This window comes from Nitrosospira multiformis (genome assembly GCF_003050865.1).
Taxonomy (GTDB): domain Bacteria; phylum Pseudomonadota; class Gammaproteobacteria; order Burkholderiales; family Nitrosomonadaceae; genus Nitrosospira; species Nitrosospira multiformis_E.
The window spans coordinates 1-44527 of sequence record NZ_QAOK01000025.1; the positions used below are offsets into that span (position 1 = coordinate 1).

Here is a 44527-nt window from a genome sequence, read left to right on the forward strand (position 1 = left end):
CTTTGGCAAGGGAGCCATTTCTTTGAGTTCTTTGAGCTTCCTGACCACGGCCTGTCCCACATTTTTGGTGCTTTTGGGATTCTGGGCCGTAATCAAGAGGCCATCCTCCACGACATGGGAGCCAAACGGCATCATTGCCTTGCTGTATCGGCCCCCTCGCTTTTGTAGTTCTTCCTCCAGATTGAACGGGACCGCTTCGTCGCGGTTTGCCAATTTCTCTTCTTTCCAGGAGAAGCCCGTCACCTCCTTACTCTCAACAAGATATGTTCCGTCGCTCAGTTTCACTTCCAGCAGGCCGCAAGGTCCATGGCAGGCAGCCGAAACAACCTTGCCGGATTCATAGAATCTGGCAGTCAATTCCGCCAATGATGCGTTTTTCGGGAAGTCGAACATGACGCCGTGGCCACCTGTCATATAGATAGCATCGTACCCGGCCGGATCCACCTCGGACACTTTCAACGTATTATCCAGCAGACTCATGAAGGCTTTGTCTTCGTAACGCCTGGAAAGACTCCCCTTGAGGCCGATGGCATCACCTATTTCGGTGATGAGCAGGCTTTCGGGATCAAGGGGGATTTTGCCGCCCGACGGACTGGCAATATCCATCTTATAGCCTGCTTCTTCAGCAACATCCCAAAATTCGACAAGTTCGCTAAGCCACAATCCCGTTCTGTATCCTACCTTTTCAAATACGTCCGAATTGGTGACGATGATAAGAATCCTGTTGGTCGCAGTCATTTTTTGCTCCTATGTGTAATGGCTACCAGTCAGCCGGTCCGATGGAAGCCTATTCAATACCACGAGTCTTCAGACTGATCTGCTCAGTTACCAACATAGTTCAGTAGAATGTTTGCAAATTGATATTGAAGCCGCGAATGGCTTGCATCCAAGGTCCAGTTAATCCAATGAGGTTTTCCCCTGTTGCCGGGGATAGACCAGGGATAGGATTGTGGATAAGTCCCTTAATCCTTTGTTTCAGCTTGATCTAATGAAATTGGTCAGATTTGTTGCAGCGTTGTTTCAGACAGCTCGGGCAGTAGTCTGAAAGAGACCGGATCCTTCCATTTTCGGGCCGTGTCAAAATCCCCTGGACAAACCCGCTATAGCTTGACGAAAGATTAAGGCGGAATGGATATGCCTGGATTGAGCAGCGTTCCCCAGCGCTCGCCTTCCATTCCTTCCTCGAAGCGGATGAGCGCAATTTCGATAATGCAGTCATGCAGGGTGCCATCCAGGGTTTCTAGGTCCAGGATGGCACAGGGGAAAGGAAGCAAGGCTACAGTAGGAGCGAGGATGGGGCAGATTCAGTTAGTTTCTCCCGTCCTTCCCGTTCACTGTCGCCTTTTAACTGGAATAGTCGAACTGGGTCCAAGTAATGAGTATGACAAAGATGGGTGGAGCCTGCCCTGGAAGCATGATGGAGCCGTGCAGTGGATGGCTGACGAAGCAACATGAGCAAGAACGAGCAAGACATTAACCACGGAGCAGAAATGAAGACAGCAGAGCAGGTGCGAATCCTCTCGAAAATTACTACCCACGACAAGGCGGGAAAGCATTTTACGGAGATCTACAACGCCGACGATCTGGCGGAACTGGAGGCAGAAGGGCTAATTGCTATTAGCCGTCCCACACCTGAAACTGCCGGAATTCCATGCTCTGAAGAGCATTGGACGGTGGCAGCCACTGAAGATGGACTTGCCCTGGTTGAAGCCTATCCTGAATACCGGGAGTGGGCAACTGGAGGCCGTTTGCCGGTCAGGTTCGCGGTTGTTCAATCGGGCTGCTACGTTTTCGGCACGGGATTTACCCGCAACGAGGCATTCATGAATGCCACAAGATGGATGGTGGATGAGCGTGGAAGCATCGGCGGACTCGCGCCAGAGGCAGTAAAAAATATGATCGTCCAAACCGAAGGCCATGTGAAAGGCGATTTGATCCTGCTGTCTGCCGACCATGCGGATTTCGACTCGTACCTGGAGGAGCAAGGCGGATTTGAGCAAATGGATGGGGTCTGGTACGCAGAGCGTAATTAACGCTGTAAACCACAATCAATTCGGGAAAATACGCTCGGAGAATTGATGACTGCGAATGACCCTTCACTGAGCCCAGGCTTGTACATTTTGCGCGTCCTGCAGTTTGTCTCGGTTCTGACCGAGTGTCAGCCAGCGACCTCAGGATTTGATGTAGGGGAGAGTCAATTCCGGTTTTAAACACACCCCTCACTCGCTTGGAGAAGTAAAAGTAAGGGATCCAGATGATTGACCAAATCATGCTTATCACCGCCGAGTATCAGCATGAGCTTGGGATCGTAACCAGCAGCGGGATTCTTAAGTGGTTTGAAAGAGCTGCTATCGGAGCGACTGCATTAGAGGAGACGAATTTCCTGCGCTCGTATCACAAGCTTATCCTGGCTAAACCGCTGTTCCAGCTTCTTTCGATAGCTGCTCCACCAGTCCTCGTCCAGATCCTTTACCATGACTTCATACACGATGATGTCATCGTGCACGGTGGCGCCATCATTCTCCTGCCACAATTCGCTGGCAGGCGTGCGTGTGTAAGCAGTTAGCCCGCCAAACTTGTCCACAAGTTCGTCACGAACCTGCTCGAAGAGATGATGTGGGAACCGCTCGCCACCATTGCTCCAGAGTGGTAGCAAAAGCTGTGTCATGTACATGGCAATATCAGGTAGGGAAGTGAGCAGGATGCAGAATAACAGATCCTGCATCCTTGAAACTCGAATAATCTGCCCAGATCCGCTCCCTGTGTCTACCTGAAATCCAGGTTTTTTGCATGTGCAGAAAATCCCCCTGGTTCCCGTTCCTGCTTGTCACAGGCCACGCCAGCCGCTGGCGCTTGACCTGTCATGGCCTGTGATTCTGCCGCAGTTCACTTGAAACCCCTTTCCACCGGCACGCCCCCGTAGCTTCCCGCAGTAATCCCCCCAGCAAGCCCCCCAACATTCTGCGAGGGGGACTCACGCCCTGAGTCGGTCCGTCAAGACTGTGAATGTTCGAGATTCTCCCTTTTACGCTTTTGCTAATTTTGGTTCCGTATTCTCTGGGCCGAGTATTGCGAGTAATGGGGAACTACGTTTTTTCAATGCCACCAGATACCTGGATTCATCATAGGGTGTGCGATTTTTCCAGCAACGGAAAAGGATCCGAATCCACTTGAATGCCAGTGCGCGCTATGGACAACCATGGTTCCCGAATTGGAAGCCCAGTATCCCGGACTAAAGAGGTGATATTGCGATAAACACATAATACTGCAGGGAGGGAAAGAAGCTGAAAGAGTGATGTATACGGGTCTACTGCGATGGGAGCTTTCCGAAGTGGCTGTAACCATCCTTGAGATATCTGTTGCATGTTCATGAAAAAGCTCTTTGCTAATTCCTCTTGCTTTTCTCCAGTCTTGTAAATATAATGAGAATCATTATCATTTCTCCTTCAAGGGAGACACAGGTTATCCGTTACCGCTGGTTACTCCTTTTTCCAGCGGTCTTTTAGCCAGCCAGCCCGCCCTCGGCAAGCCAGCCATATTTTTATTCAGGAAGCCGCCCGTTGTTCGGGCGAGCTTCATATTATTTAATTAAAAGATATTCCTGAAATCCACCGGGTGGAAACTCTTACTCTCTGAGATTAGGGGGGTGGGCTGCTGGCAAAGAGATGAAATGAACATAAAAGGAAACAACTATAAGGGGTACGACATCCTTATTAGCGCCAGGATGGATAGCACAAACAGATTCTGGACTGGCTGCTACAGAATTTTTGATATGGAGAGAAGGGCAGTATTCGAAAATTCCATTCTCCCATTTGAGAGCGAATCAGATGCTCTGGCGGCTGCGAGTGCAGAGGCACAGATATGGGTCGATGGTAACACTGCTGATCTTTCGGAAATAAATATTTTAGAAACAATATTATCCTTTGCCGGTGCCTTTGCAGTTCTATAGCGCACCTGGCAGTTCACCTGAATAGATAATAATACTCGGGAATGATCTGCGACCGTGAGGCGAGCGCCTGCGCGGTCTTTCGCCGACGCGTCCAGGCCTCAAGCTGCTCGCGCTCGCTCTCACTCAGCACAATCTCTACCTTCGGTCTGCCCATGGTTGCCTCCTGTCGCCAATCATACGAACAGGAGAGACCAGCAAATGAGCATCTGTTCAATGAACTTCTAACTCAGGATACTAAAGCTCGTCTGCTGATGAAAGGTTAGTAGCTTGCGGGAAAAGTGTGTCTGAGGCTCCACTGGCGTGCTGTTCAGAACACATACCCCAAGTTTGGGTGATTTTGGAAGCAGCCTGAGTCCGGTTATAAACCCCTAATTTCTGGAAGATATGGTACAGGTGATTCCTTACTGTGAATTCACTGATAGACAGAATGCTGCCTATCTCGGCATTGGTTTTTCCCTTTCCTACCCAGTCCATTATTTCGCTTTCGCGTTCACTTAACCCATGACCCTTGCCCCCGGCTGAATCAGCCCGGCGAGCAGAAAGATGAGGGAAGGGTGCGATCCGGCGTAGTGCAATGTCGAGGTAGGGCAGCAGAAGTTCCATCATGGTAAGTGCTCCATCGTCGAATTTATCCGAGGTGCTGAAAATGACGTAAATGCAGTCTTCACATCTCCGGGTATCGCTGATGCCATGCAAAAGGAAGGATTCCATTCCCTGCAGGATCCTGCTGAAGCGGCATTGCCCATGACTGTCCAAATGCAGAATACCCGAAGTATCTATATTTGATGCGGAGGGAATTTTGCCTTGTCTCGTCCAGTGGCGGTAGAGCTTCTGGACCTGAGACGAGAGCTCCGCCGTTTCGAAATATGCGGTTCTGGCACCCGGCAGAGAGGAAACAATATCGTGCTGAATGAAATTCGAGGCAAAATCTCCCCAAGCGATGAGCAAGATTTCATGAGGCAGATGATGCTGTATTTCGCCTTGAAGCCATCTCAATAGATCAAGATGGCGGCGCACGCCTAATCCCTCTTGAATAACTCGAAAATAAGAGTGCAGGCGATCCATTGGAATGGATACGCCATAATCAATTTCTCTGGCACTTGATATCTGCATAAATCTGGTTTTCTACCCGGGTGAGAAGTTTTTCAAGTGAAAGCTCGGGAAGAGGAAAGCAAGGTCAGGCAGCCCTACTCAATCCCATACTCAAGTAAATATTCTTGTTCAATAAGACGAACAAGAAGTTCTTTCAAATAAAAATAATTCTCAATCCATTAAAAAAAGACGAATCATAATCGTTACTGTTAATGGGGTAGTGAAATGTATTTCCTCCTCGGGTAAATGGTTGCGCATTTGCTCCAAGAAAGTCCTGGAAATTCTGGGACTGAAAGAAGAATTTTAATAACTCAAAGAGGGAGGTGATATCTACTGAATCAAAGAATGCCGCAATAAAAATAGATGGACTTCAAAAATTAATAACCTGATTGGAGATGACAAATGAAGTTGAATGCGATCCATTTCAAAAAAATAACCGTTTCCGTGCCATTATTCACACTGGCTCTTCTCGCCAATCCAGCACACGCCGTTGACTGGACTGAGATCGGTGATGCAGGACAGCTGGTGAGCACGGCACAAATGCCGACAGGCGATGAAGGCCGGCTGAGAAACATCTACGGAACCATTTCGACCAATAATGATGTGGATCTGTTCAGGATCTACATTTCCAATCCCACTACATTCTCTGCGGGTGTCAGCTCCACCAGTGGCAACCTTGATTCGGGACTCATCCTGTTTAACGAGGGAGGGTACGCGCTGTATGGAAATGATGATGCCATGCTCGGTACGCGTGTCTCAAGCTTGCCGGCAGATCACGTGAACGGACCGCAGGCAGCAGGCTGGTATAACCTGGCAATATTTGCCCTTGGTACACCGCCTGTCAGCGGCGATGGCTTCACACCCGACCACTATATGTTTCCCAATGTAAGCTCTCCCTATACCCAGATCCTTACCGCGACGGGGCCTGGAGGAGCATCGCCCCTGACGGGATGGGCACAATTGGAGGATACGGTTGCGCTCAACGAGGATTACCGCATAAGACTTTCAGGGGTGACAGTTTCCCCGGTTCCCGAACCGGAAACCTACGCCATGCTGCTTGCCGGCCTGGGATTAATGGGAACGATAGTTCGCCGGAGAAAGGGAGTTATTGGTTAACAGACTGATTTCCTATTTTGGACCCCCGGAGATCCAGCCTGTATAAGTGAATCCTGGGAGTTGGCAATCTTCTGTTGGAAACCTTGTGGATAGTGTATTTCCATCCACAAGGTTTTTCATTTGGAAGGTCTGTATGATCCCACTGCAACTACCGCGCCACTATAAAATGAATGATCGGAAATGAGCTCCGAAGAGATACGTGAAGCACGGGAAGCACTTGGATTAACGCAAACCGAATTTGGCGAAATGCTTCACGTTACACTCAAGACTGTCCAGAACTGGGAGTATGGGCGCCGGAAAATGCTAAAACTCACTCAGAAATTGTTGCAGAAAAAACTGGAAGAAAAAGGACTGCAAATACCCGGCGCAAATCGCTTTTCATAGAGTCACTCCTTTTACCTGGCTTGAGGTCTGCCTGGCTTATGCCGGGTTTTTTATGGCGCTTACCGATCTGGAACCATTGCTTTCCTTTAGCTCTCTCACTACTGCAGGGGAGCAGCAGTTTAAATCGCCGTAATTCGGATGACGGCGACTGCTGCTTCCTCTGCCAGGTTAGCGAGATGCGCATTAAATCACTAGGGTCTGTTGACGTTTCACATTGATAACCAGAGGACCCCCGGTGATTTCAAATTCAATCGGAAGACCATGGGCATCCACCGCCAAGTGAATCTTGCTGGTGTTACCTGCCCGACTTTTCCCGATTGCTTCATCCTCACCACTGGCAGCCCCAGCGCTATGCTGGTGTGCCTTGGCATAACTGCCATCGATAAAAGCCCACTCCAGGTCAGGTTCGACCACAAGCGCCTTGAAAATCTCGATCCACTTGCCCGCGGCAGACCAGGCATTGAAGCGCTTGTAAATTCTGTTCCAGCAGCCAAACGCCTGCGGCAGATCTCGCCAGGGACAGCCTGTACGTATCCGGTAAAGCATGGCCTCAACGGTCATGCGCAGATCAGGCTTGTCGTAGATGGTCTTCTGCAGCAGAATCTTATGCGGCTTCGACCAATGCTCGTCACTGAGCAGCAATCGGGGCATCGAAAACTCGTGTTGTTACTGTATGAGAGCTTTAACAATACGGGTTTTCTTCCTGATCACAAAACCTTAGATCAAAACGTCAACAGGCCCTAGCAACTTACTCTACCTCTTCATCGCCTCCTTGACCACGTCCAGTCCAGCTTTAGCCAAAAACAGGCGCTGGAAAATAATAGTATTACTTCGTCTTAAATTTGAGGACAAGAATATTAAGCAGGGAGAGTCATGGAAGGAGAGGAGAAACCAGACAGAAATGTCGATCCCGAAAACAAAAACAATCCAGGTGATGATATTTCCCGCTTGTGGAATGAGGAACTGAAAGAATCATGCCGGGCCTTCTGATTCGATAAGAGAACTGGATAATCCTACCTACGCCATTTCTACATCAGCCAATTAGCACAAACAAAGTAGCCCTTATTCGAGGATTGCTGTCTTACTGAGAGTATAAGATAACCATGCGGTTCCTCCAATCTACCGCCCCAGACCCCGAAGTCACCTCCCCGTGTTTAGGGGTCTGGGTTTTTATTTTCCCGCCCCTGCATCACCTGCGCTTTTTATTCCAATTCACTCTCTGTGACCTGCTCCCCGTAATTAGCTACACGGTGCAGTAGAATCCTGGGTTGCATTGACCCTACCCCGGAATCAGTACCGGTCTAAAGTGGAAAATTCCGGCTTCGTAGGCCTGTCGGGCAAGGTGCTTTCCCTTGCCCGGCGGGCAAATTCAGCAGGGGTCACCATTTCCCCGGTGGTTCATGCTACCAATCAGGCCATGGGCTTTGAGGAAATCCTGCCAATCATGGCTGCCATATTGGCTTCCCTGGTCGAAAGAACAATCAACGGGTCTTCGGTTGCCGCCGTAACACGGCCATCAGCAAGGCGCTGATGGCCAGTTTCCGCCTATTGTGATTGAACTGCCCAGCTTATGCCGACCGACTACGGTCAGGCGAACAGCGATCGGGTCAATCGAGCTTGCGACGGTTCGCGGCAAGACCGACGAGGCCGATGAGCAAGAGCCAGCTCGTCGCGGGGAGCGGCACGGCGGCCTCTAAGGGGAGTTCCATAGGGGGAGTGCCGTTGTCGGACGTGGCCCAGGAAAGCGAATTAATATTGTAGCTGACCCGGCCATAGGTGAAATCCAGCGCCAGGAAGAGATCACCTGCGAATTCCTTAGTAAGGTTCAACGTGAAGCTTGAAGTGCCGCGATTCAACGCGTTGGCGGCCTCCCACGGGTTGTGGACGACGTTGAAAGAGCCGGCGCGAAGACTCTGGCTGCCAAGAACCTTTCCATTGCCCTGATCGACATAGTAGGCGCCGGAAAACGGCACATAGCTGTAGTAGATGTCGCCGCCGCCGTTTTGATAGGCGCTAGGGCTATAGGGTCCGGTCAGCGAGAAATCAAAAGCGATGGATGTTGCGCCCGGCACTAGGCCGGAGAACTGGAAGATGTCGAGTCGATCGCCGCCCATCCACTCTGGTGCACCTGCGCCCGTAACATCGGTCGTGCCGCTGGCAACCATGGTCGGCGAAACCCAGTTGTTGGAGAAATTGCCGCCAGCCTCTTGCAGAATAGGGATAGCTTCTGCGACGGGGGCTGTGATCGAGGCGGCACCAACCAGCACCGCAACGTAGAGTTTCTGAACTGACATCGCTGCAGCGGAAGTTGAAAAGCTTTTTTTCTTCATGTGTTCCTCTCGGTTTTTTATACTACTAGAACCCAAACAGCACTAATCACCCCAATATCTTACCCATTTTGATAGTTCAGCCTATTGGACTAAGGTACACCAGAGGCCAGACCTACACCGAGCAGCGCCAACCACACAGGAAGTGTGGTTGTATCAATACAAGCATGAAGCGTGCCAATCTTTAAAAGATTGATTAAATATAGAAAAAATACGGCATTTACATTCTATGTAAGGACCTTCGACACTTTCACTCTTCTGTATTCGCCACTCTTTTACTCTACCTTCCATTCTCCTCGCAGTATTCTTCCTTGTATTACGCTCGTACTTCCTGTCGAAAATTTTTACTTCCTTCTTAATCTATCCAGGATAAGCATTTAAAAAATCATCATAAATTATTTTGGCATATTTCTTGCTTCTCTAGTTTGCCATTTGGCATACATCTCAATCAAAAAGAAGAAAGGAGAAATAAGGTGTTAAAAAATGCTTTTCTGCGGGGGGATATCCGTAGCAAATTGGCACTGTCGATTCCTGTGCCTCTAAAGCAAGGTACGGCACTGGCTGGATTGATAAGCGCTGCCTTGTTTGCAGCCACCGCGAATGCGACCGTAATCACCAATGGCACAATCAACCCTGGTACCCTGACGACGAATCCGTCCACGACAAGCCAGATTATTGTTGGATTTGGAGTTACCCCCGGTAGTCTTGAAGTCAATGCAAATCCAACCGGAAATGGCTTTACTTCCGTTACCGGTAACTTTTCAGGCAGCGTCGGTGTAGTAGCGGGCACGGGTGCGGGGAGCAATGGTACGATCTTAATTTCCGGGAATGGCACCGCGGGATCCGCCACCCTGAGCACCCCTAAAGCAATGGTGATAGGTGTTAACGGCGGTTCTGGCAGTCTTAGCGTACAGAATGGAGGCTTGGCAGCTGCTGGTGGATCCATTCAGGCTGGTAATACCAACTCTTCAGGCACGCTTCAGGTCAGTGGGACTAACTCTCTGCTGACATCTGGCGATCGTATTCAGGTAGGCGCGTTTACCAACTCCAGTGGATCAATGCAGATTTCGAATGGTGCCGTGGCTCAGGCAAATGGAAAGGTCGAAATTGGTATAGGGGATAACGCGACAGGAACCGTTACTGTTTCCGGATCAAACTCCAAAATGCTCACAAACGGCCTTTTCATTGGAAACAGCAATGTTGCCGGAACCATGACCAATACCGGTTCGCTGACAATTCAGAATGGGGCAACCGTCACTGCCAACGCACTTGCTTCGGGCGCCGAGGGCGGGGTCAGCATTGGTTCCAAAAGCGGATCTCAAGTGACAGTGACTGGAGCAGGCTCAAGCCTGCAAGTGGGTGCCATTACCTCCAGCACAAACTTTCTTGCAGGGAAAGAGGTTGTCGTTGGAGGATATGGAAAAGGGCAACTCACTGTCGATCAATCCGCCTCAGTTAATGCAGCAGGCGCGAACGTAATTGTGGGTGGAGGAATTTTCGGTAATCAAACTGATGCTGGGACACTCACAGTAAAAAATGGAGGAACCCTTACCGCTGAAAACGTGACTGTCAATCAGAATGGTTTACTAAATGGGGCTGGAGGTACGTTTATAGGCGATGTGATCATAAATGGAGGAACCCTCGCTCCGGGAAACTCCCCCGGCACAATGAATATTGACGGTGATCTCAATCTCCTCAGCGGAATACTGAATCTTGAGGTTGATGAGGGTGTTTTTGATCACCTTAATGTCTCCGGCAATGTGTTTTTTTCCGAAGATATCACTATCAATCTCGACTTCCTGAGCAGTCCTATCGATCATGCCTTCAACATCATGGATTTTTTCTCTAACTACACTTCATTCGTAGTGGATCCAGCATTTAACCTTGCCAGCCATCTCAACGTAACGGGGCTCTCCAGCACAGACTTCATAACTGTTAGCCTTGCCGGAAGTAGTGTTCAGTTTGGTGACCCAAGCGACCCGGGAACCACAATACCAGAGCCAGGAGCATTACTGCTATTGCTCGCGGGAGCAGGGGCAATGGTTGTAGCAAGACGTCCCCTGAAAAAGATATAAATTCCCTTTCCTGTATCTCCCCGGAATTCTGAAATCCTTATTAACTTTATTTATTTCAGTTTCCGGGGAGTACGAGTTCTTTCCGCAATTTTTTGCTCACTAATTTCTTTATCTTAACCTTTTCTTGACTTCATTACCTCTCATCCACTTATCTTCTCTCCTGAAGAAGTCACTGATTAAAATATAATACCTCATCAGTATATATGCGAGAAATGAGGTTCCCAAATGCCCTCCATTTTGGAACAGGCATGAGTACGCTTTCCAGAGGCGAATAATTATTTCGCTTGTTTTATATGAAGGTGAAAATGACACTATCCTCCCTTTCTATCGAGTCGTACGCTGAATCAGAACGCTTTCAGCTGTTTGTTGCCAGCGTCACTGACTACGCGCTTTACATGCTCAGCCCGGAAGGGCGTGTCTGCAGTTGGAATGCCGGTGCACAGAGGTTTAAAGGCTATACGGCTGAAGAAATCATAGGTCAACACTTCTCCCGGTTTTATACAGAGGAAGACAGGGCAGCCAACATTCCATTCATGGCCTTGCAAACGGCAATCAACGAGGGAAGATTCGAAGATGAAGGCTGGCGCGTACGCAAGGATGGCCATCGGTTCTGGGCCAGCATCGTCATTGATCCAATTCGGGATACCAAGGGCACGCTGATTGGTTTCGCTAAAATCACCCGTGATATTACCGAGCGCAAGAGGGCAACCGAGGCTCTGCATGCCAGTGAGGAGCAATTCCGGTTGCTGGTCGAGGGCGTGACGGACTACGCGATCTACATGTTGTCGGTGAATGGCACCATTACCAATTGGAATCCCGGGGCACGCCGGATCACTGGTTTCACCCAAACTGAAGCCGTTGGCACTCATTTATCCCGCTTTTATATAGAGGAAGACAAGGCCGAGGGCTTGCCATTGGTGGCATTACAGACCGCGGAAGCGGAAGGTCGCTTTGAAGGCGAAGGCTGGCGGGTACGGAAAGACGGCTCCAGGTTTTGGGCAAATGTAGTGATAGACCCAATTAGAAATGCTCTTGGCGAATTGATTGGGTTTGCAAAAATCACGCGTGATATCACGGAAAAGCGAGAGGCCGAGCAGGCGCTGGAGCGTGCCAAAGAAGCCTTGTTCCAGTCCCAGAAACTGGAAGCGATCGGCAAATTGACGGGCGGTATCGCTCACGACTTCAATAACCTGCTTAACGTCATTGTCAATGGAATTGAAATCCTTGCAAAGCAGGCACAGACGCCAACTTCCACCCGGATGATCGAGAGCATGCAGCGGGCTGCCGCTCAGGGGACGATGTTAACGCAACAATTGTTGACGTTTGCTCGCAAGCAACCCTTAAAGCAAGATAAGTACAATTTGAATCATGTCATACGTTCTTTTGAACCGGTACTCCGCAGAGCCAACAAAGGTTCTGTCGAGTTTGACGTGAAACTTGATCCGCTTTTACCACGGGTAATCATCGATGCGCCGCACTTCGAGGCGGCGTTATTAAACCTGGTTATCAATGCGCGTGACGCTACGCCCGATGGGGGCACTATTACATTGAGTACCGAACGGCTCGAACTGCGTGAAAAGGAAATCAATGCGCTGCTCGCAGGACGCTATGTGAAAGTTACTGTGAAAGATACCGGTACGGGGATGTTGCCGGAAGTGGCGGCCCAAGCCGTGGAGCCGTTCTTTACCACGAAGGAGGTTGGCAAAGGGTCAGGACTGGGACTGAGCCAAGTGTACGGGACGATCAAACAATTCGGTGGAGATATGGTAATTGAGACGGCGGTGGGTAAAGGCACTGCTATTTCCCTATTCGTGCCAGCGCTGGAAGGGGGTACGAATGAAGGTTCCGGAGGCCTGACAAGCGGAAATGAGAAGGCATTGTTGGTGGATGATCAGGCGGATGTTCTGGATATCACCATGTAATTTGGTTGAAGCAAGTCCGGGCCATTTTTCTCTTAGATAACGTAGTCACGAGCTTCGGAATATGAGAGACTTGGCGGGTCAGGGTCAGGGTCAGGGTCAGGAAAGGAGATTCGCATGAAGAATTCGAAGCCCGCCTACCGCCGCCACGATATATCCGATGAGACCTGGGCCTTGCTGGAACCGCATCTGCCCGGACGCAAAGGCGTCTGGGGTGGCATTGCCGAGGACAATCGCCGGTTCATCGATGCTGTATTCTGGATATTACGAACAGGAGCGCCTTGGCGGGATCTTCCGTTGGAGTACGGAGGGTGGAGCAACACGCACCGCCGTTTCATACGCTGGCGGGACAAGGGTGTCTGGGAGAAGTTACTGGAGATTCTGATCGACGAGCCGGATTACGAGTGGCTGATGATTGACGCGAGCCATTGCAAGGTTCACCCGCATGTGGCTTTAGCCAGAGGCGGGAATCAGGACATGGGACGCACAAAAGGGGGCTCAACACCAGGATACATCTGGCCGTGGATGCGCATGGTATGCCGATCAGAGTCCTTGTTAAACAAGGTGCCGCAGCGGATTGCACTGAAGCCTGCCGCCTGATGGAGGGAATCGTTGCCGAATGCCTGATTGCAGATCGTGGCTACGACAGCGATGCGATTATCGAGCAGGCGATGAAGCAGGGCATGAAGCCTGTCATTCCACCGAGGAAGAACCGGACAAGACAAAGGCCATATGATGAGAATCTCTACAAGCTCCGCCATCTGGTGGAAAACGCCTTTCTCCACCTGAAAGGCTGGCGAGGCATTGCCACCCGATACGCCAAAAACAGCGCATCATTCCTTCCTGCCATCCAGATCAGGTGCATCGTCCTCTGGCTCAATGTCTCGTGACTACACTATCTAGAACAACAGTGATAAGTCGCCGCCCCCCTAGCCCGCCGCTTGAGAGGGCCGCTGAGAGGTGGGCTTCTCTTTTACCTCCGCGGCTTACCCCCCAGCTTCAATTGCTCGCCCGCCTAATTAGCTGCATAAGCACTCACTTTTGCTACATACCCAACTAATTCAATCCCACGGCTTCTGACTTCTCCATGCCTATAGCATCAATCGGATAACTCGTGCCCAACCGTGGCCGAGCTGAGCCTGTCCCGGCCATCTGCAACGCTTCAATACGATTCCACTGCGACAATTTGTCACATTCCTTTTCCGCTGAAAATGAATTATGGTGCGTCCATTTGAGCATGGGAATCACCATGGGATATGTAGCTGTGCTGGCAATCACTTTTCTCCTGAACATGCCGCTCGCGGTCTTCGCGGGCTCCCCCGAGCAGGAGCAGGGCAGCACAAAAGCCACAACTCGCAATACGATAGGAGTGGGCGCAACCCTGGATGAAGCGGGTCGGCTCTGGGTGGCGAGGGTAGAGAATCAGCAGCTGCTCGTTTCCTTCTCCGACGATGACGGGTTTACTTTCTCTGCTCCCGTGACTGTCACGCGGGAGCCGGAAAGCATTTACGCCGATGGTGAGAACCGTCCCAAGATAGCGGTCGCGCGTGACGGAACAGTGTTGCTGACCTGGGTGCAGGCATTACCACAGAAGCATTCCGGAAATATCCGCATGGCGCGCTCCACAGATTCAGGCCGCACCTTTTCCACGCCCATTACGCTCAATGACGATGGCCGCATCACAAGCCACAGCTTCGGTTCGATGGCGATGGATGGGACGGGGAGAGTCGTCGTGGCATGGCTGGACGGACGCGACCGGGAGGCAGCAAAGGAGAGAGGAGAGGACTTCACGGGGGTTTCCGTTTATATGGCTCAATCCAGCGACAATGGCGCCACCTTTGGCCCGAATCGCCAGTTCCGTTCTCATACCTGCCAGTGTTGCCGCATCGGGCTTACCTGGAGCAACGAGGGACCCATTGCGCTTTGGCGAGATATTTTCGATTCGAATACACGTGATTTTGCTATTGCCAACCTCGACAAAGGAAACATGCGCCGCGCGACCGACGACGAATGGCAGATTGATGCCTGTCCGCACAACGGAGGCAGCATCGCAGCAGATGGAGTAGGTGGATTGCACTTCGTATGGTTCACCAACGGTAATGCACGGCAGGGAATATTCTATCGCCGCCTGTCCGGCGATCGCATGTCTCCTCCCCTGATGGTGGGTGATCCGGCAGCACAAGCGAATCACGCCTCGGTGGCGGCAAATGGAAAAACGGTTATCGTTACCTGGCGGGAATTCGACGGACGTTCATACTCCGCGAAAATGATGTATTCCCGCGATGGGGGAGAATCTTGGAGCGAAGTGCAGCGCATGATGGCATCTGCTGGCGCAACAGACCATCCCATTCCACTGATCAAGGGGGAAAAAGTGACCGTCGTATGGAATACCGCTTCTGACGGATTGCGGGTTCTTCCGTTGCAGCGCCTTGCTTCGAGATGATTATCGCCGCAACGGCAGAATCGTCATCATGAAGCTGAATCGGATAAACGAATTGCCATCGCGCCAATACACCCCGAAGGCGGCCGTAGACGCTGCCGCTTCTCCTCAACCCCCTCTTAATAAAGTGCTTTCCGCAGCGGGCGTCGTGCCTGATATGCTGACAGTCTTCAGCAAGAGTATCGGACGGGGAAGCAACGCCGCGAATATGGATGTCAGTACCATACTCACGCGGGATCAGATACAGAAGAGCTCTCAGATCTTTCTCGATCAGCTCATGGGCAAGGAACTCGGTATCTGGACAAGGCAGATTCGGACAAACCAACTCGTTCCGACCGCTGCCATGCTTATGGAAGGTGCATACCAGCGTTCCCTCAAGTGGATGCGGAGGGGAACTTCCAGCCGATAGCAATTTGTGGGCTGCCTCCCAGGTTCTTCAGCGAGATCATGTCCAGGATGTGTAGGTTTCGGGCGAAGACAGGTTTTCGTCCGAGGGGAAGGGGTGCCTGCCTGCCATGACCGCCTGGATTAACGATGAGCTGTTTCTACGGATGCGCGGGGAACTGCTGAATTTTCTACATCACAAGATGGGCAACAAGGACGAGGCGGCGGACATGGTGCAGGAGGTTTACCTGCGATGGCGCAGACAGGATGTGTCGGGCATCGGAAATCCCCGCGCCTTTTTGTTTACGGTGGCACTCAACCTGGTCCGTGACCGTGCGCGCCAGCAAGCCTGCGTGAGCAAGCATGCCCAGGCGATGCAGGTATCCGGGGAGAATGTCGATATCCTGGATCCTGCGCGACACTATGATGGCCAGAGGGAGCTGGAAAACCTGCAGCACGCCCTGAACCAGCTGCCGGAACCGGTACGCCATGCATTCCTTCTGTTTCGTTACGACGGCATGACACATTCCGAGATCGCCAGGCAGTTGGGTATCTCCAAAAAAACGGTGGAACGCCACATCCAGCGAGCGAGCGAGCACTGCCTCGCCATATTGGCGGAATTCCGGTCATAATCGCATAACATGGCGATTATGCTTCTCCCAATCGTCCTGTGGTTGAGAGTACATGAGAAGACCGCATGCCCGGATCCAATAATTGTGATGATGCAGACGCAAAGGCCCGTCACTGGTTTGCCTGTCAGCAAAGTCGCGCGCTGTCGGCGGAGGAGCGGCTCGCCCTGGCGGAGTGGCTGGCGGCCAGCCCACATCACTACGCGGCCTGGGGTCGCGTGGAAAGGGACTGGCAATCATTGGAGTGTTTTCGCGGCGGGTTGTCCGGTGAACTAGCCAAGGCGCGTCGCCAGCGTCCCTGGTATCGCAATGCTGTCTATTTCAGAAGGGCGCTTGCAGCCCTGGTACTGGCGATACTGCCCCTGCTTCATTACGGATGGACTGGCACGACCCAGAGTTGGCAGACTACGGTGGGCGAGCGACGGCACATCGTTCTTGCCGATAGCGCCCAGTTGGACCTGGATACGGCGACGCGTATAACTGTCACTCAAAGCTGGTTCAAGCGTCTGATCGAGCTCCAGGAGGGGGAGATCTACCTGGACGTGGCGCCAGATTGGCGCCCATTGGTGGTAATGACTGCCGACACGCGGATCCGGGATGTCGGGACACGCTTCTCAGTACGCAACACGGCAGGAAAACTCATCGTGCAAGTGGCTGAGGGCGCGGTGGAAGTCACCCACCAGGAGGGGAATCTCCTGCTGCGCAGTGGAGAAATGGCGACCCGTCTGGCTGTCAATCAATGGCAACTGGCCAAGCTGCAAGGCGAGATCGCAAACTGGCGTCAGGGAGTGCTGGTATTCAATCGGCACCCGTTGCCGGATGTCCTGCAGGAACTGGCGCGCTACCATTTGGTTCAGTTCGAACTGACCGATTCCGATCTTGCAAAGAAGCAGATCAGTGGGCGCTTCCGGCTCGATGAGCTCAATACCACCTTGTGCATCATTGCGGAGACCCTGAATCTGCAGGTCGAGCACCTGGCCCCCGCCCGGCTCAGACTTTCCCCCGCACCCACGCAGCGCCAGGCGCAGCCCCGGCCCTGCCGCTGATACTCCCGCTGCCTTCCAATCTGCCTGGGTAATCTCAACAGGAGTGACGATTTGTCGCCGCCTGGCTCGTCCTATGCGAAGAGATTTCAATTCCAAATACTCTTCGTACAAAGACAAAGGGAGACCATGGTTCATCCACGTATTTTTCCAGCCCTCATCATGCTTGCCGGATCCGCGGTGCAGGCGCAGGCACCGGTCGATCTGCAGCGGTCGACGCTTCCGCTCGCAACCGCCCTGCAGCAACTGGCCGCCCGGCATCATCTCAGCATCGTGTTCGATGCTGAGACCGTGCAAGGCAGGCAGGCGCCGCCGCTGCCCGAGCATCTTCCCCCCCGCGAGGCGCTTGATATCCTGCTGGCCAACACTGGCCTGCAGGCCAAGGAGATTGTGCGGGGCCGCTACAGTATCGTGAAGACCGAAGAGGATTCCGGGGAAATAAAGAAGCTTCCGGAAATCACCATCAAGCCAGGTTCGTCAGGTGATGACGGGGAAACGCTCACCGTTCCTAACACGGCTCAAGCCACGGCCGATATCCAGCGCACACCAGGCGCGGTAGAAGTCGTACCGGATACGGTATTCAAAAGCGGACCCGCAAATACGATCAGGGACGTCCTCGGATGGGTGCCGGGCGTCATAACGCAGCCCAAGTCGAATATCGACAACCGGGTGTCGATCCGCGGCTCCGGGCTGAGCCGCAACTACGGCAACCGCGGTGTGAACGTCTACATGGATAGCATCCCGCTCAACACCGCTGACGGGCTGTTCGATGTCTTCGAGATCGATCCGAGCGCCTACCGCTATGTCGAAGTGTTCAAGGGCGCCAACGCGCTGCGCTACGGCGCCAACACGCTTGGCGGTGCGGTCAATTTCGTCACGCCGACCGGCCACGACGCCTCCCGGTTCGACGCGCGCATCGATGCGGGCAGCTTCGGTTTTGTGAAAGGGCAGGCAAGCACTGGTGGGGCCTATGGGCCATACGACTACTTCGTCACCCTGTCGGCACAGCGCGAGGACGGGTATCGCGATCACAGCAAGGGACATATAGCACGCCTCAACGCCAATTTCGGCTATCGCATCACGGAGGATGCCGAGACACGTTTCTACGTGAACGCGAACACATGGCGCCAGCAGTTGCCCGGCGAATTGACCAAGAGTGTGGCACTGAACGCGCCACGGAGCGCTGATCCCGAGTTTGTACGGCAGGACCAGCAGCGGAACATCGACTCGGTGCGTATCGCAAACAAGACCACCCTGCGTTTTGGACCCACCACGGTGGATCTCGGCTTGTTTGGCGTCCATCGCCACGTGGATCACCCGATCTTCCGGTACCTCGACTACCGGGTGTATGACTATGGCGGCTTTGCCCGCGCGACTGACGACCGCTCGATTAGAGGCTTCCGCAATCGGCTGGTCACTGGCGTGAACGTCCATAACGGCACGATCGACAACGATGAATTCGAGAACCTGACCGGCGCTGTAAAGGGTCCGTTGGTCGGGTCCACGCTGGACAAATCTCAGAACTACTCCGTCTACGCGGAGAACTCGTTCTTTTTCCTGCCGAAGGTTGCTCTCGTTGCTGGCGGGCAGCTTCTGCATGCGGTCCGCGACCGGAAGGATCGTTTCCTGTCGAACGGTGACCAGTCAGGCCGTCGCGCCTATACATTCTTCAGCCCCAAGGTCGGCATACTCTGGGACGTCGATCCGGCATGGCAGGTGTTTGCCAATATCTCGCGCAGCGTCGAGGTGCCGACCTTTGACGCGAACACATTCGTGACGCCGGCCAGTTCGACCGTCAACGCCCAGACCGCGACCACTTACGAGATCGGCACGCGCGGTCGGCGCCCGGACATCACTTGGGATCTTGCGCTCTACCGTGCCGAGCTCAAGAACGAATTGCAGTGCCTGAGGACAGCGCCGTGGAGTCTCTGCTCCGTGGTGAACGCGGACCGCACCGTCCATCAGGGCGCAGAGGTGGGGCTGGGTTTCGCCTTCTTCAAGGCGATCGTCGCGCAGAAGGACCACCTGTGGGTCAACGTCGCCTACACGTTAAACGACTTCTTCTTCGACGGAGACGCCGTTTATGGCAACAACAGGCTGCCGGGTGTGCCACGGCATTTCATCCGTTCCGAAATTGCCTACCGGCATCCGGGTGGGTTTAGTGTCGGCCCGAATGTCGAGTGGATGCCGCAAGCTTACTTCGCCGACAACGCCAACAGCCTCACCATCGACCCGTACACGCTCCTGAACTTCAGGATTACCTACGCCCGTAAGGGCTGGTCCGGCTACCTCGAAGGGCGCAACATGCTTGATACTCGCTACATCTCGACCACGATCACCGCCGGAGCCGCCGACGCTACATCGCCCCTCTTCAACTCTGGCTATGGTCGCGCCCTCTACGGCGGTATACGGTTCATGTGGTGAGGGGAGGCAGTGAAAACGAGGGCTGTCGGGCTGGAGCATGATTGCCACCTACAGCTACATGTCCCCACTGGCTGCAGAAGCGGCGCCCCAGAACAATGGGGCCAACGTTAGTGCGACAGTGGATGCCGGAGCAGCTAAGGTTTGCGGCCTAGCGATGTGGGTCACCCACGGGGTACGACGTTCGATAGATATCCGCAACGCGTCTTCTCAGATAAGCTCATCTATCTTCAGAGTCCGAATTTTAAAATCACCCATGAATACCCTCCTTCTCAAACCCAAAAGAAGTGCTTCAATCAGCAACAGGACAAGCCGACCAAAAAAGAAAAAGGGCTCATGATACCGAGGGGGTGGTATAACGAGCCCAAATATAGAAAGGAATAATGCGTAAAAACAAACGAGTACTACATCACACTTAGCAACTTCAGAAGAAGTTATCGGCAGAATAATCGATTTTTATCACTCTGGGAATGTGACAAATTGTCGCGCGACAACTTGTCGCATAGGCTTTGAGATTGGACTAGCCCCAATTGAACCGGACACAGATGCACTGATGATAGGAGATAGACATATCCTTCACGATCCCCAAATGAACTACCCCAGAGGCTGAGCATGGGCTTGGGAACAGAAAATCCATCAGAGGGATTCCTACCGAGGGCTGCGGCAATTTGCCACCTGCGGCAATATGTCACATTGATTTATGGATATGAATATCAAATACTTCGGGCATCAGCTTTTGCTGATGACCAAACCGATATCGCGAATTGTATTTCTATCTTTAAACAGTTGACCAGAGACCAATATGAAAAAAAAGCTTCAATATGCACTTTTCGTAGCCACCATGACTTCATTGCCGGCCTTAGCCCACGTTGGATATGGCGGTCGTAATTTTGGCACTTTTGACGGAACGTATGCTACTTCCACACTTGGGAATCAGGCGGTTACTGGCAACTATGGCTGGATTGACGGTACAGACCCCGATTATGGCGACAGCCATAAGCTGCGGGCCTACCGCTTCACACTGCTTGAATCTTCTGATGTTACCCTTACGTTCGAGCAGGCGACTTCCCAGGTTACAGACCATCTTGGCAATGTCTCCACTTCTCAACTTGGGCTGATACCAGGGTTCTCGCTCTACCAGGGGCTTGCGCACATTGCCCCGGTAAACGCGGATCATGATTTCGCCGAAATATCGCTGGCTAATCGTCCTGGCAATACCGAAGGCTCATTCAGAGCTTTGAACGACTGGTCAATTGGCAACGATCCGGATACAGAGAACGGCGTCCCGGCCAGCTTGAGCTTTTTCAAATATATTGGCCATGCTGCTTATGACGGCACCGGCTTCGGTTCAGATGAAAACCCGGATGGCAGGGTTTCACATACTTTTATGGATCTTGCACCCGGGGATTATTCGGTATTCGTGGGTGGGGCGGATTATTTTGCTCAGGATACCGCTAATTCCGATCTCCTGACGAAGTACGGCGTTACTGGGACCCTCATTGTAGGGGCCGTACCCGAACCGGAAACCTACGCCATGCTTTTAGCCGGCCTTGGATTGATGGGTACGATCGTGCGGCGACGCCGTGCTGCTAGACCGGAATAGGTAATCTTTAATCAATGGGCGTCCTCCAACAAGGGCGCCATCTTTTTTACCTAAGGACATGACAGGAGTTCGCTATAGGACATGTCTTGCCTTCTTCTTGTGTATCGCGCATCCATGACCGCTCACCTTGCAGCTGGTAGAACTGCAGTGCCCATGTCTCGCATTTCGTTGAATCATTAAAAAGGCCGGAAGGGAATTGTTGATACTGTAACCCGTTTCGCAAGTGCGGTTTATCAGCTGCTTCTAACCTACCCATTTTTAGCCCCTCCGTACCGGTTCTGTCAATCTGTGGTACACCCTAGAGCTATGTTGGCATTTATGTCGGTCTTTTACGTCGATTGTGGACTGATTTCCGGGACCGCCGGGAAGCAATGGCAGGTGCGATGAGTCGGGATAGCAGGATTCGCCCTATGTGGCCAAAACCCTATCTGACCTGTTCCCTAGTCAGACGCGGCATTTTCTCGCCGATATGGTCGGCCTCTAGTGGACGACTGGTATGTGGACAAGAACCTCAACCCTAGGCAGATACACGCCATTCTCTCGGCTGCTATCGCCGCTGCAGGGCTCAGGTTAGATAAGGAGGTTAAAATCTACTGGCGGCAGGCACGGGTTCAGTGAGCAAATTTTAGGCAAATTGATCCTCGAATCAGCTCCTGAAAGCTCATGTTTTCATTGTCTCCCGAATATGGTGAACGTCAGTTTCTGGAATTTGGGAGAGCTTTGCCAAGTCGATTAACTTACAGCCGGGCCTTGCAATCCGGAGAAGCGCTGGAACGACGAATCCCCAGGAATGGGGGCCATTACTAGGGCTCTGTTCATAGTCGACTTGTGTTAACAGTCCCTGGTTTTCAAGGTCAATGCAGTCTTGCATGAGGGCAGGTAGCTCATCATTCCATATTTTCATATTATGTATACATTCCTTGTGTAACCCCTCAAAACCAAACTCTCTGGAAAGTAGCGCGAGGATACACATTTTTTGATACGTCAATAACTCAAGCTGCTGAATTAACCGATTTGCCTCTCCTCTTGAGACAGAGGGATCGAAAGGGATGGAGGCATATAAATTGGCCAAATAGGGAAGCTTGCTTTCTTCATGCTCAGCGCGAGCAGTACTGAGTACACCTTCAAATATTTCCTCAGCAGCGGGGCGTGTTCCCTTAACTTCAAAGAAATCATCCTTTCTTAGTTCCATACCCGCACCCATGTTGAAGCCAATTTCGCGAGCGGCTAGAAACGCTACAGTTTTGACTCTTTCATTTTCCTTGCGGGATAAGCTACGAGCTAAAACGTCGCCAGCAATAGGGGACAATCCGCTCATACATCCTATTAAGACGCCTCCTTCGAGACTTGTAGCTAGAAAACCAGCAGCACCGAGAGCAGCGCTAGAAAGGATATTTACCCCATTTGCCAGCCATTCTTTCCCTGGCTCATTCACAGCTTCTTTGTTCATATCGGTACTGGTTTAATCAGTTTGGCTAGATTTCACTTTTCCGGTAATAAAACCCGTTGTGAATTGTTCAAATAAACGGCGTGAATGTTCCAGCGCGTCTTCTTTGGCTAGCATCGTTCTTGCCATATCTTCTATCAATTGCCCGCTCTTTTTCCCAGTTAGCAGTTCTTTAAGATCTCTGTTTGTTTGTGCTGAAGCCATTACAGCGACATCTTTTCCAAGCAACCAGGCACCAGCCAGTTCTATGTCATACTCGACTGCCACAAGCGCTGCAAATGTCGATTCTTCGTAAATTCTGCTCTCGTTGCCCGCTTCGTGATAGCTCCGAAACAAAATAGCCAAGTCAGTTGCGTCCTTCCGGGTTTCCTGTCCCCGATCCTCCCATGCAAACAGCTTTAGGATTACGATTCCAGGTAGAGAGGCAATAGCCATATCGATTCCAGGACTCACTTCGACTTTAACTGCCGTGGCCAACGCATCGCTATAACCAGCAACATTCATTATCACGCTCATGTCTGGCGGCCAGGCCATGACGTTGAGGCTTCTTTCGATTCCACCGAACGGAATCAGGTCTACACTCAATTTGCACGATAAGCTTGGTAGCTGGAGAAGTAGCCGGTGGGGAACATTCGTCGATTCCTCAAAATTGGCGTTCGAAACCAGGAATTCTTTGACGGCTTCGAATTGTTCCCAGTTATCCAGGGCAAATGCAAAGTCCACATCGGTAGTAGCGCGGCCAGCTTGCAATCCATAAATATTTTCTAAAAGGATAATTCGCGCCATCGCTCCAACCAGGAATACCGGGAAACCTAGCGCCTTTGAAGCCTCGTGAATTTGGCGTATTGCCAATACGGTTGTTGAATCGACAGGGAGATTAGGCTTCAGTGTTAGGGGCGGCGATGTGTCGATCATAAATTATATTTGCGGCTTCAAGCTTTCGAGGATCCGGGATTGCCATCAAATCGGCATAAGCCAGCAATGGGGGCACTGTTTCCGGCAATAGTTGTTCATCTTTAAAATCCCAGAATGCCTCGAGAATCTCTATATCGCCTTTCAAGTCTGCCCGTAGCTTGTGCTCTGCGACGAGCTTGGCTAAATTTCCTTGCTTGTTATGGAGATAAATGGTGAGTTCATACGGCCGCAGGTAACCTTCCAATTTTTCTGCTGCGACCTCTCCTCCCCATTGGGCGCCATATTGAGTGATATTCACTCCTTTCCACCAGTCGATTGTAGGAGCCCGGAACCTCCTGGGATTGAGTTTCGGGCGCAACTTTATCGGGTAGTTGGTTGCCCACTCTTGCACGAGTTTTTTTCGCTCTAGTAGCACTCTGTCACGCTTGCCTTTCCCGCCAGTGGTATAGCCTCTCGCATTCAAGTCATAGAATGCCCATCCAACCGTACCGAGGGCTACACCTGCGGCTTGCGTGATATCGCGGTAGGGCGCGTTGAGAAGTTCCGGTTTACATAGCAGGGCGAAAAAGACACGCAAGTTTGTTGCTGTGCCTGCACGTCTGCCCCCTTTTTCTACCAGCCAAAAATCTTCACCTTCAATAGCCCGCTGTCCTTTCACCAGAATAAACAACCCGGGACCGCGTAGATAGGCATTGCCGAGAGTGTCTATGAATTGCAGATCAAGTTCGTGGCATTTCTCAGCGATATCGGTTGTGATGCGAGGGGCCACCAGTAACAGTTGATCACCAGGTAGTGGATCACCATGCACATACTGATTCCTGATATTCACCAGGGTTACAAATCGCTCAACACGCTTAACTTCTGCCGTGTAACGATATAACTGTCCGTTTGCCTCGACTTCAACGCGAGCATCCCCACGAAAGCCTTGGTCTATTGCCGGCTCTCTTTCAATCACTTGTCCTGTCATGCCCGTAGTTCTTTTCAAAGCTTCCAGAGCACGTATCAAGACTGCCTGTTCTTCCTTGGTTTGCGGTTTCATGTTCAAAAAATTAAGATGTTCACGAAACGTGAACGTTATTAAATATTGAACATTCTGTCAATAAACTTGTTCTTGAGGGTGGTTTTAGTTTGAGTATTAGCCGAGCCGGCTCGACTGTCTCTTTACCTTTGCATTAGGACAGGCATGCAGGAGGGCCATGTCATGGCATGATTACATCCATTCGTTGTTTGAGTAATTCATACTCAACAGTCCTTTACCTCGATAAAAACTAAAATGTCCCAGGAAAGCATGCCGCGAGAGCTCGCACTTTTTTGCGATCGTACCCAAGAGCGTACCGCAATTGACCGATTTCTCTCGAACCTGCATCAGGGCAATGGTCACAATTATCCCTCGGTCCTGAGCTATTACGGTGTGGGTGGTGTCGGTAAAACCCGTCTGTACCAGAAATCTGTCATCGATTTTCGGGAACGGATGGAACAGGATATGTATAACCTGATGCCTCCCAAGATGGCCGAGGTGGATCTGGATAGCGACAGCGTCAGACTGGACTCACCCATCGCACAAATCCTCGGGCGGGTCCGGATGGCACTCCACCGGGAGGGCATAAAAACCCCTGCATTCGATTATCTCTACCTTGCATGGTGGAACGAAGAAAACCCTGGTCAGAGCATCGACTTGAGCCGCAGTACCGGAAGCGAAAAGATCGGCGTGTTTTTGGATGTCGTGGAACTCGCTTCAGGCTTGGCCTCATTATTCGGGATGGAACTACCGAAAATTGGCGTCGCGCCATCCCTCCACAAGCTCTATTCGCACATGCACGACTGGTTTGTGCACAGCCGGGTACGGCAACGCTTCGATGGCATGCCGGAGAACTGGTCTCAAGCGGAGCGCATCGAGCGCATGCCCATCCTGCTGGCAAGCGACCTGCTCGATGCGATTGCCCATCAGCCGCAGACCAGCATCTGTCTCATCATCGACGGTTTTGAACGGGTGCAGTCGAGGGAATTGCTGCCGGATGCGCAAAGGGCGCTCGCAAGGCTCGTCAGTGAAGTGCTGCGCTGCAAAGAAATCATTCCGTTATCAGAAAACAAACTGCTGCGTGCGCGCATCGGATTCATCATCCTGGGCCGGGAAAAACTACGCTGGCCGGAACTCTATGCGAATGAGAGGGTGAGCCAGAATTGGCAGCAGGAGATTGATGCCCATGCTCAGTTGCTGGGACTGACAGAGGAGGATGCGCGCAGTTTCCTTATCGATCTGGCGGCGCCTTGGGAGCGCGAGCACGGCCGGGAGAATGTGGCGCAGCTGATCGAGCGGCATACTGCGCAAATCCTTGAAGCGGCTTTGGAAAACAGTAAGGAAAGTAACCAAAGCTTCCTGCCCTACTACCTCGACCTAGCGGTAATGCTCATCCGCGATAATGCCCATGACTTTGAGCCGAATATGCTGGGCAAGTCTCCTTCGGACCTGGCTCTTCGATTCCTTCGTTACCTGAAAGGAGAACACCGGGAAGCACTACAGGCGCTGGCCCTGGCCCTTGAATTCGACCGGGAAACCTTCGCGTACCTGATTGAGCGTGGATACATCAGGGGATACTTGGTTGCGCACTTTGCCGGGCTGGTCGGTGACAATTGGTCATTTGCCACGCCAGTTGGGAATCGCCCCGGCTTCCACAGCTTCCATCGGCATATGCAGGACAGCCTTGCCGCAAGCATGGTGATGAGAGAAGAGCGCGAGCGGGCGGCGGAGATCGTTGAGGCGCTGCTTGAACGGCAATTTGAGCGAGCGCGATTCCGAGTTCCCGCTGATTTCGGCCTGATGCAGGAAAGTGCTTATTCGGACGCGACGAACATGTTGTTCTTCCATCATTCAAAAAGGTTGCTGGAAACGGCAACAGCGGTTAGGTGGATGCTGCGCTTTCAATCATTATTTGATAGTAGACACGCAATGGTCTTACGCCGGCGGGGCTTGGAATGGGCGGTTGAAGTTTCCCGACGTGACTTGGGCGACGAGCATCCGGACACGCTCATCTGTATAGGCCAGTTCGCCTTAACCTTATGGGCTCAGGGCAACCTTCCGGTCGCACGCGTCCTGCAGGAAAACGTACTGAAGGTACGGCAACGAGTGCTGGGCGAGGACCATGCGCAGACGCTCACCGCGATGAACAATCTCGCCTTGACCTTGGCGGCGCAGGGCGACTACGCCGCAGCGCGTGTCCTGGAGGAGAAGGTGCTGGAAATACGCCGGCAGGTGCTGGGCGAGGAGCATCCAGATACGCTGACCTCAATGAATAATCTTGCCTGGACTTTGCGAGCGCAAGGTGACCTTCCCGCCGCGCTTACTCTGGAGGAGACGGTGCTGGAGATAAATCGAGAGGTGTTGGGGGAGGAACATCCCGATACGCTTACCTCGATGAACAATCTCGCCTTGACCTTATATGAGCAGGGCGACCTTTCCGCTGCGCGTGCCCTGCAGGAGAAAGTCTTCGAGATGCAAAGGTGGATATTGGGAGAAGGACATCCCGATATGCTCACCTCAATGGGCAACCTCGCCTCGACTTTGTGGGCACAGGGCGATTATCTTGCCGCACGGGCCCTGGCAGAGAAGGCGCTGGAGATACGTCGGGGGGTGTTGGGGGAGGAACATCCCGATACGCTCACCTCGATGGGTAATCTGGCCGTGATCTTGGAGGCGCAAGGCGACCTTTCCGCCGCACGTACTCTAGAGAAGACGGTGCTGGAGATACGTCGGGGGGTGTTGGGGGAGGAACATCCCGATACGCTGACGTCTATGAACAATCTCGCCTCGACTTTGTGGAAACAGGGCGATTATCTTGCCGCCCGCGCTTTACAGGAAAAAGAACTAGAGATATGCCTGCGGGTGCGGGGCGAGGAACATCCTAAAACGCTCATCACGATGAACAACCTGGCTCAGACCGTGCGGGAGCAGGGTGATTACGCTGCTGCGCGCGCCTTGCAGGAGACAGTATTGGAGATACGCCGCCAAGTGCTGGGTGAGGAGCATCCGGATACGCTGACGTCTATGAACAATCTCGCCTTGACCTTGCGAGCGCAGGGCGAGCTTGCCACAGCCCGAACGCTGCAGGAGACAGTATTGGAGATGAGCTCGCGAGTGCTGGGGGAGGAGCATCCAGATACGCTAAACTCGATGAGCAGTCTCGCCTTCACCTTGTTTATGCAAGGCGACCCCCTCTCTGCGCACGCCCTGGAGAAAAAGGTGCTGGAGATAAGCCGCCGAGTACTGGGTGAGGAGCATCCGGATACCCTTATCTCCAGGGATATTCTTGCGATGCTCCTACCGGAGCAGAGCTAGTCAAATTAAATATCAGATTAGAGTACACCTCATCCTGACAAATCTGCCTGACACTTTTCCTGTCATTTTGTGTCAATCTAGAGTACGAAATTATATTGATTGACACTTACTCACGAAGGTCAAAGACTCTATCCTGACAATTATGTGAGGAGAGAGTATGACCAGCCAAAGAATCGGATACATTCGCGTCAGCTCACTTTTGATGTGGTAACCGGTCCCAAGGGTTTACAGGCATCGAATATTAGACCCCAGTAAAAAGTCAGCAAAGCAAACGAAAATCCTGTTTTGGGATTTTCGTTTGAGAAATTGTAACGTTCCCCGCAGGTTGGCCTGCGCCGGATTCTCAGTCCCCAAACTTCCTACTATTTACAGTTATATTGCTACGGAACTCCGCTTGGAGTGAATGAGCCTTGGGGCGCCCTAGACAATGTCACCCGCTTTCTTTCGCCGTTAGTATTCTCACTGCCTCTGTGTGACTTGCATCAGCATCCATGCTACTGGCTCTGGATTGTCCGCGCGCAGGTGTGCGATCCGTGCACCAAGAGTTGCGAGCAGTTGGGCGGCATGGAAGAATGCGCGGGCTGCCTGAGTGTGCCGAGAGTGCCACAGCATAGCAGGCACCAGCGCTCAATAGGAGACACCAAATAATTACTTGCTAGAGATGAAAACCGCTTGTGGTTGTGGCTAAAACCACAGCCGCAGGCCGGCAACGAGACGTACCTGGCTGGAATCTTCGCCCTCTTTCCGCACAAAATGGATCCAGCGGACCCCATTCAATTGAACAGGCATAATGGCAGAACTCTTCAGCCAAATGAACGCCGCTGATTTTGTCTTCAACTGAGACACGCAGCATAAAAATACAAGCTGTTATGTATGAAACCGCACGGTAACAGGCTGAGATTGAATCCAGTATTACATCTCTCTAGCTAAAGCTCGGCCTCACCCTTGATAGGCCAGCATCCTTCGTTATGAAATCGTCTGCTCATATTATTGGCGCCGGAGGTATCGGCATTGCTGCAACAGCCTGCCTTAGGCGTGCTGGATGGGACGTGACCATAATTGAGTCGAACCCCGAAAAGGTCGCCGCGGGTCGCCGCAACGAAATGACGCTGAATGGGCAACCCATTCACGGCACTCATTTTGTGCACTTTGACGACTGGATTCCGCCAAAAGAGGCAGCAGTGTTGTTATGCACAAAGACTTTCGATAATGCTCCGATCCTGCAACGCATCGCGAACACGCAAACATTGGTGCCAATCCAGAATGGCTACGACGAAACCCTCGAAAGGTCCCATCATCCCGCAGAAGCTATTGCTTCATTTGTTTCCGAGTGTCCCACTGACAGTCTCGACGCTCGCATTACTCGGGCCGGGTCTTTGCATATCGGCCCACGTCGCAAGGTAGGCAGCGGTGAAGGTGAGCGTGTCCATATGCTTGCCTCTGCCTTTGCTAAGGGCAAACTATTTCCGGTGGAACACGTTGCGGATATCCGCCCGTTCAAATCAACGAAACTGATGTACAACTCGGCCATTTCACCCTTAGCAGCAAGCGCGGGCGTTGATAATGCCGAACTTCTCATTGATCCGTTTACCCAAAAACTGTTCTTCACTTTGCTGCGGGAAAATTATTCGATCCTGCAGCATGCTGGTCTTACGCTGGAAAAGATCGGGCCATTTCATCCCGACACGGTCATGCGCATATTGCAAACCCCGTTCTTGCCGAAGCTCATGGGATTATTCTTCCGCCCTTCCTTGCGTGGAACATATTGCTCCATGAGTCCGGATATGGGAAGCGGCCAGACGGAGATCGATGCTTACAACGGGCATCTTGTTCGACTTGCAGGAGACTTTCCCTGTCCAATCAATAATGCGGTTATCAAGCTTGTCGATAGAATCTCTCGCGAGCGGCTTCCCAAGGCAAGATCCCACCTTCACCACCTCGTGACGTCTCTGCCGGATAGTGTTTTGATATGAATTTGGTGACAGGTGGCGCCGGGTTTATCGGTTCACATCTGGTGCAGCAATTACTCGCCGCCGGCGAAACCGTGCGGGTGCTTGAACATCCCAAAGCTGTGGTAAGTCATTTACCACTTGAATGTATTGAACTTGTCCAAGCAGATATTCGTGACTTAGATGCAATGCGTAACGCGGCGCGCGGCTGCGAGCGCGTCTATCACCTGGCTGCTGACCCAAATCTGTGGCGACGCAACCGCCGTGAGTTTGACGAGATCAACCATGTTGGCACTCTTAACGTCATGCGTGCCGCGCTCGACAGCGGAGTCAGTAAAGCGCTGTATGTAAGCACTGAAAGTATTCTCACATCGGATCAATCCAATGGGGGAGCGGTTGAGTCTGCGCGCTTTCGCGAAGAGGATATGATCGGGCCTTACTGCTTGAGCAAATTCCGAGCGGAACAAGCCGTGTTCCAACTTGCCGAAACCGGCGCTCCGGTGATCGTATGCAGTCCCACATTACCTATTGGACCGGGCGATCGAAATCAAACGCCTCCAACTCGCCTTTCGGTTGCATTCTGTAGAGGAAAGATTCCTGCATATCTTGATTGTCAATTGAATCTGATTGATGTTCGCGACGTTGCTGACGGAATGATACGTGCGATGCAGCGGGGTCGGCCTTTCATTCGATATTTACTAGGTGGACACAACTTTCGTTTGATCGAGTGGCTTCAACTTCTCGGGAATATCGTGAATCGTCCAGCCCCACGATGGACTATTCCCTATTCGGCAGCGTTAGCGACTGGTTGGTTCAGCGAGTTATGGGCTGATAATATTTCGCATCGCATGCCTATGGCAACTGTTACAGGTGTACGCCTTACAAAACGTTTAATGCACTTCGATCCTTCACAAACCTTTGAGGAGCTGGGTTTGAAGCCTCGGCCGATAGAGGAATCAGCAAGGGATGCTGTCAGCTGGTATCGTCAGCAGCATTGGATCTGATACGAGGGACTTTGGGGGCCGGAGTGTTGCATTTTATTCCATACTTGGGAACTATGGTCGTTGCGCTCGCCAGTGGTGTTGCCGGGTTGCTGCAATTCGGATCACCTGCCCTATTGTCAAGGTGGTTTGCGATCGAGCCAGATGCTTAAACCTTTGGGTGAACTTTTGGGGCAATAATCAACCTTTACCCTCACTGATAAAACCTCAGTATTTAGCAATTCTGCGATACATCGCTATACCTGTAACATTTAACCACGGAGAGCAGATGAACGTTGATAATGCCGATTATAAAGGATACAGAATTGTGGCCAGCGCAGAGCAGGACGATACCGCTGGTCTTTGGAACGGCCGTTATAGGATTATTGATAAGGAGGGTATAGTCGTTTACGAAAGTTTCGCCATGCCTGTGGACGAAGAGAGCAAGGCGCTAGAGGCTGCCCATGCAGAGGCTAAAGCATGGATCGATAGCGATACTGCTAAACTTTCCGGTTCGCCTGATTAAGAAGGTCCTATCCAGGGCAAATTTTTTGAGCTTGGCATACGGGACAGTATGATCCTTAAGAGGCGCGGAACGTAAGCGATTAAGGATGCCGCGAAAGCTCCTTGAATAGGGTCGAATGGCGCCGGATTTATTAGTCTTAAGGGCAAGAATCTACTCTACACTGTCACCAGATTGTTCCGTACCCTAGCGAACACAACGAGACTTTCACCTTCCATCTAATGAATTCCCCGGAGCTTCAGCAAAAAGCCTTCCTGCTCCTGCTAATTGTCATTTCCCTGGCATTCGGGTGGATATTGCTGCCTTTTTTCGGCGCAATATTCTGGAGCTCCGTTCTCGCCATAATATTTGTGCCATTTTATCGCTGGTTGCTAGAGCGCCTGGGCCAGCGGCAGAATCTTGCCGCGCTCACAACCTTATTGCTCTGCCTGATCATGGTGATTCTCCCGTTCACGCTCATCACCGCTTCACTGTTGCAGGAGGGGGTAGTCTTTTATCAAAGAATTCGCTCTGGGGAGCTGAACTTTGGCGCGTATTTCGAACAAGTCATAAGCGCGCTGCCGCCCTGGATGGTCAAATTTCTCGATAACGCCGGGTTGGCCAGGATTTCTGAGCTAAAGGACACGTTGTCAAACATCGCTTTGCAGGGAAGCCAACGCCTCGCGGAGGAGGCGCTCCAAATGGGCCAGAATACATTTGAGTTCGTTGTCAGTTTTGGCATCATGTTATATCTGCTGTTTTTCTTGCTTCGGGATGGGACCCTTTTGTCTGCGAAAATTAAACAGGCAATTCCGCTACGCCCGGAGCATAAGCGGAATTTATTCGGTAAATTCACCACCGTGGTTCGTGCCACCGTAAAGGGCAATATCGCCGTGGCCGCGATACAAGGCACGCTAGGGGGAGTGATATTTTCATTCTTGGGTATACAAGGAGCGCTGCTGTGGGGCTTTGTGATGGCTTTCTTATCTTTATTGCCTGCTATTGGCGCTGCCCTGATCTGGGCACCGGTAGCGATCTATTTCCTGCTTACCGGGGCCATTTGGCAGGGAATAACTCTCATCGCCTTTGGTGTGCTTGTAATTGGAATGGTGGATAACGTTCTACGACCCATACTCGTCGGCCAGGATACCCGGATGCCCGATTATGTGGTACTTATCTCAACGCTCGGAGGTATGGTTCTTTTTGGCCTTAACGGTTTCGTCATCGGCCCCGTAATCGCAGCACTGTTCATTGCCGCTTGGGATCTCTTTTCTACAACACGGGAAATGCCCAACGATTAATGGCAAAATTATTCTAAACCTACAACAGCGCGTGAGTGGTTAACGGCGGGCGGCGTAGGTCCTGCCGTACCAAGGGGTAGTAACGGCTGCACATGTTGGGAAAAAGATGGTGCTGGACGTGAAGACCGTAGCAGGAGACGCGCTACCTGAAGATTCAAACTAATATTTTATTATTTCATAACAGGTGTCCAATTTTTTAGCAGCAAGACATTGTCTGCTACGGTCCAGCTCTCTGTGCGGGTAGAGGGAAGGTCAGGCGCCATACCAGAACACGGCGAAGTAATGGCATGTGGTGCCCACCAAAACGAAGAGATGCCAAATCAGGTGAGCATATCGCAAGCGGGAATCGATAGCGAAAAAAACCACTCCCAGGGTATAAGATAACCCTCCCGCAATCAACCAAAGCAAGCCAGGAGTTGGCATTCTGGCAATCAATAGATCTGCGGCAATCACAACCATCCACCCCATGAGCAGATAGAGAGCGGTGGATAGAATGGGAAAGGAAGTTCCATAGAACACCTTCAGCACAACGCCCACTGCGGCAAGGGTCCATATAGTTGTGAGAAGAATCCAGCCCCATGAGCCGTGAAGTACTCCTAAGGTGAATGGCGTATAGGTGCCAGCGATAAGAAGAAAGATTGCGGAATGCTCAAGGATCCGAAACACGCGCTTGGTCTTACCTATAGGCAACGCGTGGTAGAGTGTAGAAGCAAGGTAAAGAAATATGGCCGTTGCGGAGAAGAGGCTCGTGCCAACGACAAACCCGACGTTTCCATGCCGCGTCGCTTGCGTGATGAGAAAAGGAGTTCCGATGAGTGCTGCGGCAAGACCGATGCCATGGCTAATGCTGTTGGCGATTTCTTCCCCTTGCGATTGCTCACGACTTAGCGGGGTAAGCGGCATGATTAGAGTCCCACATGTTGCTCAATCTGATTTTGTTATTTCTCTAATAACTCACCTTAAACGTCAGTCGCGTCTTCCAGGCTGGCGCTAAATTGGTAACCGCAATCGGATCAAGTCCGGACGCGCCTCCATAAGACAGCATTTGTCCTAAGTCCCGACTTGTCGCTATTCACATCGCTTAAGTGGATCTCGACATGGGTAACTTGATCTTCGAACCCGCTCAATATCTTGGTTACGGCCGATCCAACAGGCCGGGAAAGTTCACTATCCCTCAACGCAGCTACCCCTGTTTATCTGAATTTGCACGATGTGCCCCATTTGCTTTTAAACATCGCCTGTCCACTGAAGCATAGCAGAGGAGCCAATGTTTGGGGCTATTGCCACCATTGAGTGGAATCGCCGGCAAGTCGAATGCTAAGCTTTATGGCGCCGCGATCATACTGCATGACGTGCGCGTCGGCATAACGGCGATAGGGTACTCAGTCGATGCCTTCAATTACGGGGTGGGCATGGAATTTGTTGATGAGGTATCACGGAATTTAACGCCTGGAAAGAGTGCTCTGGTCGCCGAGGTTGACGAGTATTGGACCATACCGCTTGGCCTGAGGATGGAAGCACTGGGCGGAATCGTAGTTCGTCAGTGGCGCCTGGATGTGGAGCAAGACCTGATTCACAATGAAATCCGAGCTGGCTTCCTAGTCTCGTATCGTGCTACGAAGGCGGTATTCCAGTACGAGTGATTTTTATCGTTACGCACCTTACTACGTAGCTAGGATAGGAAGCTTCTTTATATTCTCTCTCTTTTTCTGTTTTATCTATGACATTCGCGTTGTGGTATGCAATCGTCGGCACATTGCTGCTCACCATGGCTATTGGCGGATCACTGCTTCAGCGACTGCCGTTAAGTACCGCAATGCTTTATCTTGTTATAGGCTTCGGTTTAGGTCCCGTCGGGCTTGGGTTGCTTGATGCCGATCCTCTGAAACACTCCGAGCTTTTTGAGCACCTGTCGGAAATTGCAGTCATCATCTCGCTCTTCATCACTGGCTTGAAGTTAAGCGTGCCAATGCACCATGCTCGCTGGTTTCTGCCGCTGCGCCTTGCAACGGTATCGATGATAATCACAATCTCCTTGATCACGATCTCTGGAATGCTGGGTCTAGGTCTTTCACTGGGTGCTGCAGTGCTGTTGGGCAGCATTCTCGCACCCACTGATCCGGTGCTCGCCTCCGACGTGCAATTGGAAGACCCAGCCGATCGCGACCAGATGCGTTTTAGCCTGAGCGGAGAAGGTGGCTTAAACGATGGGACTGCCTTCCCCTTCGTGATGCTCGGACTAGGACTCCTCGGCTTGCATGAGCTGGGTGCAGGGGGCTGGAAGTGGATCGTAGTGGATGTTATCTGGGGTATATGTGGGGGCCTTATTATCGGTGGGACGCTAGGGCATCTCGTAGGCAAGCTCGTAATCTATTTGCGTGTGCGTCACCGCGAAGCACTCGCACTCGATGAGTTCCTTGCTCTGGGTTTAATTGCTCTTGCCTACGGTACCGCCTTGCTGCTACACACCTTGGGTTTTATCGCGGTGCTCGCAGCAGGTTTGGCGCTCCGACGTATCCAAGAGCATCCCGATGACAAAATCCTCCCTCAGGACACGCTACCAGAGATACCAATCAAAAACAAGCTCCTAGCCAAGGCAAAAGGCATAGCCGCTGAATCTGCAAACGCTAACACCCAAATGACACATGCCATGCTTAACTTCAACGAACAGCTAGAGCGTTTTGGTGAACTTGTCGTCGTACTGACAATAGGAGCGATGCTCTCATATACATTCCTACCACCTGCTGCGCTTTGGTTTACACCCTTGCTCTTTTTATTCATCCGGCCAGTGAGCGTCTGGGTGGGATTTCCTGGATCGCGCTCTACGCTTGAACACCGCGGGCTTATATCCTGGTTTGGCATTCGTGGTATCGGTTCAATCTACTATTTGATGTATGCCATCAACCAAGGCCTGGATCCAGCGCTAACCCAGCAGCTGGTTGCCATCACGCTCATCGTTGTGAGTACCTCAATCGTGGTGCATGGCGTCTCTGTGACCCCGCTCATGCGTCGATATACCCGTCGTCGACGAGGTAGGCGACTGAATTGAAAGTTTCAGACCTCGAAGTCGTTGGGATGCTGACGATATCAAGCAGACCGGCTGTGCGAAGGGGCCCTCTACCAACAGCATCAATCGTGTTGATGCCTTCGATATTGTTGATGGTAAGTTGAGACGCTTGACGCCCAATCTATCATGGAACGTGCTTGCGATGAACTGATGGCTGGACTTCGTAGCCTCCCTGTCGTCGACAAGCAAGGGATTTAAGAGGCTCAAATCCACGCTCTGCTATCAGCACTCCTCATCTCGAACGGAGTTATTCTTGCGATCCGGGTAAAATCCCGGAGTCAATTCATATACATTTTTCAGACCTTGCAGTACGAGGGAATCCAGCTTCGTTCAATCAAATAATCCGGCAACTTATTAAAATCGAAGGCGAGACTATCTTCGATCATCTGTTCAATATCGAACAACTGCTTGATTTCATGAATATCGTTAAAAAATAACGTATAAAAAGGTTTGACCAGCACTTTCTAAATGTTCATGCCCCGCGGTCCGATAAAATTCCTTCTTTGTCCGACAAAAGAGGAAACGCCCGATCGGCTAATGATTGACGCCACCCATCTGAAGCTCAAGCGCACTCGCGTATCCTTACCGCCAAGCATTTTTTTTTACGTTCTACCAAACAGGGCTGAAAGCATGAGTATTGACGTTCTATCCTACCAATCGAGGTTGCGAACGTATCGCGTTTTCCGTGTCCTTTAGCACCACTTTGCTAAGCGCGGGAAGGATGATAAACGTACATACCATGATCCAGAATATGCCTATAGTAATAATCAAACCCATACTGGCAATACCCGGATGCGAGGAGAATGCCAATCCCCCAAAACCGGAGGAGGTGGTAAGAGCCCCATAAAATATGGCTCTAGCGGTGCTGGATTGATAGATATCGCGAGCTCCCGAAAGCGAGTGGCGCAGCTTTACAAGCATGTGAATGCCGTTGTCAACACCTAACCCTAGTAACAGCGGCAGGGCGATGATGTTGGCAAAATTAATGGCGGTGCCGGTGATCGTTGCGCTTGCCATGGTAAAAAGTCCGGCCAGTATGAGCGGCGTCATGATCAGTGCCGTATCCAGAATGCTGCGCCGGATAGCGAGTAATAGTAGTGCGATGGCAACCAGGGCGATTACAACAGCTTTCTGAAAAGCCTTGATAACCTCTCTCATGGATTCCCAGTAGATGATGGGCAGGTCCGTGGTTTCGGGAGCGACTGATTGCACTTCGGTGATAAATTCCTCAAGATTGGCTAAATCGTTCAGGTCTTTTTTTGGAAAGATCTGAATGCGATACAAGCCGTCCCTGCTCAGCCATTTATCCCTAATGTCGGGGGGCAGGTCAGACAGTGTGATTGTTCTGGCTTTCAAGCTGGCTGATAGATCGTTCATCACAGCCGGTAGCGTGCCGAGCAGCGCGGTCTGGATTTTTTCAATGAATATCTCCCGGCTGGGTTGATACCGTGCATCAAGCTCGATCAAAATATCCTGCAATTCCTTTTTTAAGCGTGTGAGTGAAGTGCGCTCCTCCATATTCGATTTTTCAGGCAAGATGGCATCGATAGTTCCAATCAAGCGGGTGATCTGCGGACCCGGGTCACTATGCGCTTTGAGTTGAGGGAAGTTCTGTACTTCCGCACCAAGCATCAGTCCCATTTCTTCGATCAAGGCCAATTTTTTATCCTGGTCGGCGGGTTGAAGGTCAAAAAGACTGACCGTTTTATCAACCGAAGGTAATGCCGAAAGCTTTTGCTGCAAGATTTTGGTGCTGCTTTCATCCCTGCTCAGGACGGTCAAGGTCAGCGGAGTGGTTTCCTCGTCCTCCATTAATTTTTTGAAAGCGATAACAGATTCGGTATCGGGATCGCGAAGATTAATCGGATTAAAATCGGTTTTCACATTGAACGCCAACACGACGGAGATCAGGGAAATAACAAGTGTTACAAGGGAAATCGGTTTGGCGTATTGAAGCGGCAAAGTTGCCAGTTTCTTTGAAAGCTCCGAAGGAGCATGAGGACCTTTTGCCGATCCGAATTTTGTCGGTGCTGGCAAAAGTTTTAACAATGCCGGCAAGGCAACCAACGTAACTGACAGGGAAATAAACAGACTTGTTCCTGCCAGCAGGCCAAGCTCGGCAACACCCTTGTAATCGGTCGGTATAAAAGCATAAAGTCCGATGGACGTAGTACCGGCGGCCAATAGAAGTGAGGGAGCTATGGTCATTAAAGTTGCACGTAGTGCACGTTCTTTACGGTGACAATTCAGATTGTCCCGGTAGCGCAGGCAGAAGTGGATCGCATACTCCACGCCCAAGCCGACATTGGTTACTGCAAACGCGAGTGAAATCAGATTTAATTCTGTTACGGAAAAGGCCGCGAATGCCCCGCAAAAAATTACTCCTAAGGCTAGAGTTATCAACGTGGCTACCGTCAGCAAAATGGAACGGTAAGCAATCACTAAAATAAACAACACCAGTACAACTGAGAAAATACTGGCGGTAAAAGTGCCGGTACTAATGCCTGCCAGCTCATCATCTTCAAGGGCGACTTCACCGGTAACCCACACCTTGACAGCGGGGAGATAGGGATCCTGAATGCTGGCAATTGCCTTGTTGATGGACTCAATCGCATTTTTCGCAGGACGGATATGTGAGTAATCGAATTTAGGCGAGACAATAATAAACTCCTTACTGGAGTGTGTTTTCTTCCCAGAAATCATCGATTCCCAGGAAAGCAAAGCGTTTTCGCCATTGATTACTTTATCTAAAGCCAGCGTGACTTTATGGGTTAGCGAGGTTAGATCAATGGCTGCAGTACGAGTCGTGTCTCCGGACTTTAGCGCATCCTCTAAAATAGAAAAAAAACCTGTTAGATTGGTTTCCTGAGCGATTCTGCCGATGAACGGCTGGGCGAGCGACAGGCTGTTGGATAAGCTCTCCAACTCGTCGGTATCGAGATAAAGCAATCCGTTCTGACGGAAAAATTCGTTGTCGTAGGGGATATAGGCCGAATTGAAATGATCTGTGTTGTCGCGGAGCAGGCGCAGTAATCTTTTACTGGCGGATTTGGTTAGTTCGGGCGTGTCCGATTCAACCACCAGCAAAAGCGTGTGCAAATCCTGTGAAAAGGCTTTCTCATAAGAGCGGCTGTGTTGCTGGAAAGGTGCATCCGGTGCGATCAGTCTGGTGGTGTCTGTGTTTATGCGCAAATGACCGAGCGCGTACTGGAAGGCCAGGATACCGAGCACAACCAGTATTGACAATGCGGTAATCGGATGGCCGATTGTCCAGTTTCGCCAGAAGGTGTAAATGCGGGATCTCGGCATAATCACCGGGCAAATTCCTCGATTCCCATCTCTGATTGAATCTTTTTTCTCAGATTAACAGGACGACGTAGTCATTCAGCACGAAGGTAGACGTTGCTGGCGCACTGGGTATCAGCGGTAGATTAAGCAGAGGGAGCAGGCTTTAGCCAATTATTTTGTCCATCCTTAGGAGAGCGGTACGTTCGCTACCGAACCGAATGGACGAAATCCAATCCATGTACTCAGATCCAAGGGACGCGACGTGATCGAGAAGCAAGCGCATAATAGTTTATGTCCCGGGCTTTCTGTTGGAAGGTCATCCAGGCGATCAATCACATTCGCATGTTGTGGATTGGCCATTGTCAAGGTGGTCTGGGATCAAGCCGAATCGCTCGAATCGTCGTTCGTGCCACCGTAAAGGGTAATATCGCCGTGGCCGCGATACAAGGCACGCTAGGTAGAGAAGGCCTAGCCAAACTGATATTTACCTCACTAATACGCATCGCGGCTTAGGGTGGAGATGAGCGAACCGTACGTAATATCAAAATTCTGGTCGAGATTGAGGCTGATATTGCCAACTGACATTGCGGTACAGAGAGTTATACGATCACTCCACCATCGGACAAGAAGATAGCCTGATGGGTAAGTCGTAAAAGAGGATTTCCATTCCCAGCTTATTTTTGGTTCCCTCAACCCCAAGGTAGCTGGAATGGGGCTGCCGATCAATGAAACAGGAGGTATTCATGTTGCACGACAAATGGCTTACCGCAAGACTGGCATATCTACGCGGCCTCGAAGCACCAAGCGAACAACAGCGGCAACTCCTTTTGCTGGTAGACAAGCTCAGGCGCACTGACGCGGACTCGCGTATCCTTGCCGCGTTAATTAAGGCGGAGGCGGCGGCAGAACGGGCACAGAGGGCGAGGACGGAAGCTGCCCGCCTTGCAGCAAGGGACGAGGAAGCAGCACGTATTTTAGAAGCAATCAACAGGGAGGCAGCCTCCAGAGAGCACGACCAGGAGCTGCACAATGCTGCCGAGTTGCTGATTCTGGCAGGTCTCGTGGATCCGGAAACCCGTACTCCGGTATTCGATCGAGGGGAGCTACTGGGAGCCTTGCTGGGGCTGGCAAATGTGCCGACAGAGGATCCTAGAAGACGCGAGTGGAAACGTGCGGGAGATGCATTGCTCGCTGAGAAAACAAAATAAGAATGTTATGTTGCCCAAAAAAGAGCATGGACTGCTGAATTTTTACCCATGATAACATATTTTATCATGGGTAAAATCCCGCCCCAGATTCAGACCGAGAGTATGATAAAGTATGATCATGAAAAACCTCTTGTTGATACTCGAATGAGCGAGCTCGAGCGCCTGACCATCACCCTCACCCCTGAACTGAGCGAGTCGATCAAGGCAGCCGTCAATGAGGGCGACTATGCTTCGGCCAGCGAAGTCATACGCGAGGCATTGCGTGACTGGAAGGTCCGGCGCGAGCTGCGGCAGGAGGAGCTGGCGGCGCTGAAGGCGGACATCGACCAGGCCTTGAGTGAGGTTGCGGCCGGACAGCTCGCGGAATTCAACGCCAAGCGGATCGTCGAGCGTGCCAGGAAGTTATTGGCCGCACGCAAGCGTTCCGGCTGACCAGCGGAAGCCGACCTTGGCGCGAGTACATATCTATATGACAATGGTGTGCATATATATATAGGGAAAAAATGGACGGGTGCAGATTGCAGGTTTTCCCAGCCTCGCGCCTGGGTTGCGGTCACTGTGAAACAGTGATGAGAACTGGACAGAGAGCGGAAATTCTCGCTCTCTGTCCCCTGATTATCGGCATAAATTGTTCGCGTTGAAAAAGGATTGTCCCTATGATTAGCATGGATACTGCTTACTTGTTCCTCAGGATGGATTGGCATGAGTGAAGAATTGATGGTTTCCCCGGGTGCCCCGATACCGACTGCCCCTGCCTCCGGCAGCGCTTTGACCTCCGCGCAGTTTCGCAAGCTTGCCGAAGTGCCGCCCGAGATCGAGTGGTTCGCCAACATCGACAGCCGGCAGACCCGGCGCGCGTACCAGAATGATCTGCGCGGCTTCATGGCTTTTGCCGGCATCGTCAACCCCGAGGACTTTCGCGTCGTCACCCGCAGCCATGTGCTCGCCTGGAGGAAAAGCCTGGAAGATGAGCAACTGGGTGGTGCCACCATCCGCAGGAAACTGGCGGCCCTCTCGTCCCTGTTCGAGTACCTGTGCGAAGCCAACGCAGTGACGCACAATCCGGTCAAGGGGGTGAAGCGGCCGCCGGTCGAATCCTGGCAGGGCAAGACGCCCGCGCTGGGCGATGCCCAAGCGCGCGCCCTGCTCGAGGCGCCGAAAGCTGAGACGCTCAAGGGCAAGCGCGACCGGTCGATTCTCTCCGCCCTGCTCTATCATGGCATCCGGCGCGAGGAATTGGCCAGGCTCAAGGTGAAAGACTACAATCAGATGCGCCGCGGGGTACCGCATCTGCGCATCCAGGGCAAGGGCGGCAAGATGCGCTTCATCCCCACCCATCCGGGGACACTCACCTTGATCGAAGAGTATCTGGAGGCCGCAGGCCATGGACAGGATCCGGAGGCACCCCTGTTTCGGCCGGTCAAAAACAATGTGCACGGCCACACCCTGACGGCACTCACCCCCGATTCCATCTATTTCGAGGTGGTGCTGAAGTATTTAAAGAAGCTGGGGATTTTTGGGGAGAACATGGGACCGCATGTGATGCGTGCGACTGCCGCGACCAATGCGCTCGATAACGGGGCGGACATCGCCAAGGTGCAGGAGTGGCTGGGGCATGCGAATATCGCCACCACCCGGATCTATGACCACCGCAAGACCCGCCCGGAGGATAGTCCGACGTTTAAGGTGAGTTACTGAACACCGGGCTTATCCTATGTCCTGGCTCCGATTCACTCACATTGCCGGGCTTTGGCGGTCGGATGCGGCATGGTTTTCATCAAGCTTCGATGCCATTTGACGATGCAAGGCGGCTTCTTGCATGTCGGCCGCGACGGTCTGCTCGTGACGGCGTATCAATGCTGCAGTATGCGATTGCAGGTCCTGAGCTTGCCTGCCATAAAGATAGCTTTTATTCTCATACTGCTCCAGCAGTACCTTTTCTTCCTTCACTTTTGCCTGCATTTGCATAGCGGCATTTTCATAATATTTCGCTACCAACTCATGATCGCTTGGGGTCGTGGCTTTCTTGATAGCTTCACGAATCTCAGGAGTGTCAATGGGCTCGGCTGCAATCGTCAAGGAGCTCATCGAACCCAGCAGGGCTGCCATCGATAACACTGCGAAGATATTTCCTGATTTCGTTTTCATGATAGTAATGAACCAAACAGGATGAAAGTGACTTTATCCTATCTCAGTCAACACTATGCGTATATTGGGGAAACTCTGGTTTTATACTAAGGGAAACCCTTAGAGTGGCAAGGCCGAAGGGTATGGCCCCCGCCTAACTCTGGAGCAGCGAGAACGCTATTGTGGTCCCGATGGATTAACGTGTTGGGATTACGAATGTTGGCAGTGAAGAATCAATGAAGCGTTTGCCTGCATTTGGGCTGGGCGCGAACAACGTCGGCAGCGCCAAAGTATCCGTGATGAGGAACAAGTTCTCGGGCATGGTTAATCGCCAAGTAAGATGAGCCCAAGCGCGCGCCCAGCAGCGCGTAATTCTTGATCGAGCGTGGCCAAGGGCAAATCCAGGCGTTGGGCCAGCTCTAAATACGCTGCATCATAGAGGGTGAGCCGGTAGCGTTCGGCAAGTAAGGCTGTTGCTGTCCATGACTGGCTTGCAGTTTCAGGATCAAGATTAATCGGCAGATCACGAAGAAACCCAGCTAGCTGATGGCGGCGTGTCGCGTCAAGCCGGCCGCGCCGCTCGGCCATGGCTAGACCATTAAGAATTTCCAGGGGCCAAAGCGATGGAGCCATTGCACCTGTTTCAACGATCTGATCCAGCAAATCAAGGGTGGCAGAAGTATGCTCATCCTCAAAACACCATGTGAGAGCCACTGAACTATCAAGAACTAAGCTCACAAACGACCTTCATTGATGAGATCCTTAATCTTGAGGTCGCCCAAGGTAACCCCGCGACTAGCATCCAATAAACCGCGGGCTACCTGACGAGCTTTCGCACGATTAAAGCCAGGCTCAGCGGGAACCAGTCTCGCTACGGCTTTGCCATGTCGAGTGATAAGAACTTCTTCACCGTTCTCGACCCAGTCGAGCAAGGTCCCGAGTTTATTCTTGGCCTCGAATGCCCCGATCTCACGCATATAACCTCCAATATAAGCTAGTTTACATCTAGCTTATATCATAAGCGCATTCGGAAGCCAAGACACTGAACTCTCTCCTCTTAGCGATCCGTTTATGAATGATAACGTCCTTTATCATTCATAAAAACCGAGTGCGTGGTAGAGAATTTACGATCAGCTGAGTGCTGGGGCTTGTTTCTTCCTATCCTCTTCTATATTGACGCGCGGTTGGCTTGCGAGACAACAGAATATTCTGTTCAAGCTCATAATACATCTGGGTTACCAGTTCGATACGTAAGCCTAAATTTCGCCACGCTTGAGCCGCTGCTTGCTCAATCTCTTCCGCAGTGCCTGCTTCTTCAAACTTCTGAGATAGACGGTATGATGGTGAACTGATCGCTAAATCGACCCCTTCATATGGTAATCCCCCCGTTTTTAGCTGTGCCCAGGAGTAGTGTTCAGGCGACCATTGCCAACTTCTGATAAGGTGTTATCCCGCCGATGGCGGTATTGGGTCTTTCAGCGTTGTAGCGCCATAGCCACTGTGTTGCGGTTTGCTGTGCATGTACTATTGACTGGAAGATTGTCTGGTCCAGCCATTCGTGCCGCACTGTGCGATTGAACCGTTCCACATAGGCGTTTTGTGCAGGCTTGCCAGGCTGGATAAACCGCAACTCGATTCCCTGGCTTTCTGCCCACTGGCGGAATTCGTGACTAATGTGCTCGGGGCCGTTATCCAGCCGAAGCGCTTTTGGTTTTCCGCGCCATTCGATAATGTGTTCCAGTGCCCGGATGATACGCGCGGAAGGCAGCGACAGATCCACTTCGATGCCTAGCCCCTCGCGGTTGAAGTCATCGATCACATTAAAGGTACGAAAGCTGCGACCATCCGATAAGGCATCGTGCATGAAATCCATCGACGGGTTTTCCCCCGATTTCACGGACACATCTAAAAAGGCTGATAATGAGTCAGGAGGGTGTCATGGCAACGCGAAGGAAATACGCAGCGGAGTTCAAGCAGGAAGCGGTACAATTGGTTCGATCTGCAAATGTGCCGGCAAGCCAGGTTGCG

Annotated in this window: 36 protein-coding genes and 4 pseudogenes; 23 read left to right on the forward strand and 17 right to left on the reverse strand. The window is 51.8% G+C overall.

What is annotated here, in order from left to right; translation table 11 throughout:
- Window positions 1-738, reverse strand: a 738-nt coding sequence (locus tag C8R21_RS11975) for a type 1 glutamine amidotransferase domain-containing protein (RefSeq protein WP_107762917.1), incomplete at its 3' end; no start/stop codon positions are given.
- 380 nt (window positions 739-1118) lie between these two features.
- Window positions 1119-1274, reverse strand: coding sequence for a hypothetical protein (locus C8R21_RS11980; RefSeq protein WP_181258924.1), 156 nt, complete (start codon window positions 1272-1274; stop codon window positions 1119-1121).
- A 216-nt stretch (window positions 1275-1490) separates the two neighbouring features.
- Between C8R21_RS11980 and C8R21_RS11985 the strand changes: the two genes are divergently transcribed.
- Window positions 1491-2033: a hypothetical protein gene (locus tag C8R21_RS11985; RefSeq protein ID WP_107762918.1), complete on the forward strand. Its 543-nt coding sequence runs from the start codon at window positions 1491-1493 to the stop codon at window positions 2031-2033.
- Between the two features lie 332 nt (window positions 2034-2365).
- On the opposite strand, the gene C8R21_RS11990 is transcribed toward C8R21_RS11985, so the two are convergent.
- A complete protein-coding gene (locus C8R21_RS11990) occupies window positions 2366-2725 on the reverse strand; it encodes a hypothetical protein (protein WP_219906655.1) in 360 nt (119 codons plus the stop codon).
- A 945-nt stretch (window positions 2726-3670) separates the two neighbouring features.
- On the opposite strand from C8R21_RS11990, the gene C8R21_RS11995 reads away from it, so the two are divergent.
- Window positions 3671-3949: a hypothetical protein gene (locus tag C8R21_RS11995; RefSeq protein ID WP_107762919.1), complete on the forward strand. Its 279-nt coding sequence runs from the start codon at window positions 3671-3673 to the stop codon at window positions 3947-3949.
- Between the two features lie 13 nt (window positions 3950-3962).
- Here C8R21_RS11995 and C8R21_RS12000 read toward each other — a convergent pair whose 3' ends face one another.
- Complete coding sequence (locus C8R21_RS12000; protein ID WP_219906656.1) at window positions 3963-4103, reverse strand: hypothetical protein; 141 nt, start codon at window positions 4101-4103, stop codon at window positions 3963-3965.
- A gap of 80 nt (window positions 4104-4183) precedes the next feature.
- Entirely contained in the window at window positions 4184-5062 is an 879-nt protein-coding gene (gene epsA / locus C8R21_RS12005; protein ID WP_258192387.1) for an XrtB/PEP-CTERM-associated transcriptional regulator EpsA, read from the reverse strand.
- A 381-nt stretch (window positions 5063-5443) separates the two neighbouring features.
- On the opposite strand from epsA, the gene C8R21_RS16475 reads away from it, so the two are divergent.
- The gene (locus tag C8R21_RS16475; RefSeq protein WP_258192388.1) at window positions 5444-6157 is read left to right on the forward strand and encodes a DVUA0089 family protein; all 714 of its coding nucleotides are present in this window, start codon (window positions 5444-5446) and stop codon (window positions 6155-6157) included.
- Window positions 6158-6337: 180 nt separating this feature from the next.
- Window positions 6338-6541: a helix-turn-helix domain-containing protein gene (locus C8R21_RS12015; protein WP_107762920.1), complete on the forward strand. Its 204-nt coding sequence runs from the start codon at window positions 6338-6340 to the stop codon at window positions 6539-6541.
- Between the two features lie 222 nt (window positions 6542-6763).
- Here C8R21_RS12015 and C8R21_RS12020 read toward each other — a convergent pair.
- The 3 genes and pseudogenes from C8R21_RS12020 to C8R21_RS12030 form a co-directional block, all read right to left on the reverse strand.
- Window positions 6764-7192, reverse strand: a pseudogene (locus C8R21_RS12020) (IS5 family transposase); the annotation flags it as partial.
- Between the two features lie 733 nt (window positions 7193-7925).
- Window positions 7926-8085: pseudogene (locus tag C8R21_RS16480) on the reverse strand (IS3 family transposase); the annotation flags it as partial.
- A 63-nt stretch (window positions 8086-8148) separates the two neighbouring features.
- Window positions 8149-8871, reverse strand: coding sequence for a VPLPA-CTERM sorting domain-containing protein (locus C8R21_RS12030; protein WP_107762922.1), 723 nt, complete (start codon window positions 8869-8871; stop codon window positions 8149-8151).
- Between the two features lie 470 nt (window positions 8872-9341).
- On the opposite strand from C8R21_RS12030, the gene C8R21_RS12035 reads away from it, so the two are divergent.
- The 9 genes and pseudogenes from C8R21_RS12035 (at window position 9342) to C8R21_RS12085 (ending at window position 21382) form a co-directional block, all read left to right on the forward strand.
- Entirely contained in the window at window positions 9342-10943 is a 1602-nt protein-coding gene (locus C8R21_RS12035) for a beta strand repeat-containing protein (RefSeq protein ID WP_107762923.1), read from the forward strand.
- Window positions 10944-11248: 305 nt separating this feature from the next.
- Window positions 11249-12865: a hybrid sensor histidine kinase/response regulator gene (locus C8R21_RS12040; protein WP_107762948.1), complete on the forward strand. Its 1617-nt coding sequence runs from the start codon at window positions 11249-11251 to the stop codon at window positions 12863-12865.
- Window positions 12866-12979: 114 nt separating this feature from the next.
- Window positions 12980-13752, forward strand: a pseudogene (locus C8R21_RS12045) (IS5 family transposase).
- A gap of 359 nt (window positions 13753-14111) precedes the next feature.
- Window positions 14112-15305, forward strand: coding sequence for a sialidase family protein (locus C8R21_RS12055; protein ID WP_181258926.1), 1194 nt, complete (start codon window positions 14112-14114; stop codon window positions 15303-15305).
- A complete protein-coding gene (locus C8R21_RS12060; RefSeq protein ID WP_181258927.1) occupies window positions 15292-15711 on the forward strand; it encodes a hypothetical protein in 420 nt (139 codons plus the stop codon). Before C8R21_RS12055 ends, C8R21_RS12060 begins: the two co-directional genes overlap by 14 nt.
- A gap of 106 nt (window positions 15712-15817) precedes the next feature.
- Window positions 15818-16318 (forward strand): RNA polymerase sigma factor, encoded by a 501-nt coding sequence (locus tag C8R21_RS12065; protein ID WP_107762927.1) that lies wholly within the window; start codon window positions 15818-15820, stop codon window positions 16316-16318.
- A gap of 65 nt (window positions 16319-16383) precedes the next feature.
- The gene (locus tag C8R21_RS12070; RefSeq protein WP_107762928.1) at window positions 16384-17361 is read left to right on the forward strand and encodes a FecR family protein; all 978 of its coding nucleotides are present in this window, start codon (window positions 16384-16386) and stop codon (window positions 17359-17361) included.
- Between the two features lie 159 nt (window positions 17362-17520).
- A complete protein-coding gene (locus C8R21_RS12075; protein WP_107762949.1) occupies window positions 17521-19782 on the forward strand; it encodes a TonB-dependent receptor domain-containing protein in 2262 nt (753 codons plus the stop codon).
- Window positions 19783-20581: 799 nt separating this feature from the next.
- The gene (locus C8R21_RS12085) at window positions 20582-21382 is read left to right on the forward strand and encodes an FxDxF family PEP-CTERM protein (RefSeq protein WP_107762930.1); all 801 of its coding nucleotides are present in this window, start codon (window positions 20582-20584) and stop codon (window positions 21380-21382) included.
- A 661-nt stretch (window positions 21383-22043) separates the two neighbouring features.
- Here the strand turns inward: C8R21_RS12085 and C8R21_RS12090 are convergent.
- Genes C8R21_RS12090 through C8R21_RS12100 form a run of 3 tightly spaced genes read right to left on the reverse strand, consistent with a single transcriptional unit; the run spans window position 22044 to window position 24783 of the window.
- Window positions 22044-22832 carry a hypothetical protein gene (locus tag C8R21_RS12090; RefSeq protein WP_107762931.1) on the reverse strand — a complete coding sequence of 263 codons (789 nt, stop codon included), beginning with the start codon at window positions 22830-22832 and terminating at the stop codon, window positions 22044-22046.
- Between the two features lie 12 nt (window positions 22833-22844).
- Window positions 22845-23744, reverse strand: a complete 900-nt coding sequence (locus C8R21_RS12095; protein WP_107762932.1) for a nucleotidyl transferase AbiEii/AbiGii toxin family protein — start codon at window positions 23742-23744, stop codon at window positions 22845-22847.
- Window positions 23707-24783, reverse strand: coding sequence for a type IV toxin-antitoxin system AbiEi family antitoxin (locus C8R21_RS12100; RefSeq protein WP_107762933.1), 1077 nt, complete (start codon window positions 24781-24783; stop codon window positions 23707-23709). The genes C8R21_RS12095 and C8R21_RS12100 overlap by 38 nt, the downstream gene beginning before the upstream one ends.
- A gap of 234 nt (window positions 24784-25017) precedes the next feature.
- On the opposite strand from C8R21_RS12100, the gene C8R21_RS12105 reads away from it, so the two are divergent.
- The 5 genes from C8R21_RS12105 (at window position 25018) to C8R21_RS12125 (ending at window position 32809) form a co-directional block, all read left to right on the forward strand.
- Window positions 25018-28077 (forward strand): tetratricopeptide repeat-containing protein, encoded by a 3060-nt coding sequence (locus tag C8R21_RS12105; protein WP_107762934.1) that lies wholly within the window; start codon window positions 25018-25020, stop codon window positions 28075-28077.
- A gap of 968 nt (window positions 28078-29045) precedes the next feature.
- A complete protein-coding gene (locus C8R21_RS12110) occupies window positions 29046-30050 on the forward strand; it encodes a ketopantoate reductase family protein (RefSeq protein ID WP_074703964.1) in 1005 nt (334 codons plus the stop codon).
- Window positions 30047-31030, forward strand: a complete 984-nt coding sequence (locus tag C8R21_RS12115; RefSeq protein WP_107762935.1) for an NAD-dependent epimerase/dehydratase family protein — start codon at window positions 30047-30049, stop codon at window positions 31028-31030. The genes C8R21_RS12110 and C8R21_RS12115 overlap by 4 nt, the downstream gene beginning before the upstream one ends.
- A 265-nt stretch (window positions 31031-31295) precedes the next feature.
- A complete protein-coding gene (locus C8R21_RS12120) occupies window positions 31296-31532 on the forward strand; it encodes a hypothetical protein (RefSeq protein ID WP_074703968.1) in 237 nt (78 codons plus the stop codon).
- Between the two features lie 218 nt (window positions 31533-31750).
- A complete protein-coding gene (locus C8R21_RS12125) occupies window positions 31751-32809 on the forward strand; it encodes an AI-2E family transporter (RefSeq protein ID WP_107762936.1) in 1059 nt (352 codons plus the stop codon).
- 252 nt (window positions 32810-33061) lie between these two features.
- Here the strand turns inward: C8R21_RS12125 and trhA are convergent, their stop codons facing one another.
- Entirely contained in the window at window positions 33062-33712 is a 651-nt protein-coding gene (gene trhA, locus C8R21_RS12130; RefSeq protein WP_107762937.1) for a PAQR family membrane homeostasis protein TrhA, read from the reverse strand.
- A gap of 368 nt (window positions 33713-34080) precedes the next feature.
- Between trhA and C8R21_RS12135 the strand changes: the two genes are divergently transcribed.
- Window positions 34081-34452, forward strand: a complete 372-nt coding sequence (locus C8R21_RS12135) for a DUF1269 domain-containing protein (protein WP_107762938.1) — start codon at window positions 34081-34083, stop codon at window positions 34450-34452.
- 77 nt (window positions 34453-34529) lie between these two features.
- Window positions 34530-35858 carry a cation:proton antiporter domain-containing protein gene (locus C8R21_RS12140; RefSeq protein ID WP_107762939.1) on the forward strand — a complete coding sequence of 443 codons (1329 nt, stop codon included), beginning with the start codon at window positions 34530-34532 and terminating at the stop codon, window positions 35856-35858.
- Window positions 35859-36521: 663 nt separating this feature from the next.
- On the opposite strand, the gene C8R21_RS12150 is transcribed toward C8R21_RS12140, so the two are convergent.
- On the reverse strand, window positions 36522-39185 hold the full coding sequence (locus C8R21_RS12150) for an MMPL family transporter (protein WP_107762940.1): 2664 nt from the start codon (window positions 39183-39185) through the stop codon (window positions 36522-36524).
- Window positions 39186-39907: 722 nt separating this feature from the next.
- Between C8R21_RS12150 and traD the strand changes: the two genes are divergently transcribed.
- The 3 genes from traD (at window position 39908) to C8R21_RS12170 (ending at window position 42070) form a co-directional block, all read left to right on the forward strand.
- Complete coding sequence (gene traD / locus C8R21_RS12160) at window positions 39908-40372, forward strand: conjugal transfer protein TraD (protein ID WP_258192389.1); 465 nt, start codon at window positions 39908-39910, stop codon at window positions 40370-40372.
- 48 nt (window positions 40373-40420) lie between these two features.
- A complete protein-coding gene (locus tag C8R21_RS12165) occupies window positions 40421-40804 on the forward strand; it encodes a ribbon-helix-helix domain-containing protein (RefSeq protein ID WP_258192390.1) in 384 nt (127 codons plus the stop codon).
- Window positions 40805-41074: 270 nt separating this feature from the next.
- A complete protein-coding gene (locus tag C8R21_RS12170) occupies window positions 41075-42070 on the forward strand; it encodes a tyrosine-type recombinase/integrase (RefSeq protein ID WP_107762942.1) in 996 nt (331 codons plus the stop codon).
- 36 nt (window positions 42071-42106) lie between these two features.
- On the opposite strand, the gene C8R21_RS12175 is transcribed toward C8R21_RS12170, so the two are convergent.
- The 4 genes and pseudogenes from C8R21_RS12175 to C8R21_RS12190 form a co-directional block, all read right to left on the reverse strand.
- Window positions 42107-42520: a hypothetical protein gene (locus C8R21_RS12175; protein ID WP_107762943.1), complete on the reverse strand. Its 414-nt coding sequence runs from the start codon at window positions 42518-42520 to the stop codon at window positions 42107-42109.
- Window positions 42521-42823: 303 nt separating this feature from the next.
- Window positions 42824-43237 carry a type II toxin-antitoxin system VapC family toxin gene (locus C8R21_RS12180; RefSeq protein ID WP_107762944.1) on the reverse strand — a complete coding sequence of 138 codons (414 nt, stop codon included), beginning with the start codon at window positions 43235-43237 and terminating at the stop codon, window positions 42824-42826.
- Window positions 43234-43476, reverse strand: a complete 243-nt coding sequence (locus C8R21_RS12185; RefSeq protein WP_107762945.1) for a type II toxin-antitoxin system Phd/YefM family antitoxin — start codon at window positions 43474-43476, stop codon at window positions 43234-43236. Before C8R21_RS12185 ends, C8R21_RS12180 begins: the two co-directional genes overlap by 4 nt.
- A 437-nt stretch (window positions 43477-43913) precedes the next feature.
- Window positions 43914-44375 (reverse strand): annotated as a pseudogene (locus tag C8R21_RS12190) (integrase core domain-containing protein); the annotation flags it as partial.
- Window positions 44376-44527: the final 152 nt, after the last annotated feature.

Bases quoted from the DNA above. Each gene is read 5' to 3' on its own strand.
- C8R21_RS12015 (WP_107762920.1), top strand. From the start codon at position 6,338: ATGAGCTCCGAAGAGATACGTGAAGCACGGGAAGCACTTGGATTAACG.
- C8R21_RS12065 (WP_107762927.1), top strand. From the start codon at position 15,818: ATGACCGCCTGGATTAACGATGAGCTGTTTCTACGGATGCGCGGGGAA.
- C8R21_RS11985 (WP_107762918.1), top strand. From the start codon at position 1,491: ATGAAGACAGCAGAGCAGGTGCGAATCCTCTCGAAAATTACTACCCAC.
- epsA (WP_258192387.1), bottom strand. From the start codon at position 5,062: ATGCAGATATCAAGTGCCAGAGAAATTGATTATGGCGTATCCATTCCA.
- C8R21_RS12140 (WP_107762939.1), top strand. From the start codon at position 34,530: ATGACATTCGCGTTGTGGTATGCAATCGTCGGCACATTGCTGCTCACC.
- C8R21_RS12165 (WP_258192390.1), top strand. From the start codon at position 40,421: ATGATAACATATTTTATCATGGGTAAAATCCCGCCCCAGATTCAGACC.
- C8R21_RS12090 (WP_107762931.1), bottom strand. From the start codon at position 22,832: ATGAACAAAGAAGCTGTGAATGAGCCAGGGAAAGAATGGCTGGCAAAT.
- trhA (WP_107762937.1), bottom strand. From the start codon at position 33,712: ATGCCGCTTACCCCGCTAAGTCGTGAGCAATCGCAAGGGGAAGAAATC.
- C8R21_RS12000 (WP_219906656.1), bottom strand. From the start codon at position 4,103: ATGGGCAGACCGAAGGTAGAGATTGTGCTGAGTGAGAGCGAGCGCGAG.
- C8R21_RS12040 (WP_107762948.1), top strand. From the start codon at position 11,249: ATGACACTATCCTCCCTTTCTATCGAGTCGTACGCTGAATCAGAACGC.
- C8R21_RS12185 (WP_107762945.1), bottom strand. From the start codon at position 43,476: ATGCGTGAGATCGGGGCATTCGAGGCCAAGAATAAACTCGGGACCTTG.
- C8R21_RS12105 (WP_107762934.1), top strand. From the start codon at position 25,018: ATGTCCCAGGAAAGCATGCCGCGAGAGCTCGCACTTTTTTGCGATCGT.
- C8R21_RS12030 (WP_107762922.1), bottom strand. From the start codon at position 8,871: ATGAAGAAAAAAAGCTTTTCAACTTCCGCTGCAGCGATGTCAGTTCAG.
- C8R21_RS12150 (WP_107762940.1), bottom strand. From the start codon at position 39,185: ATGCCGAGATCCCGCATTTACACCTTCTGGCGAAACTGGACAATCGGC.
- C8R21_RS12095 (WP_107762932.1), bottom strand. From the start codon at position 23,744: ATGATCGACACATCGCCGCCCCTAACACTGAAGCCTAATCTCCCTGTC.
- C8R21_RS12055 (WP_181258926.1), top strand. From the start codon at position 14,112: ATGGGATATGTAGCTGTGCTGGCAATCACTTTTCTCCTGAACATGCCG.
- C8R21_RS12100 (WP_107762933.1), bottom strand. From the start codon at position 24,783: ATGAAACCGCAAACCAAGGAAGAACAGGCAGTCTTGATACGTGCTCTG.
- C8R21_RS12075 (WP_107762949.1), top strand. From the start codon at position 17,521: ATGCTTGCCGGATCCGCGGTGCAGGCGCAGGCACCGGTCGATCTGCAG.
- C8R21_RS12085 (WP_107762930.1), top strand. From the start codon at position 20,582: ATGAAAAAAAAGCTTCAATATGCACTTTTCGTAGCCACCATGACTTCA.
- C8R21_RS12125 (WP_107762936.1), top strand. From the start codon at position 31,751: ATGAATTCCCCGGAGCTTCAGCAAAAAGCCTTCCTGCTCCTGCTAATT.
- C8R21_RS12115 (WP_107762935.1), top strand. From the start codon at position 30,047: ATGAATTTGGTGACAGGTGGCGCCGGGTTTATCGGTTCACATCTGGTG.
- C8R21_RS11995 (WP_107762919.1), top strand. From the start codon at position 3,671: ATGAACATAAAAGGAAACAACTATAAGGGGTACGACATCCTTATTAGC.
- C8R21_RS11990 (WP_219906655.1), bottom strand. From the start codon at position 2,725: ATGCAGGATCTGTTATTCTGCATCCTGCTCACTTCCCTACCTGATATT.
- C8R21_RS16475 (WP_258192388.1), top strand. From the start codon at position 5,444: ATGAAGTTGAATGCGATCCATTTCAAAAAAATAACCGTTTCCGTGCCA.
- C8R21_RS12070 (WP_107762928.1), top strand. From the start codon at position 16,384: ATGCCCGGATCCAATAATTGTGATGATGCAGACGCAAAGGCCCGTCAC.
- traD (WP_258192389.1), top strand. From the start codon at position 39,908: ATGTTGCACGACAAATGGCTTACCGCAAGACTGGCATATCTACGCGGC.
- C8R21_RS12110 (WP_074703964.1), top strand. From the start codon at position 29,046: ATGAAATCGTCTGCTCATATTATTGGCGCCGGAGGTATCGGCATTGCT.
- C8R21_RS12170 (WP_107762942.1), top strand. From the start codon at position 41,075: ATGAGTGAAGAATTGATGGTTTCCCCGGGTGCCCCGATACCGACTGCC.
- C8R21_RS12175 (WP_107762943.1), bottom strand. From the start codon at position 42,520: ATGAAAACGAAATCAGGAAATATCTTCGCAGTGTTATCGATGGCAGCC.
- C8R21_RS12120 (WP_074703968.1), top strand. From the start codon at position 31,296: ATGAACGTTGATAATGCCGATTATAAAGGATACAGAATTGTGGCCAGC.